The sequence below is a fragment of the Dyella marensis genome, assembly GCF_900112865.1.
GTDB lineage: Bacteria > Pseudomonadota > Gammaproteobacteria > Xanthomonadales > Rhodanobacteraceae > Dyella_D > Dyella_D marensis_A.
In genome coordinates, this window is record NZ_FONH01000003.1 from 80,005 (window position 1) to 136,219 (window position 56,215).

The 56,215-nt window shown below is 66.2% G+C and carries 51 protein-coding genes and 1 pseudogene (1 of these 52 cut by a window edge); 29 read left to right on the top strand and 23 right to left on the bottom strand.

Annotated elements, in window-relative coordinates:
• Positions 1–153: 153 nt before the first annotated feature.
• The 5 genes from BM172_RS06060 to BM172_RS06080 are packed head-to-tail and all read right to left on the bottom strand — an operon-like array spanning position 154 to position 2,451.
• Positions 154–438 carry a BufA2 family periplasmic bufferin-type metallophore gene (locus BM172_RS06060; protein ID WP_026635989.1) on the bottom strand — a complete coding sequence of 95 codons (285 nt, stop codon included), beginning with the start codon at positions 436–438 and terminating at the stop codon, positions 154–156.
• A gap of 41 nt (positions 439–479) precedes the next feature.
• The gene (locus BM172_RS06065; protein ID WP_026635990.1) at positions 480–1,247 is read right to left on the bottom strand and encodes an alpha/beta fold hydrolase; all 768 of its coding nucleotides are present in this window, start codon (positions 1,245–1,247) and stop codon (positions 480–482) included.
• 49 nt (positions 1,248–1,296) lie between these two features.
• Positions 1,297–1,728 (bottom strand): DoxX family protein, encoded by a 432-nt coding sequence (locus BM172_RS06070; protein WP_051548868.1) that lies wholly within the window; start codon positions 1,726–1,728, stop codon positions 1,297–1,299.
• Positions 1,725–2,003, bottom strand: a complete 279-nt coding sequence (locus tag BM172_RS06075) for a BufA1 family periplasmic bufferin-type metallophore (RefSeq protein ID WP_026635992.1) — start codon at positions 2,001–2,003, stop codon at positions 1,725–1,727. Before BM172_RS06075 ends, BM172_RS06070 begins: the two co-directional genes overlap by 4 nt.
• Positions 2,004–2,037: 34 nt before the next feature.
• On the bottom strand, positions 2,038–2,451 hold the full coding sequence (locus BM172_RS06080; RefSeq protein WP_026635993.1) for an organic hydroperoxide resistance protein: 414 nt from the start codon (positions 2,449–2,451) through the stop codon (positions 2,038–2,040).
• A gap of 304 nt (positions 2,452–2,755) precedes the next feature.
• Here BM172_RS06080 and BM172_RS06085 point away from each other — a divergent pair, with 304 nt between their 5' ends.
• From BM172_RS06085 to BM172_RS06100, 4 genes are all read left to right on the top strand, one after another.
• Entirely contained in the window at positions 2,756–3,295 is a 540-nt protein-coding gene (locus tag BM172_RS06085) for a thioredoxin family protein (protein WP_026635994.1), read from the top strand.
• Positions 3,296–3,336: 41 nt separating this feature from the next.
• Positions 3,337–4,077 carry a response regulator gene (locus BM172_RS06090; RefSeq protein ID WP_026635995.1) on the top strand — a complete coding sequence of 247 codons (741 nt, stop codon included), beginning with the start codon at positions 3,337–3,339 and terminating at the stop codon, positions 4,075–4,077.
• Positions 4,074–5,390, top strand: coding sequence for an ATP-binding protein (locus tag BM172_RS06095; RefSeq protein ID WP_197022878.1), 1,317 nt, complete (start codon positions 4,074–4,076; stop codon positions 5,388–5,390). The genes BM172_RS06090 and BM172_RS06095 overlap by 4 nt, the downstream gene beginning before the upstream one ends.
• Before the next feature lie 118 nt (positions 5,391–5,508).
• The gene (locus BM172_RS06100; RefSeq protein ID WP_026635997.1) at positions 5,509–6,312 is read left to right on the top strand and encodes an SDR family NAD(P)-dependent oxidoreductase; all 804 of its coding nucleotides are present in this window, start codon (positions 5,509–5,511) and stop codon (positions 6,310–6,312) included.
• Between the two features lie 4 nt (positions 6,313–6,316).
• Here BM172_RS06100 and BM172_RS06105 read toward each other — a convergent pair whose 3' ends face one another.
• From BM172_RS06105 to BM172_RS06115, 3 genes are all read right to left on the bottom strand, one after another.
• Positions 6,317–6,895: a hypothetical protein gene (locus BM172_RS06105; protein ID WP_026635998.1), complete on the bottom strand. Its 579-nt coding sequence runs from the start codon at positions 6,893–6,895 to the stop codon at positions 6,317–6,319.
• 172 nt (positions 6,896–7,067) lie between these two features.
• Entirely contained in the window at positions 7,068–8,057 is a 990-nt protein-coding gene (locus BM172_RS06110) for an omptin family outer membrane protease (protein WP_177218790.1), read from the bottom strand.
• A 190-nt stretch (positions 8,058–8,247) separates the two neighbouring features.
• Positions 8,248–8,736 carry a hypothetical protein gene (locus tag BM172_RS06115; protein ID WP_035323733.1) on the bottom strand — a complete coding sequence of 163 codons (489 nt, stop codon included), beginning with the start codon at positions 8,734–8,736 and terminating at the stop codon, positions 8,248–8,250.
• 156 nt (positions 8,737–8,892) lie between these two features.
• On the opposite strand from BM172_RS06115, the gene BM172_RS06120 reads away from it, so the two are divergent.
• The 5 genes from BM172_RS06120 (at position 8,893) to BM172_RS06140 (ending at position 15,524) form a co-directional block, all read left to right on the top strand.
• A complete protein-coding gene (locus BM172_RS06120; RefSeq protein WP_026636000.1) occupies positions 8,893–9,522 on the top strand; it encodes a TetR/AcrR family transcriptional regulator in 630 nt (209 codons plus the stop codon).
• Positions 9,523–9,527: 5 nt separating this feature from the next.
• Positions 9,528–10,103, top strand: a complete 576-nt coding sequence (locus BM172_RS22755; protein WP_231504225.1) for a P-loop NTPase family protein — start codon at positions 9,528–9,530, stop codon at positions 10,101–10,103.
• A gap of 188 nt (positions 10,104–10,291) precedes the next feature.
• Positions 10,292–13,225, top strand: coding sequence for a putative bifunctional diguanylate cyclase/phosphodiesterase (locus BM172_RS06130; RefSeq protein ID WP_177218791.1), 2,934 nt, complete (start codon positions 10,292–10,294; stop codon positions 13,223–13,225).
• 240 nt (positions 13,226–13,465) lie between these two features.
• Entirely contained in the window at positions 13,466–14,089 is a 624-nt protein-coding gene (locus tag BM172_RS06135; protein WP_051548871.1) for a hypothetical protein, read from the top strand.
• Between the two features lie 10 nt (positions 14,090–14,099).
• Positions 14,100–15,524 (top strand): XVIPCD domain-containing protein, encoded by a 1,425-nt coding sequence (locus BM172_RS06140; protein WP_026636003.1) that lies wholly within the window; start codon positions 14,100–14,102, stop codon positions 15,522–15,524.
• A gap of 51 nt (positions 15,525–15,575) precedes the next feature.
• On the opposite strand, the gene BM172_RS06145 is transcribed toward BM172_RS06140, so the two are convergent.
• Complete coding sequence (locus BM172_RS06145; protein WP_051548874.1) at positions 15,576–16,571, bottom strand: glycerophosphodiester phosphodiesterase family protein; 996 nt, start codon at positions 16,569–16,571, stop codon at positions 15,576–15,578.
• Between BM172_RS06145 and BM172_RS22450 the strand changes: the two genes are divergently transcribed.
• From BM172_RS22450 to BM172_RS06155, 3 genes are all read left to right on the top strand, one after another.
• Entirely contained in the window at positions 16,570–16,710 is a 141-nt protein-coding gene (locus BM172_RS22450) for a hypothetical protein (protein WP_155964723.1), read from the top strand. The two genes, BM172_RS06145 and BM172_RS22450, sit on opposite strands and share 2 nt — an antisense overlap.
• A 179-nt stretch (positions 16,711–16,889) precedes the next feature.
• Positions 16,890–18,491: a hypothetical protein gene (locus BM172_RS06150; protein WP_143096473.1), complete on the top strand. Its 1,602-nt coding sequence runs from the start codon at positions 16,890–16,892 to the stop codon at positions 18,489–18,491.
• Between the two features lie 35 nt (positions 18,492–18,526).
• A complete protein-coding gene (locus BM172_RS06155) occupies positions 18,527–19,291 on the top strand; it encodes a class I SAM-dependent methyltransferase (RefSeq protein ID WP_026636006.1) in 765 nt (254 codons plus the stop codon).
• Between the two features lie 96 nt (positions 19,292–19,387).
• Here BM172_RS06155 and BM172_RS06160 read toward each other — a convergent pair whose 3' ends face one another.
• A complete protein-coding gene (locus BM172_RS06160) occupies positions 19,388–23,653 on the bottom strand; it encodes a transporter substrate-binding domain-containing protein (protein WP_081805225.1) in 4,266 nt (1,421 codons plus the stop codon).
• An 84-nt stretch (positions 23,654–23,737) separates the two neighbouring features.
• Between BM172_RS06160 and BM172_RS06165 the strand changes: the two genes are divergently transcribed.
• Positions 23,738–24,379: a response regulator gene (locus tag BM172_RS06165; protein WP_026636008.1), complete on the top strand. Its 642-nt coding sequence runs from the start codon at positions 23,738–23,740 to the stop codon at positions 24,377–24,379.
• Positions 24,380–25,063: 684 nt separating this feature from the next.
• Here BM172_RS06165 and BM172_RS06170 read toward each other — a convergent pair.
• Complete coding sequence (locus BM172_RS06170; protein WP_026636009.1) at positions 25,064–25,312, bottom strand: hypothetical protein; 249 nt, start codon at positions 25,310–25,312, stop codon at positions 25,064–25,066.
• 226 nt (positions 25,313–25,538) lie between these two features.
• Between BM172_RS06170 and BM172_RS06175 the strand changes: the two genes are divergently transcribed.
• Together BM172_RS06175 and BM172_RS06180 are read left to right on the top strand one after the other, a co-directional pair.
• Complete coding sequence (locus tag BM172_RS06175) at positions 25,539–25,913, top strand: hypothetical protein (protein ID WP_026636010.1); 375 nt, start codon at positions 25,539–25,541, stop codon at positions 25,911–25,913.
• Positions 25,900–26,208, top strand: a complete 309-nt coding sequence (locus BM172_RS06180) for a hypothetical protein (RefSeq protein ID WP_026636011.1) — start codon at positions 25,900–25,902, stop codon at positions 26,206–26,208. The genes BM172_RS06175 and BM172_RS06180 overlap by 14 nt, the downstream gene beginning before the upstream one ends.
• Before the next feature lie 56 nt (positions 26,209–26,264).
• On the opposite strand, the gene BM172_RS06185 is transcribed toward BM172_RS06180, so the two are convergent.
• From BM172_RS06185 to BM172_RS06195, 3 genes are all read right to left on the bottom strand, one after another.
• Positions 26,265–27,521: a DUF4785 domain-containing protein gene (locus BM172_RS06185; RefSeq protein ID WP_231504226.1), complete on the bottom strand. Its 1,257-nt coding sequence runs from the start codon at positions 27,519–27,521 to the stop codon at positions 26,265–26,267.
• A 6-nt stretch (positions 27,522–27,527) separates the two neighbouring features.
• Complete coding sequence (locus BM172_RS06190) at positions 27,528–28,340, bottom strand: alpha/beta hydrolase family protein (protein ID WP_051549058.1); 813 nt, start codon at positions 28,338–28,340, stop codon at positions 27,528–27,530.
• Between the two features lie 371 nt (positions 28,341–28,711).
• Entirely contained in the window at positions 28,712–29,377 is a 666-nt protein-coding gene (locus BM172_RS06195; RefSeq protein WP_051548879.1) for a DNA-3-methyladenine glycosylase, read from the bottom strand.
• Positions 29,378–29,708: 331 nt separating this feature from the next.
• Between BM172_RS06195 and BM172_RS06200 the strand changes: the two genes are divergently transcribed.
• Together BM172_RS06200 and BM172_RS06205 are read left to right on the top strand one after the other, a co-directional pair.
• On the top strand, positions 29,709–30,383 hold the full coding sequence (locus tag BM172_RS06200; RefSeq protein WP_197022879.1) for a helix-turn-helix domain-containing protein: 675 nt from the start codon (positions 29,709–29,711) through the stop codon (positions 30,381–30,383).
• Positions 30,384–30,400: 17 nt separating this feature from the next.
• Positions 30,401–31,081 carry a nuclear transport factor 2 family protein gene (locus BM172_RS06205; RefSeq protein WP_177218792.1) on the top strand — a complete coding sequence of 227 codons (681 nt, stop codon included), beginning with the start codon at positions 30,401–30,403 and terminating at the stop codon, positions 31,079–31,081.
• A 76-nt stretch (positions 31,082–31,157) separates the two neighbouring features.
• On the opposite strand, the gene BM172_RS06210 is transcribed toward BM172_RS06205, so the two are convergent.
• Both BM172_RS06210 and BM172_RS06215 read right to left on the bottom strand, forming a co-directional pair.
• Entirely contained in the window at positions 31,158–31,994 is an 837-nt protein-coding gene (locus BM172_RS06210) for a transporter (RefSeq protein ID WP_026636017.1), read from the bottom strand.
• Positions 31,995–32,070: 76 nt separating this feature from the next.
• Complete coding sequence (locus tag BM172_RS06215; RefSeq protein ID WP_026636018.1) at positions 32,071–32,808, bottom strand: hypothetical protein; 738 nt, start codon at positions 32,806–32,808, stop codon at positions 32,071–32,073.
• Positions 32,809–33,235: 427 nt separating this feature from the next.
• On the opposite strand from BM172_RS06215, the gene BM172_RS06220 reads away from it, so the two are divergent.
• On the top strand, positions 33,236–33,622 hold the full coding sequence (locus BM172_RS06220) for an RcnB family protein (protein WP_026636019.1): 387 nt from the start codon (positions 33,236–33,238) through the stop codon (positions 33,620–33,622).
• A 52-nt stretch (positions 33,623–33,674) separates the two neighbouring features.
• On the opposite strand, the gene BM172_RS06225 is transcribed toward BM172_RS06220, so the two are convergent.
• Together BM172_RS06225 and BM172_RS06230 are read right to left on the bottom strand one after the other, a co-directional pair.
• A complete protein-coding gene (locus tag BM172_RS06225) occupies positions 33,675–34,160 on the bottom strand; it encodes a CYTH domain-containing protein (protein ID WP_035323738.1) in 486 nt (161 codons plus the stop codon).
• 100 nt (positions 34,161–34,260) lie between these two features.
• On the bottom strand, positions 34,261–34,809 hold the full coding sequence (locus BM172_RS06230) for an ester cyclase (protein WP_026636021.1): 549 nt from the start codon (positions 34,807–34,809) through the stop codon (positions 34,261–34,263).
• Between BM172_RS06230 and BM172_RS06235 the strand changes: the two genes are divergently transcribed.
• On the top strand, positions 34,808–35,374 hold the full coding sequence (locus BM172_RS06235) for a YciI family protein (RefSeq protein ID WP_331279775.1): 567 nt from the start codon (positions 34,808–34,810) through the stop codon (positions 35,372–35,374). The genes BM172_RS06230 and BM172_RS06235 overlap by 2 nt on opposite strands.
• A 38-nt stretch (positions 35,375–35,412) precedes the next feature.
• Here the strand turns inward: BM172_RS06235 and BM172_RS06240 are convergent, their stop codons facing one another.
• Together BM172_RS06240 and BM172_RS06245 are read right to left on the bottom strand one after the other, a co-directional pair.
• Positions 35,413–36,450: an alcohol dehydrogenase catalytic domain-containing protein gene (locus tag BM172_RS06240; protein WP_026636023.1), complete on the bottom strand. Its 1,038-nt coding sequence runs from the start codon at positions 36,448–36,450 to the stop codon at positions 35,413–35,415.
• A 35-nt stretch (positions 36,451–36,485) separates the two neighbouring features.
• Entirely contained in the window at positions 36,486–37,259 is a 774-nt protein-coding gene (locus BM172_RS06245) for an SDR family NAD(P)-dependent oxidoreductase (RefSeq protein ID WP_026636024.1), read from the bottom strand.
• Between the two features lie 181 nt (positions 37,260–37,440).
• On the opposite strand from BM172_RS06245, the gene gcvA reads away from it, so the two are divergent.
• The 4 genes from gcvA to BM172_RS06265 all read left to right on the top strand — a co-directional run bounded on the left by gcvA (position 37,441) and on the right by BM172_RS06265 (position 46,129).
• The gene (gene gcvA / locus BM172_RS06250; protein WP_026636025.1) at positions 37,441–38,352 is read left to right on the top strand and encodes a transcriptional regulator GcvA; all 912 of its coding nucleotides are present in this window, start codon (positions 37,441–37,443) and stop codon (positions 38,350–38,352) included.
• A 187-nt stretch (positions 38,353–38,539) separates the two neighbouring features.
• Complete coding sequence (locus BM172_RS06255) at positions 38,540–39,784, top strand: autotransporter outer membrane beta-barrel domain-containing protein (RefSeq protein ID WP_026636026.1); 1,245 nt, start codon at positions 38,540–38,542, stop codon at positions 39,782–39,784.
• Between the two features lie 727 nt (positions 39,785–40,511).
• On the top strand, positions 40,512–43,697 hold the full coding sequence (locus BM172_RS06260; protein ID WP_026636027.1) for a TonB-dependent receptor: 3,186 nt from the start codon (positions 40,512–40,514) through the stop codon (positions 43,695–43,697).
• A gap of 62 nt (positions 43,698–43,759) precedes the next feature.
• Positions 43,760–46,129 carry a GH92 family glycosyl hydrolase gene (locus BM172_RS06265; protein WP_026636028.1) on the top strand — a complete coding sequence of 790 codons (2,370 nt, stop codon included), beginning with the start codon at positions 43,760–43,762 and terminating at the stop codon, positions 46,127–46,129.
• Positions 46,130–46,156: 27 nt separating this feature from the next.
• On the opposite strand, the gene BM172_RS06270 is transcribed toward BM172_RS06265, so the two are convergent.
• Positions 46,157–47,680 carry a 2OG-Fe(II) oxygenase gene (locus tag BM172_RS06270; protein WP_051548882.1) on the bottom strand — a complete coding sequence of 508 codons (1,524 nt, stop codon included), beginning with the start codon at positions 47,678–47,680 and terminating at the stop codon, positions 46,157–46,159.
• A 106-nt stretch (positions 47,681–47,786) separates the two neighbouring features.
• Here BM172_RS06270 and BM172_RS06275 point away from each other — a divergent pair, with 106 nt between their 5' ends.
• Together BM172_RS06275 and BM172_RS06280 are read left to right on the top strand one after the other, a co-directional pair.
• Entirely contained in the window at positions 47,787–48,455 is a 669-nt protein-coding gene (locus tag BM172_RS06275; RefSeq protein ID WP_081805227.1) for a TetR/AcrR family transcriptional regulator, read from the top strand.
• Positions 48,452–49,120 carry an HD domain-containing protein gene (locus BM172_RS06280; protein ID WP_051548884.1) on the top strand — a complete coding sequence of 223 codons (669 nt, stop codon included), beginning with the start codon at positions 48,452–48,454 and terminating at the stop codon, positions 49,118–49,120. Before BM172_RS06275 ends, BM172_RS06280 begins: the two co-directional genes overlap by 4 nt.
• A gap of 20 nt (positions 49,121–49,140) precedes the next feature.
• Here the strand turns inward: BM172_RS06280 and BM172_RS06285 are convergent, their stop codons facing one another.
• Positions 49,141–50,181 (bottom strand): DNA topoisomerase IB, encoded by a 1,041-nt coding sequence (locus BM172_RS06285; protein ID WP_051549067.1) that lies wholly within the window; start codon positions 50,179–50,181, stop codon positions 49,141–49,143.
• A gap of 217 nt (positions 50,182–50,398) precedes the next feature.
• Here BM172_RS06285 and BM172_RS06290 point away from each other — a divergent pair, with 217 nt between their 5' ends.
• Entirely contained in the window at positions 50,399–50,584 is a 186-nt protein-coding gene (locus BM172_RS06290; RefSeq protein WP_026636031.1) for a CsbD family protein, read from the top strand.
• Between the two features lie 318 nt (positions 50,585–50,902).
• Positions 50,903–52,756: a hypothetical protein gene (locus BM172_RS06295; protein WP_026636032.1), complete on the top strand. Its 1,854-nt coding sequence runs from the start codon at positions 50,903–50,905 to the stop codon at positions 52,754–52,756.
• An 80-nt stretch (positions 52,757–52,836) separates the two neighbouring features.
• On the opposite strand, the gene BM172_RS06300 is transcribed toward BM172_RS06295, so the two are convergent.
• A complete protein-coding gene (locus BM172_RS06300; RefSeq protein WP_026636033.1) occupies positions 52,837–53,277 on the bottom strand; it encodes a hypothetical protein in 441 nt (146 codons plus the stop codon).
• Between the two features lie 182 nt (positions 53,278–53,459).
• Here BM172_RS06300 and BM172_RS06305 point away from each other — a divergent pair, with 182 nt between their 5' ends.
• The gene (locus BM172_RS06305) at positions 53,460–55,040 is read left to right on the top strand and encodes an MBL fold metallo-hydrolase (protein ID WP_026636034.1); all 1,581 of its coding nucleotides are present in this window, start codon (positions 53,460–53,462) and stop codon (positions 55,038–55,040) included.
• 115 nt (positions 55,041–55,155) lie between these two features.
• Positions 55,156–56,215 (top strand): annotated as a pseudogene (locus BM172_RS06310) (ATPase domain-containing protein) (it continues 435 nt past the right edge of the window).

Consider the following 56,215-nt stretch of genomic DNA (forward strand, 5'->3'; position numbering starts at 1 on the left):
GCTGAGCCCCTCTCCCTCCGGGAGAGGGGTTGGGGTGAGGGTACGGGCGAAGCGCAAGGGTGATATGCACCGCTCCGGCCGTACCCTCATCCGCCGGCCTCTACCTTCGGGTCGCCAGAGGGAGAAGGACTCTAGCTTGGTGGGGCGAGGTAATTACTTCGGCTCAGTCAACGTCCCACCCGCCGCCAGGCACTCCGCCTTGGTCTTCACCACAACTCCCTGGCCCTTGCAGTCATTGAGCCCCTTGCAATCATGCTTGGAGGTGGCGCACAGGCTCTCGCCCTTGCAACTGTTGACGCCGTAGCAGCGCACCGGTTCGCGCTGCTGCGCACCCTGGTCGGCCGCTTTCACCGGCGAGATGACGGAAGCCGCGGCGATGGCGACGAGAGCGGCAGCGGCGGCGAGGCCGGAACGGGACTTGGTGGCGATGATGTTCATGGAATGATTCCTCAGGATGGATGGGTGGGATGGAGCGGGATTCAACGCACGCCGTTGGCGGCGTCCTCGATGACCTTGGCCACGGCCTCGGGCTGCGAGATGTACACGGCGTGGCTGGCCTTGATCTCGGTGACCTTGGAGCCGGCGCGCTGGTACATCCAGCGCTGCAGGTCGGGGCTCAGCGCACGGTCGTCGGTGGTGACCACGGCCCAGCTCGGCTTGCTGTGCCAGGCGGCGACCTGCATGGTGGCGCCGAAGGCGGCGGTGCTGGCCGGCACCTGCGACACGGCCATGAAGTCGGTGCGGTTCTTGCCGAGATCGCCGGCGAAGTCGTCGCCGAACTTGTGCGGATCGAAGTACAGGTGGCCGTCGCGGGTCGGCACGATGTCGTTGCTCGGCGAGGGCATCGAGCCGACCACCTGCGACAGGCTCTCGCCCACGTCCGGCTGCACGCCGGCGACATAGACCAGCGCCTTGACCTTGTCGCGGTTGCCGGCCTGGGTAATTACGGCGCCGCCGTAGCTGTGGCCGACCAGCACCACGGGACCGTCCTGTGCGCGGATCAGTTCGCGCACCTGTTCGGTGTCGTTGGCGAGCGTGTCGATGCGCGGCTGCGCCACCACGACCTTGTAGCCCTTGTGGATGAGGATGTCGTGCACGACGCGCCAGCCGGAGCCGTCGACGAAGGCGCCCGGCACGATCACGACGTTCTTGATGGCGGGAGCGGATGGCTCGGCGGCGTTGGCGGCGCCGGTGGCGGCGGCAAGTGCGATGGCGATGGCGATGGCGATGCCTAGCAGGGTACGCATGATTGGATTCCCGGTTGACGATGGTGTTGGAGTGAGTTGGCGAGGAATGTCAGCGCTGGCGTTGCAGCAGCCGGTCGAGCGACCAGCGGCCGCCGCCGTAAGCGATGAGCGGGAGCATCAGCGCGGCCCAGGTCAGGTGCGTCGGCCAGGCCAGCGGATAGACGAAGAGCTCGATCACCGCGGTCATGCCCAGCAGCGCCAGCGCCGACCCGCGGGTGAACAGGCCCAGCACCAGCAGCGCGGGGAACAGGTGTTCCGCGCCGGTGGCGAGCCGGGCCGCCCAGTCCGGCGGGATCACCGGCAGGGCGTACTCGGCGACGAACAGGTCGTAGGTCGACTGCTTGATGGTCATGAAGCCTTCGACCTTGGTGCGCCCGGACTGGAAGAACACCGCGGCGACGGCGACCCGCGCGATCAGCAGGAGCGCGGCGTCCGGCAGCGCGCGGTTCCAGCGCGAGGTGGTCGTCGCCACCGCGTTCATTGCTTCGGCTCCAGCGAGCCATAGCCTTTTGGCGTCTTGATCGTGGTGCAGGTGCCCTTGTCGACCAGCACCCAGGCATTGCCCTGGTAGTCGGTGCTGGAGGTGCCGGCACAGGTGGTGCCGGCGCCGGCGGCGCAGTCGTTCTTGCCGGCGAGGGCGACGCCGAAACATTTTTCCATCGGTTTTTTATGCGCTTCGTCAGCGTGAGCGGAAGCGGCGAAACAGGCGAGGCCGAGGGCGAGCGTGGCGGCGAGCCTGGCGTGCGTGCGGTGCATGGGTGTCTCTCCTTGAACAGGTGTGGGGCAGGGGTCAGATCAGGTTGATCGCGACGTCGATGTTTCCGCGCGTCGCCTTGGAGTACGGGCAGGTCTGGTGCGCGCCGTCGACGATGGCCTGGGCGGTGTCGCGGTCCAGGCCCGGCAGGCTCACGTTGAGCCGTGCCTGCAGGAAGTAGCCGCGCTCGGCGGTGTTGCCCAGGTCGATCTCGGCGTGGACTTCGGTGCCGGCGGGAAGGCGCACGCCGATCGACTGCGCGGCGAAGCCCATCGCGCCGATGAAGCAGGCCGACCAGCCGGCGCCGAACAGCTGCTCCGGATTGGTGCCGGCGCCCGGTGCGCCCGGCGGGGTCAGCTTGATGTCGAGGCGGCCGTCGTCGCTGCGCGACTGGCCGTTGCGGCCGCCGGTGGTGAAGGTCTTGCCGGTATAGAGAACGTTGCTGCTCATGGTGCTGGTTTCCTGTGGCTGGGCCATCGCGTCGGGATGACGGCGGCCGGTGTGCAAAGGAAACCGCGCTGGCGTATCCCGCTTGTGTCGCCGCAAGCGCCGAACGGCAACGCAATGTGTAGCGGGCGGGGGCGGATACGTTCGGATACAAAAGCCGCGGCGCGGGCGGCGCTGCGGGTCCGGCCGGCTTGTACATTCGGATACAAAAAGCCGCTCCGGCCGACACGCGGGGGATAAGGCGCGGCGCTCCAATACGCACCTGGGCGGTGCCTGCGCACCGCATCGCGACTACGAGGTGATCCCCATGCGCATCCTGAAATTCGCCGCCGCTGCGCTGTTCGCCGCCGCCGCCGGCGTGGCCGTCTGGCCCGGTACCACGCCCGCCGCCTTCGCGCAGGAGCGCGAGGCGCGCCCCGCGCCCGAACTCACCGGCGCCGGCCCCTGGCTCAATTCACCGCCGCTGAGCGTGGCCGGCCTGCGCGGCAAGGTGGTGCTGGTCGAGTTCTGGGCGCGCGAATGCATCAACTGCCTCCATGTGCTGCCGCACACCCGCGAACTGCATGAGCGCTATGCCGACGATGGCCTGGTGGTGATCGGCGTGCACACGCCGGAGTACGAGGAAGAGCGCGATCCGGCGGCGTTGCAGGCGGCGATCCGGCAGTACCGGATCGACTGGCCGGTGGTGGCCGACAACGAATACAAGCTATGGAACGCCTATGGCAACCGCTACTGGCCGGCGCTGTACCTGATCGACCGCGACGGAAAGCTGGTCTACAGCCACTTCGGCGAGGGAAACTACGAGCAGCTCGAGCAGCGCGTCCGCGCTCTGCTCGGCAAGGCCTGAGCGGACGCGTGACCACGGGATCGAGAGACAAAGGGCTGAGCATGGATCACATCGACAACATCCTGGTCGTGGACGACGATCGCGAGATCCGCAACGGCGTGGTGGAGTACCTGCGCAAGAACGGCCTGCGCGCCAGCGCGGCGGTGGACGGCCGCGACATGTTCGCCCAGCTCGACGGCTCGGCCTTCGACCTGGTGGTGCTGGACATCATGATGCCGGGCGACGACGGCCTGGTGCTGTGCCGCACCCTGCGCGGCGGCAAGCACCGAGCGCTGCCGGTGGTGCTGCTCACCGCGCGCGACGACGAGACCGACCGCATCATCGGCCTGGAGATGGGTGCCGACGACTACGTGACCAAGCCGTTCGCGCCGCGCGAGCTGCTAGCGCGGATCAAGGCGGTGATCCGCCGCACCCGCATGCTGCCGCCCAACCTGCGCGTGACCGAGGCGGCCAGCGAGCTGGCCTTCGGCCGCTGGCGGCTGGACACCACGGCGCGCCACCTGCTCGACGAGAGCGGCACCATCGTGCCGTTGAGCGGCGCGGAGTTCCGCCTGCTGCGCGTGTTCCTCGACCATCCGCAGCGCGTGCTGTCGCGCGATCAGCTGCTCAACCTGACCCAGGGACGCGATGCGGAACTGTTCGACCGCTCGATCGACCTGCTGGTCAGCCGCCTGCGCACCCGCCTGTCCGACAACGCCAAGGACCAGGCCTATATCAAGACTGTGCGCAGCGAAGGCTATGTCTTCAGCATGCCGGTGACCGTGCCGGGCGCGGGCACATGAGCGCGTTGCCCGCCCGCATGTCGCGCTGGCTGCCGCGCAGCATGGCGTCGCGGCTGTACCTGATCATCGTCGCGGGGCTGGTGCTGGCGACGGGGCTGTCGCTGGCACTGGCCATGTACGAGCGCTTCGAAAGCGCCACCGCGGTGATGCTCAACACGGTGGAACACGACGTCGCCACGTCGGTCGCGGTGTTGAACCGCCTGCCCGCCGCGGAGCGCCCCGATTGGCTCGGCCGGCTGGAGCGCGACAACTATCGCTATCTGCTGGGCGAGGGCAAGCCGGGCTTCCCGCTGATCTCCGATCGCGCGCGCGAGTTGTCGGCTCGCATCGCCAATGAAGTGGGGCCGGCGTACCGCGTACATGCCGAAGCGATCTCCCGCGAGCCGGAGCGCTACCAGGTGCATTTCACCCTGGGCGACGGCGCGCCGCTCACGCTGGAAGTGACGCCGCACCTGTTGCCGGTCGCCCGCTGGCTGCCGCTGGTGCTGGTGCTGCAGGTGGCGACGGTCTTGCTGTGCGCTTGGCTGGCGGTGCGCCTGGCGACGCGTCCGTTGACGCGGTTGGCAAAGGCCGCGGAGGCGATGACACCGACCGCCGACGGTCCGCGCCTGCATGAGGAAGGCCCCACCGAAGTGGCGCAGGCGGCCGTTGCGTTCAACACCATGCAGGAACGCATCGCGCGCCACCTGAAGGAACGCCTGCATATCCTCGCCTCGATCTCGCACGACCTGCAGACGCCGATCACCCGCATGCGCCTGCGCGCCGAAGGACTGGACGAAGGCGAGGAGAAGCAGAAGTTGCTCGGCGACCTGAAGGCGATGGAGCACCTGGTGCGCGAGGGCGTGGCGTATGCGCGCAGCGCGCATGGCGGCGCGGAGACGCCGGTGCGGCTGGATATCGATGCGTTCCTGGAAAGCCTGGTGTTCGACTACCAGGACGTCGGCAAGCCGGTGACGCTGGAAGGCGCGGCGGGCGGCACCGCGCTGGTGCGGCGGCAGGCCTTGCAGCGCGTGCTGGGCAACCTGGTCGACAACGCGATCAAGTACGGCGGCGCGGCCGAAGTCTCCTCGTGGCGCGACGCGAGCGGTGCGCTGTGCATTGCCGTGGCCGATCGCGGGCCAGGTATTCCGGAGGACGAACTGGAGCAGGTGCTGCAGCCGTTCTACCGGCTGGAGGCCTCGCGCAACCGCGACACCGGCGGCGCGGGGCTGGGCCTGGCGATCGCCGCGCAGTTGGCGTTGGCGATCGGTGGGGCCCTGCAGCTTGCCAACCGGGAAGGCGGCGGCCTGATGGCGACCGTGACCTTGCCCTGAGTCCCGGCCGGAGGCGATGCGTCATAAAAGGTGGCATCTACGACATTTAAGTCGAGGTGCGCCAGGCATACAAAGTCCGCATCCCGCCGGCACCCGCCGGTGCACACGGAGAACGGACATGAGCAAGCAAGACCTCGGCACCGCCCTGATCACCGGTGCTTCCACCGGCATCGGCGCGGTGTACGCCGACCGCCTGGCCCGCCGCGGCCACGACCTGATCCTGGTCGCGCGCAACCGCCAGCGCCTGGACGACCTGGCTCGCCGCCTGACCGACGAGACCGGACGTTCCATCCAGGTATTCCCCGCCGACCTCGGCAACCCTGCGGGCGTGGCCGGCGTCGAACAGCTGCTGCGCAGCGACCGCAGCATCTCGATGCTGGTCAACAACGCGGGCATGGGCGCCACGGCGCCGCTGCTCGAATCCGACGTCGCGCGCATGACGCAGATGATCGAACTCAATATCGGCGCGTTGACCCGGCTCACCTATGCGGCGGTGCCGGGCTTCGTCGAGCGCGGTGGCGGCACGGTGATCAATATCGCCTCGGTGGTGGCCATCGCGCCGGAGCTGCTCAATGGCGTGTACGGAGGGACCAAGGCCTATGTGCTCGCCTTCACCCGCTCGCTGCAGCACGAGCTGGCGGCGCAGGGCGTGCGCGTGCAGGCCGTGCTGCCGGGCGCCACCGCGACGGATTTCTGGGAAGACTCCGGCAAGCCGGTGAGCGAATTGCCGCCGTCGATCGTGATGACTGCCGAGGCGATGGTCGATGCCTCGCTGGCGGGTTTCGACCAGGGCGAGGTGTTCACCATCCCCGCACTGCCCGAACTCGCCGACTGGTCGGCTTTCGAAGGCGCCCGCGAGAAGCTGCTGCCGCAACTCTCGCGTGCGCAACCGGCCGAGCGCTATCTGCGCGGGGTGGAGTGAGCGATCACGCCAGCGCGATCGCCGAGCCCGTGAACGCCGCCACCTTCTGGTAACCCTTGGGTGTCGGCGTGATCGGCGCGCCCGCGGCGGTGCCGAACTGGGTGACGCCGACCGGCAGCAGTTGCGCGATGTCGTAGTCGCGACCGCCGAGCGTAAAGGGCTTGCTGTCGACCAGCCGCGCCGAAAATACATTCGATGCCACCAGGGCGTGACCGTCCGCGTTGTCGACCGTGGTGCCCACCACCATGCTCGCGCGGCGGAAGGTGGCGATGCGCTCGCCCTGGGCGAACGACAGCGGATCGTCGAAATCGCTTACCGGCGTGCGCTGCAGGTAGATCGAGAATTCGCCCACCGGATCCACCGAAAGCCTGAGGTTGCCATTGCTGACGCCGCCGGCGGTGAACGGTACCGCGGCGAAGGTGAAGCACGCAGTGCCTTCGCCGAGCTTGCCGGCGAACAACTGCGCCTGGTCGATACCGGCCAGGTGCAGGAAGTAGCCGTAGTCGGCCAGGTTGTTTTCTTTCTTGTCGTCCAGATAGAAGCGGCCGGTGACGTACCAGGCCAGTTCGGCGGGCAGCAGCATGCGGGGACCTCGGTGGTGGTGGATCGGAGCCGGCGGATCGGGTCTGCCGGAACCGGGACACCTTACCGGATCGGTTTTTCGAGGTCTTGGTGCAGTGCTTTGGCGGATGTGCCGAAAGGAATTGCAGGCTCGTCGCCGGCGGATAAAGCTCCGCCGGCGATGAGTGCCGGCTTCAGAAGGCCAGCTTCGCGCCTACGCGCAGGTTCCAGGTTTCGTTAGCGAGGCCAGCTGAGCCGGTCGGATCGAAACTCTCTCCTTCGGCGCCCCAACGGTGCGTGTCCGCCTTGGTGTGCGCGTACTTCTCATAACCGAGCGACGAGTACAGCGACCAGCGCGGTGTCAGGTGATAGTTGGTGCCAACTTCCATGCCGAACATATTCGAGCGTTTGCCATGCTCGCGAGTGATGACGCCGGTTTGCAGGTGGTTGTCGCGGTCTTTGCCGAAGGTCCATGGGCTGACGATGGCCTGGCCATAGAAGTCGAACTTGTCTGCTTCATAGCGCATCGCCATCCCCAGATAGCCGCTGCGCCAAGTCTGCCTGTAAGTAATGACATCGCCAGTGATATTACCGCTGTCGTTGTGGAAGGTGCTGGGGTCCGGCGGCATGTCGTCGGCCGCGTTGGGATCGGTGGAGTAGATATAGGAGCCGTCGTGGGCGACGAAGCGCATCGTCTGATAGCGCACGCCTGCCAACGCATCCAGCGAAAGGCCGCCATACCGGTAGAAAGTGGCGGCGAGGCTGATATCCGCGCCGTAGGACTGATTCATGCGGGTAGATGAGATCGAGCGATCGGTCCAGTCCTGGATGCCAAAGCTGCGCATGGTCCAATCGTAATCGGTCAGCTTTCCGTTGGAAGCGACGATGGTCCAGGCCTGGCCGCGAATGGTCAGCCAATCCAGTGGCCGGTAAGTCACATTCAGGCCGACCGTGGCTGCGTTCTTGATGCGCCAGTTGAGCTGGCTGAGCTTGGTGCCGGTCTCGCCGTCGTACACATACTCCCGCGCGGTACCTGCGAGATAACCGGTGAATAGCCCGGCTTCGAACTTTGAGGAATGGACCAGCGGAGCCGAATCGGTCACGGCCGGATTGGCGGCATGCGCCGAACCCGTGGCCACCAGCAGGCTGGCGACACCGAGCGCCAGGGATTTTTTCATAAACATGGGCAATAGCTCTCTGATTTTGTATGGGTGATGCGCGCTCGGCGCGACACGGCCGGAAGAGCGCTCGCCAGCATGATTTTTCAGAGCAAGCCTGTGGACTGGAAATATCTGGACATCAGGGCGCGCACTTCCTCCACCGTCTAAGACAAACGAATTGTTCGCCATCAAGCCGAAGCGGTCCGCGTCGACGCTAGTCGCGCGGCGCGCGCAGCAAAAGATAGAAGGAAGCGACATGGGTGATCATCAGCAGTGGCACGTAGATGACCGGAATCGCGTAGGCGGCGCCGAGCGTTCCTGCGATCGCGGGAAGACCGGCCCGCATGGCATGGAAGTAGTCGAGCAGCAGGTCGGCCATGCCCACGATGTTGAAAGCCACCACGAACGCCCAGAACAGCGGCCGCACTTTCACGGTGAGCAGCGCGAGCATCGCCAGCAGGGCGGTGGCCAGGTCGGCATAAGCCGCGAAGGTCGCGAAGCTGCCCGGCAATTGCGAGCCCACGACGCCGGGCATGACGAACACCAGGCCGAAGAAGCGGAAGCTGTGCAGGCTGGCGATGGCGCGCTGCGCGTCGATGCGGTCCATCGCGCGCAGCCGCGGCCACAGATAGCTGCGATAGCACAACAGCCAGGCGAGATAACCCAGGATCAGTTGCGCGGTGAAGATGTTGGCGGGCGACATGTCCGGCTCCCGTGGGCGCGCACGCCGGTGCCTCGGGCATCGCGGACGCGATTGCGATGGCGCCGCCGATCCCGGGGGCGCCTGATTGATTGGTACTGTGTGGTACCGTGGCCGCCATGCTACGGTACCGGGTGGTACCAACACAAGGATTCTTCCGTGAAGAAGCAGGCGATCGTCGAGTCCGCCCCCTTGCCGGCGCGCGAGCGGATCCTGCACGCGGCGATGGAATCGTTCATGGAGCTTGGCTACACCGAGGCCAGCACCTTGAAGATCGCCACCCGCGCCCAGGTGTCCAAGCGCGAGCTGTACGCGCTGTTCGGCAGCAAGCAGGCGATGCTCGCCGCGTGCATCGCCGACCGCGCCGGGCGCATGCGCCTGCCGGCCGAGTTGCCGCCGCCGCGGGATCCTGAAGAACTGGTCGCAGTCCTCGGCAAGCTGGGTGCGACGGTCCTGCGCGAAGTGACCCAACCCGGCGTGATGGCGGTATTCCGCCTGGCAGTGACCGAAGCGCAGCGCGCGCCCGAGGTGGCCGCGACGCTGGAGATCGCCCGCGCCTCGATACGTGCGGTACTGCGCGGCATCGTCGTGCATGCGCAGGCCGTCGGCCTGCTCGCGGCGGGCGATCCGGACGAGCAGGTCGCGCGCTATCTGGCGCTGCTGTGGGGCGATTTGATGGTGAGCATCCTGCTGCGCCTGCGCGAAGCACCAGCTGCGCGGGAAATCGACCTTCGCGCCGGCAAGGCCGCGGGCGATTTTCTGCGGCTCTACCGCAAGAGCGGGAGCTGACGCCCGTGCAACTGGCGGAACTCGGCGAGCGCATCTGCATTCTCGGCCCGTCCAACAGCGGCAAGTCGACGCTGGCGGACGCGATCGCGCGCAAGCGCGGCCTGCCGGCCATCCATCTCGACCGGCTTTATCACTTGCCACACACGAACTGGCAGCCGCGCCCCGGCGAAGCGTTCGTTGCCCTGCACGACCAGGCCATCGCGGACGAGCGCTGGGTCATCGATGGGAATTACACCAAGTGCATGCCGCAGCGCCTGCAGCGGGCCACCGGCGTCATCCTGCTGGACATCCCCGTCTCGCTCAGCCTGCTCAGGTATGTGCGCAGGACGCTGTCCGGCCGGCGGCGGGTGGGGGGGCATCGACGGCGGCCGCGACAGTATCAAGTGGGGCATGCTGCATCACATTGCCCTCGTCACGCCGGGAAATCGCCGGCGCTACCTGGCGATGTACCAGGCCCTCGGCCTGCCGAAGATTCACCTGCCTTCTGCGCGTGCGATCGAGGCGTGCTATCGGCAGTGGGACCTGGAACGTTAGGGCAGGCACACAGTCGTGCGCGGAGCGCTGCTTCGCGCCATACGTGAAGTTCACGTCGGTGAGGATGCTGCATCACCGCACGAGAGCCCCCTATGGCCTGGGCGCGGCGCTCGCGTTATCGTCGCGCCATGCCGACGGACTTCCATGCCGACAGGAAGCGCGCTGTCGTCCCCGGCCACCGGATCCGTCCGCCCACACGGCATCAGGGGGAGGCATCACGCAGGCCATGGCGACGATGAGCGGTCCTCCGAAGGGGCCATCGCTGCTGACCATCTTCGCGTTCGGCAGTATCACGGCCGTGCTGCTGTTCGCCGTGCTCATGAACGGCCTGCGCTCGGACCTGCGCGCGCAGCTGGGCGAAAGCAGCCACCGTACGCATGAGGTGGCCATCCACGTCGAGCAGGCCGTGCGCATACCCTTGCGCGGCAGCGCCAATTCGCTGACCTTCATCGCGGAGGAATCGAGCCGCCTGCAGCGGATGGCGCCGCAGCAGAGCGATGCGCTGCTCAAGGGCTTGATCGCGGAGATTCTCCGGCGGCAGCCGCAGATCCGGCAGGTCGATTTCGTGGCCACCGGCGATGGCGATTCGTCGCTGTCCGTCTCGACGGACAGCGTCTGGGCGGCGTGCCATGCACGCATGCCGCCCGCCGGCGGCAAGCCATGCTTCGGCCCCGTGTCGAATGGCCCTGACGGCGAGAGCATGTCCCTGGCGGCGCCGATGGGCGAGCATCGGTGGATCACGGCGGACATTCAGGTCGCCGCGTTGCGCAAGGCCATCGCCAACATCCCGCACGCGAACGACATCGCCTTCAAGCTCGTCGACGAGCAGGGCCGGGCGATCGTGCAGGGCGGCGATGCCGCGGCGGCGGCTGCCGATTCCCAGGAGGTGCTGGCGCCGTGGTGGATCCGGACCTTGTTCGGACTGCGGCGGCCGATCCCGCTGCAAGCCTCTTCGCAGGTCGACCCGTACCCGTTCAAGGTCGTCGCCGGCATCACCTACGAGAAGGCACTGGCGCCATGGCGCAGACAGCTGGTGGCGGCCTGCGCGTTCTACCTGTTCTATCTGTTCGCCTTCGTCAGCCTGCTGGGCGTGATCTACCGGTCCACCCGGGTGCAGCGTTACTACATCGAACATCTGCAGGCGAAGACGCGCGACCTGCACACCGCGCAACGCATCGGACGCACCGCGATCTGGACGTTCCAGGCCAACCGCATCGTCAGCACCGACGAGGAAGGCGAGATCTTCGGATTGCCGCGCGGATCGAGCACCGCCAGCGTAAGGGAGTTCCTGGCCATGGTGCACCCGGCCGACCGCTTGCCGCTCATCGAACAGGTGCGCCAGGCATGGGCGGGGCGCGAAGCCATGCGCGCGGAGCTGCGCATCCGCAAGCCAGGCGGCGGCATGCGCTGCGTATCGGCCAGCGGGCGGATCGTGCTGGACAAGAATGGCACGCAGTACATGACCGGTACCGTGGTCGACGTGACCGAGCAGTGGCAGGCGCACCAGCGGCAGGCGGAGAGCGAGCAGCGCTTCCATTCGCTGTTCGAGCACAATCCGCTGCCGTTCTGGGTGTTCGAGACCGCGTCCCTGCGTTTCCTGGAGGTCAACGCCGCGGCGGTGAAGGCTTACGGCTATACGCGCGAAGAGTTTCTCGGCATGACCATTTTCGAGCTCAGGGATATCGCGCACCGGCCCGGCCTGGTCGCGCACCTGGCGTCTCCCGGGGAAGCGCAGGAGGGGCCGAGGGTATGGGCGCACCGGACCAAGAAAGGCGAAATCATCGACGTGCGCATCCACGCCGCCGATATCGTCTTCAACGGCGTTCCCGCGCGCCTGGTATTGGCCGAGGACGTCGGCCAGCAGCTCGCCGGCGAGCGCGAGCTGGCGTATCGCGCCTCGCACGATGCGATCACCCATCTGCCCAACCAGCAGGCCTTGCTGAGCCGGCTGGACGGACTCATCGTCGAGGGGCGCGAGTTCGGCGTGGCCTACCTGCAGCTGCTCGGCATGGATGCCATCGCGGACACCTTCGGCATCAATGTCGCCGCCGGTGTCCTCCAGGCCATGGCCGAGCGCCTGGTGACGCGCGTGAGCGGCGAGGGATTCCTGGCGGCGGTGAACCACGAATCGTTTGCCTGGGTGGCTTCGCGGGAGCGCATGAGCGAAGCCCGGCTGCACACGGTCGTGCAGTGCGCGGTCGAGCCGCTGTACCTGGAGGAGACCCAGCATCAGATCGACATCGTGGTCGGCGTCGCCGAACATCCGCACGACGGCGCGCGTGGCGACGTGCTGTTCGCGCGCGCCGCGCTCGCCGCGCATGCGCATGTGCGGAGCGGCCGGCCGGTGCATTACTTCGAGGCGTCGCTCGCGCAGCAGTCCAAGGATCGCCTGCAGTTCGCCGCGAACCTGCGGCGGGCCGTGCGCCGCTACGAATTCGAGATGTACTACCAGCCCATCACCAACTTCCCCGACCAGCGTCTGGTCGGCCTGGAGGCGCTGATGCGCTGGCCGCAGGCGGACGGTTCGCTGATTCCGCCGTCCACTTTCATTCCGGTCTGCGAGGAGTCCGGCCTGATCGTGCCGCTGGGGCGCTGGGTGCTCAACCAGGTCGCCAAGGCGAGCCTGCAACTGAAGGAGGCGGGCTTCGGCGATCTGCCGATCGGCGTCAATATCTCGCCCGCGGAGTTGCGCAGCAGCGACCTGGCGGCAAATCTGCGCGCGGTGCGCCAGGCCTATTCGCTGGCGGACCACGCCATTCACATCGAATTGACGGAAAGCTGCCTGATCGAGCATCGCGAGAAGGCGATCGACGTGATGCGGCAGCTGCGGGCCGACGGGGTCACCATCGCGCTCGACGATTTCGGCACGGGCTTCTCCAGCCTTTCGTATCTGCGCGACCTGCCGATCGACATGCTGAAGATCGACCAGGCCTTCATCCGCGAGCTGGACCGGGATGCCCGCTCGGCGACGATCTGCGACGCCATCATCGCGCTGGGCAAGAGCCTGGGCATTCGCGTGATCGCCGAAGGCATCGAGCGGCGCGCGCAATACGAATGGCTCTACCGGCACGGCTGCGACGGCGCGCAAGGCTTCTATCTGGGCCGGCCGGAGCGCCTGACGGAATTCATGGCGCGCTGGCGTCAGGCCCCGGCCATTCGGTCTACTTGAAGACCGGGCCGGCCGCGAGTACTTTCCCCCGGCCTCGCGGCGGGTGGACAACAGTGGACTGGTCCGCAGTTTCCGCCGGCGCGGCGCCTTAACCTGCTGCGCACATGCAGGTTGGCAATACTGCTTTCATCGAGCGTCAGGGACAGGTTGCGCCGCGGCATGCGGGCGACCGCGACGAACCGCCACGCGGGTAGCAAGGGACTGGATGTGCCAAAGACACGAAGCGGACAAGGATCGAGCATGCATCATGCGGCTTCGCGCGCGCCGGCAAGCGGCCGGCTTCTATCGTTCACCGCTGCCCTGGGGATGCTGTGCATCGGCCTGCCCCTGTCGGCCCAGCCTTCGCCGGCGGCGCCCGGCCAAAATCACCTCAAGGAGAAACATGCGATGACCACGTCGGACATCAGCGCGAGCCAGGCATTGCAACGGACGCTGGAACTGATCCGCGGCAGCCGCAGCGTCGCGGACATCACCCCGGAAACCATGCAGGGCGCGTTCGGCGTGCAGGTCAAGAAGGTCGATCCGCAGCAGTTCGGCTATGGCCAGCGCCTGCCCGGCAACTGGGCCTTCAGCATCATGCGCCAGGAAGTGGAAGGCGCGGGACGGATGGATCTGAACTTCGATCCGCTGCCCGGCACCAAGGCGGCGCTGACCGACATCTGCGATCCGGATTTCGCGCACTTCACCGCCGAGCTGGAATCGATGGGCTTCGCCCGCCACTCCTCGCATGGCGAACATAACCGCTGGATCTACGACGCCTTCGAGCGGCCCGGCATGCGGGTCGAGGTGTACCCGGAGGTGGCGCGCGCCGACAACGGCGATGCCACCGGCCCCGCCTGCGTGAAGATGGTACTGGTACGGTAAGGAGACCGACATGCCACTGACCAAAGAAGCCCAGGCGGTCGTCGATGCGTTCGGCACCCAGCCCGGCGTCACCGCCCAACAGCTGCAGAACCTGAAGAACACCATCGATGGCTCGCCCGCGCTGACCCAGGAGGTCAACGACGCGGTGGCGCAGGGACATCTGCAGCGCATCGTGCCGCTGACCAATCCCCACGCCGGCGGCGAGTACAGCCCGACGGCGAAGGAAATGCGCCTGCCGCCGGCCATGCTCAACACGCCGGCGGGCGGCACCTACAACAGCGGCGAGGCTACCTTCGTGCTCGGCCACGAGCTGCAGCACGGCTTCAATGCCGCCGCCACGGCCCAGGCGCGGACCACCTTCGGCCAGGAGGCCGCCGCGGTCGCCCAGTCACCCGCGCACCAGCACGACTACACCGCACCCATCGGCAAGCTCATCGCCGCCAACCGGCGCGACGAGGCGGGCGCGGAGATCTCCGGCTGGAACGCCATCGTCACCGCCGCGCAGAAGGACGCGACGGATCATGGCCGCGCCGCGCCGACGCTGGAGGACATCTACAAGAAGCAGCCCTTCCGCATGGGCGACTTCATCGACGTCGACCGCAGCCATGTGCCGCCGACCTATTCGATGAAACCCAATCTCGAAGTCGATCCCACCACCCTGCACATGGCCGCCTCGGCGAAGAACCTCGAGGGCATGGGGCAGAACTACTACGACCGCGCCGGCGGCCTCGGCCACAACGGCAATTCGAGCTACGACAACTACTACGGTGCGGCCTATGTCGGCGCAGTGGCGCAATACGAGCGAGCCTACAATCCGCCGCAGCCGGGCCAGCCCGGCCACGAGATGCGGGTGGACATGGGCCGGCTGCACCTGAGCCCGGACATCGTGGCGCAGAACGGCATCAACCTTGGCGCCAATACCAACCCGATGCCGTACGTCGACAACAGCACGGGCACACCGGTGCACGCGCAGTTCCGTCATACCGCGACCAGCCACACCTACCAGCCGCTCGTGCCGCTGCCGGACGCCGCTCAACCCGGCGTGCCGCGCCTGGACCAGTACTCGCATCCCGACCATGGCCTGTACCGCCAGACCCTGGACGCGGTGCATCGCCTGGACGCGCAGCATGGCCGCCACTCCGATGTCAGCAGCGACAACCTCGCCGCGGCGGTGACGGTACAGGCGCGTCGCGACGGCATGAGCGGGATCGACCATGTCGTGCTGAGCGAAGACAAGAGCAAGGCCTTCGGCGTGCAGGGCGACCTGCATTCGCCGACCAAGCAGATCGCCGAAGTGAATACCGCGCAGGCGGTCAGTACCTCGGTCGAGCAGAGCAGCCAGCAATGGCAGCAGGCGATGCAGGGCCGCGCCGCGCAGGCGCCGCCGCTGGATCAGCAGCAACAGCAGAGCCAGCAGGCCGCGCGGCAGATGTGAGGAGCGCAGCGCTTCGGCCGCCGCGATGGTGGCCGAAGCGACAGTTGGCGTTTACCGATCCATATCAAGCAGACCTTGGTCCGGCTGCACCAGGCGCGGCAGGTCGCGCCGGTCCCGTCGATATGCCTTTGCGCGCCGCGGCGAATCGACCATGACGGCGTCGACGCCCAGCCCGGCGGCCAGCAGGTAGTCCTCTTCGCGGTTGATGCCGAAGACGACGGCATGAACGTCCGCGGCCGCATTGAGGCAAGCCATGGCGGCGCGGCTCCACAGCACGGCATCGGCGCTGGAGGTGGCTTCGGCCTGCAGCGTCAGGGTTTCCGATAGCGTTACTTTTCGTCGCCATTCGAAGCCAAGGTACGTGCCGTCACGCGGCCGGTCGCAACGATGTTCCAGCGCGATGGAAACCAGCCGTTGCCTGGTCCTCTGGCGGCTTTCGAACAGGCGTGCCTTCGGATAGGCCTCGAAGGCCTGCAGGTTTGCGCTCACGGTGGAATAGATCCGCGTCTTCGTCCATGCATCGTGCCGGTCGAGCGCGGCCGCCACCGCGCGAGCAGCTTCTTTCGCACGATCGGTCTTGATGTCGAGGTACAGGCTCGCATCTGCGGGGAGTTCATCGAGAAGTTCCTCCAGCGAGGGGATGCGAACCGGCTTGTCGCGATATGGATGCGTGACTTTTCCATCGGCTCCGGCCCGATCGAATTGCCAGCCCGCATTGAGCCGCTTCAGCTCCTCGAAGCTGTATCCGGCGATCAGGCCCTGGCCATCGGTGAGCGCGGACAGTTCGCGCGGACGATACAGCACGGCCACGCCATCGCGCGTCACCTGCACGCTGACCCATAACTGGCGAACGCCATTGGCCAGCGCGCTGCGGCAGGCCGCCAGTGTGTTCTCGGGCGCGTCGGCGGTGCCGCAGCGATGCGCGATTAGTGCGGGCGGTCCGGGAGCGGGAGCCACGGTCGCGAAAATCCTGCCGGCCGCCAGCCAGCCCAGCAGGGTGATGGGAAGCAGGGCGCCGGACAGTACGGCGAAAAGGCGATAGTTCATGGATGTCCAGCGTCGGGAAGAAGGCGTGGGAGGGCAGGATGGCGTCGTCAACTCGTCAGCCTATGTTCGAAGCCGCGCTGACCTGACCTCGAATTTTCCGATTCTGCAGGGCGTCATCGTGGCAGCAGGGCTGTCCTGAACTCCCAAAATCGGAGGGCATCAGCTGGCGCGGCCGCCGCAGCGATGGAGAATCCAGAAAATTTCGAGCGATAAACCGAGCGCGGTGCCTTCGTAGCCCCTGGATCTGCATGTGCCGGACGCGCCACCGTTCTCGCTACGCTTTTCGGAAACGGTCATCGGGCCGGTCGAAGCGATTCCATGTCCAAACCGCACGGCCAACGCAGCAGTTCTCCGGCCGGGCCAGGCGTCGGCGTGGCGCGTAGGGTTCGTGCGAGCAAGGCCCTGCGTTTGTCTACGCTGGCGACATCGATATGGCTGGCGATGACGGCATGCGGAGCGGGGGCGCTCGTGCCGCGGGATGACAGCGAGCGCGAGGAGCGGCCTTCATCGGCGGTCGATGCTGCGATCGATGAAGTGCCATCGCACGGCGATGCGAGTCCAGGCGAGGATCGCGCGGCGCCAGCGAGCGAGGCGATGCCGGCGCGCCAGCCGGCGAACGCCAGGTCGCCCGCGCTGCCGCCGCCGGTCATCGCAGCGCCATCGCTGCGGAAGCGGCAGCTGCAGGCCTTGCAAAGGGGGCCCCAGGTCATGGTGACGACGGACCCGGCGCCGCTCGACATTGCCGGCTTTGCTGCGCCGGCACCGCTGCGAGAGGACGAAGAGGAAGGATGCAATGCCTGTCTGCTTCTATGCTGCGGCGCGGTTTTCGCCGTGATGTGGTTGACCGTCCGGCGCCGCCGCGGACGCAGGCGGCCGCCTGTCCGCGATCAGTCGATAACTGTTCCGTGGCATGCGGCGAAAGCTCTCAAGCCGCACTGGGACTACGATCCGCAGCCATTCGACTCGGACGCCTTCCTCAGCCGCTGGGAAACCATCGAGCTTTGCATCCATGGGGATATGGAGCTGATGGATGCGATTGCCGGGCAGCGGATGCCGGGCACAGTTGCCTGCGCCGGATGGAGCGCGGTGTCGGCGCCGCATGCGCCGGCGCGCCAGTGCGAAGCCGAAGTGCTCGAATGGTGGTGCGAGCCGATCGAGGAAGACAGGCCGTACGCCTTGCTCCAATGGCACCGGCCTGATCTGCGCATCGATGGCGATGCGCATCTGTTGGCCGCGCTTGCGGGTCGCATGGCGTTGCCTGGAGCCATGAACGGCGAAGCTCGCGCTGCGTCGGATATCGAGGCGCCTGGTGGCGCTTCTGTCAGCGAGCCTGTGACAACGGTCGGGTCGGACCAACGGTCCAAGGCCGTTGCGGGCGAGTCTCTGCTTCAAGACCAGACCGCCTCGCCTTATCAAGACATCTCCGATACCGATCTGATCGCCCGGTCGAATGCCTGGATCGGCGAGATGCGCCGGCGCGGGCTGTCCGATGCCGGCGGCGCATGGCTGCTGGTGCAAAGTCTGATGGCCAGGGCCGGGCAGCGTGTCGCGCGTGAAGCCGCCACGCTGCAGGAAGCGGCAGCGAAGTTCGCGGGGTGGACGGCGAATCTGGCGCCCAGGGAACTGCGCCCGTCCTGGCGGGCGCGCTGGCTGGATATCCAGGTGGCGCGGCTGCGCACGCTGAAAGGTGCATCGCGCCTGCTCGGCTTCCACTCCCTCGATGCCGATTGCGCGGCCGATGTCTCGCCCGAAGTCATGGAGGCCCGCGTGCGCCTGCTGCTGCGCTGGTCGGAAGGCCTGATCGGCGCCGCGGCCAGGACCAAGCGGGCGGAGGCGGATGCCTTGGCCATGCGCCTGCGGCAGATGCACGACGAGTCGCAGCTGGCACCCGCTCCAGTCCATCGTCAATCGACGTATTAGTCGCTCAACTTTTTTCTTGCCTACGAGGATTCATCATGAACGCATTCAATCCGTCGGCCCAGGAGGCCACCGCGCCCCTGCTGTGGACGGTCCGCTATGGCGTAGTCAGCGCCATCGCTTCCACGCATCCGGCGGTGCGCTCGCTGCAGATGTACGGCGAATGGGGCGAGGCCGAGATCGACCTGCTCAGCACGGTGATCCAGGACGGGCAGACCGTCCTGCAGTTCGGCGGCGAGTTCGGCGCGCAGACGCTGTGGCTGGCGCGTGTGGTCGGCGCCAAGGGGTGCGTGCACGTGGCCGAGCCGGCGCGCATCGGTTTCCAGCAGCTGTGCGCGAGCGTGGCGCTGAACGGCCTGACCAATGTCTATACGGTCAACCAGTGGCTGGGGCAGCGCGGCGGTTCGGCGGGCCTGGGTACGCTGCCGGGCGCGCAGCATTTCCAGGGCGACGCGGCGGAGCAGGTGAAGCTGGGCACGGTGGACGAACTCGGCCTGGACAGCCTGCACCTGCTCAAGATCAATGCGCCGGGAACCGCTGTGCAACTGCTCGACGGTGCGGTCGAGACGATCCGCCGGTGCCGTCCCATCCTGTATTTCCGCCTCGAGCCGGAGCAGGCGGTAAGCGAAGTCAAACTGGTCAAGGAACTGGGCTATCGCTGCTGGTCGCACGCGCCGCACATGTACAACCCGGAGAACGCGCTCGGGCAGGCGGAGAATATTTTCCCAGGCCGCGTGCATCAGAACCTGATCGCGGTGCCGGTGGAGAGCGGCACGGTGTTCGAGCAGTTGATGGAAGTCTGAGCGGACCCGGCGAGCCAGATCGCGCGACGGCACCGCTTGGCGGTGCCGTCTGCGTTTCAACAGCGAGGTCTGTCGGCACGCCGCCGGCGTTGGCCGTTACGGCGCCGCCTGCGACGGTTTGAGCGACTCGATCAACTGGAGAACGCCCAGGCGATACCGCAGCGCCTGCGCACGGCCTTGCTCGGTCACGCCTTCGGCAAGCAGTTCCGAACGCAGCGCTTCGCCCTGTTCGGCCAGTGCATCGGCCCCGAAGATCTTGATCGCGCCGTTCATGCGATGAATATGGCCTGCGGATTCGGCGGCATCTCCTTGATCGATGGCCCGTTCCAGCTGGCCCAGATCGTCGTGGACGCTTTCCACGAAGCCATCCACCAGCGCGGTGCGGCGCGCATCGGTGCCGAACAGGCGGTCCAGCGCCGATGCCGCAGCCTGTGGTTCCGACGGAAGGGGCGAGACCGGCGCGGGCATCCAGTTGAGCAAGGCGTCGCGCAAGGAGGCGAGGCTGGCCGGTTTCAGCAGCATCGCGTCCATGCCGGCGTCGGCGCAGCGCCTGGCTTCGCCGGGCATCGCGCTGGCCGTCAGGGCGAGGATGGGCAGTCGATGGTCCGCGGTCTCCGCCGCGCGGATGGTGGCGGCCAGGGTGTAGCCGTCCATGCGTGGCATGTCGCAGTCGGTGATCAGCAGGGCGACGTCGTCGTGGGTGCTCAATGCCTCGAGCGCTTCCACGCCGTCGCCGACGGTGATGCAGCGGTAACTGAGCCGCTGCAACTGCTCCTGGATCAGCAGGCGATTGGTCGGATGGTCTTCCGCGACCAGGACCAGGCCTGGGTGCTCGGTACGCGGAGCATAGACGGCGGGCTCCGTTTCCGCGCCGGCCGCAGCCATGCCGAACGCGCGCCTGCAGCAGGCTTCGATGGCCGCCGAGGAAAACGGATTCCGGCTGAGCATGCAGGTGCCGTCCGGCTCGATGGTGTAGCCGAGCGGGCTGGGTTCGTCGGTCACGACGATCGTGGGCATCGTCTGTCCGGTTGCACTGGCCAGGTCGAGTTCGTCGACGAAGCGCAGCGACGCCGTGTCACCGGTGCCCGCCGGCATCATGCCCAGTGGCGCGAGCAGGCCGGCCAGGACGGCGGCTTCGTCGGCGGCCAGCGCCAGCAGCGCGCGACGACCCGGCAGGATCGGCGGCGCATGCATGCGATGGACCGGCAGGGCCAGCTCGATGACCATCGCGGTTCCTTCGCCGGGCGCACTGTGCATGGCCAGCGTGCCGTCCATCAGCTCCACCAGCCGCCGGCAGATGGTCAGGCCAAGCCCGGTGCCGCCGAAGCGCCGCGCGATCGATGCATCCGCCTGCACGAAAGGCTCGAACAATCGCCGTTGCTGCTCGGCCGTCATGCCGATGCCGCTGTCGCGCACGGTCAGGCGGATGCGCTGGCGTGCAGGATCGGAGGCGAGCACGTCGAGGCGCACGTCGATCGCGCCTTCCTCGGTGAACTTGGTCGCATTGCTCAACAGGTTGAACAGGATCTGCCGCAGGCGCACGCCGTCGCCCATGAACTCCGCGGCCAGCCGCGGGTCGATGGCGTTGCGCACGTGCAGGCCCTTCTCGTGCGCGAGCGTCGAGGCGATGGCCAGTACGTTGTCGACCAGCGAGCGCAGGTCGACCGGAGTCGGCGACAAGGTGAGCTGGCCGGCCTCGATCTTGGAGAAATCGAGGATGTCGTTGAGGATCTGCATCAGCGTGGCGGCGGAATCGTCGACCATGCGCAGCATCCACTGCTGGTTGGCCGTCAGCGGGCCATCGCGGAGCAGCTCGAGCAGGCCCAGCAGGCCGTTCATCGGCGTGCGGATTTCATGGCTCATGGTGGCCAGGAAGCTCGCCTTGGCCGCGGCCGCCGCCTCGGCTTCCTCCTTGGCCTGCGCCAGCGCCTCCGCCTGGGCGCGCGCCTCGGTCACGTCAGTCCATACGCCGCTCCAGAAGGTCTGGCCGTGCTCCTCGCGCTGCGGCGTCGCCTCGGCGCTGATCCAGCGCTCCCGGCCGTGGACGATGCTGCGGAACACGATCGAGATCGGCTGCATCGTCGCCACCGATGCCTCGACCGCCCGCTCGATCACGGCCTGGTCTTCTGGATGTACCCGTGCAAACGCCGCGCGTTCGTTGCTTTCCATATCCTGTGCGGACAGATCCCACATGGCCTGCGTATTGCCGCCGACGTAAGGGAAGCTCAACGTGCCGTCCGCGGCGCGGCGCAATTCGAACACCACCGCGGGAAGATGCGCAGTGATCCGTTTCAGGCGCAGGTCCAGCGCGCTGGCGCGCTCTTCGGCTTCGCGGATATCGGTGACGTCGACCAGGGCGGCCAGCAGGCCGCCAGTATGGCCGCTGGCGCGCTGGAACGGGCGGATCCAGTACAGCCAGGTGCGTTCCTTGCCGGTTGCATCGGGCAGGCGCAGTTCGGCGTGGTAATGGTTGCCCGTATGCAGGGCGTCCGCGGTCAATTGATGGAAACGGCGGTTCCATTCGCTGCTGTAATGGGATGAATCCTCGGTGGTCTGACCGATCAGGCGTGCACGCCCGATGCCGAAGCTTTCCTCATAGGCGTGATTGACCGCCAGATAGCGGTTGTCGGTGTCCTTGGCCACCAGCGGATACGGCAGCGACTCCATCAAGGCCTCGCGGAAGCTGAGCTGGTCCGCCAGTTGGCGTTCCGCCACGACGCGTTGGCGGACTTCCCGGCGCAGGCGCAGGTAGGCGGTGAGGATCAGCGCGATCACCGCGAGCACGCTGCCGCCGACCACGGCGGCGGTCTTCCAGAAGGTCCGCCAGTCCAGGCCGCTGGTATAGGTGGACCACAGCCAGGTGCTGCGGATGCGCTGCTGTTCTTTCTCCGGAATGCTCGCCAGCGCCTGGTTGAGATAAGGCACCAGGCGGGCGTACTCGCGGCTCACGCCCAGCGACTGCGCACTGACGATGTCGGCCGACGCGGCGATCTTCAGCTGACCGGCGAAGCGGCTGCGGATCTGCAGGTCGGCCACTGCGGCGTTGCCGATGTAGGCGTCGGCGGAGCCATTGGCCACTTTGTCCAAGGCCGTGCCGACGTCGCCGACCAGGGTGATGCTCGCGCCGGTCATGCGGCGGCGGATCGATTCGGGGATTTCGCGTGGATCGGAAATGACGACGCGCAGGCCAGCGAGGTCGTCCACACCGACGGGGGACGCGCGCTTCTCGGAAACGACGATGACATCGGAGAAGCTGGCGAACGGTTGGGTGTAGATCAAGTTTCCATCGGGCGAAGGCAGCGCATTGAGCGGGGCGACGATATCCACCTTGCCATGACTGGCCAGTTGGAGTGTCTCGCCCCAGTTGCGGCTGGGCACATAGATGAATTCGATGCCGAGGGACGAGGCGACACGGTCCAGGTAGTCGGAGGCGATGCCGCTCGGATGCCCGTTGGCGTCGACATAGGCGATCGGCGCCCAGTTGGGATCGAAGCCCAGCTTGAGCGGCGGCAGCGAAGCCAGCCACTGGCGTTCTTCCCGGGTCAGGTTGAGGCCGGTATCGCGCACGCCGACGCCGACGGTGGCATTGAGCCAGCGTGCCCGGATCTGCTGGTGCTGCTCGGGCGTCATCCGCAGGAGCGCGGCGTTCAGCGCGTCCAGCAGCGGCAGGCGGTCGCGCGGTGCGGCAAAATGGATCGTCCTGGATGCGATGCGGCCCTGGTTGTAGATGCCGAGCGTGGCCTTCGCTTCGTCGCCGAGATAGTGCGCGATGACGTAGGGATCGCCCAGGTACACATCGGCGCGGCCTTCCTCCACCATGCGCAGTCCGAGCGGGGTGTCGGCCACGGGGATGCCGGTGGCCGATGGCAGGCGGCGCTCGATCCAGTTCTCCGTGGCGGTGTCCTTTTCGTAGGCGATGCGCGCGTTACCCAGCCCGTTGTCGTTGTGATAGCGCGTGCCGTCCTTGCGGGCCACGATGACCGGGGGAACATCCAGGTAGGGCTCGGAGAAGGCCAGGCACTGCGTCCGTCCGGGCGTCATGTTGACGTTCATCACCAGATCGACGTCGCCGCGGCACAGGGCGGCCATCAAGGCCAGCAGGCTCGGATAGACCTTCGGTTCGAAGTCGATGTGCAGCTCGCCGGTGATGGCGCGCAGATAGTCCGCGCTCAAACCTTCCAGCCGACCATGGCTATAAGTCTGATAAGGCGGCCAGTTCTCGCGCACGATGCCGACCGTGATGGTCTTGTGATGATCGAGCCAGGCTTTCTCGTCCGGCGAGAGCGGGGACATGGTGGCATCGGACGCTTGTGCCATCGACGTGGCCGCCAGCCATATCCCTAAAAGCAGCCATCTGAACATCGGCACGATCCTATTGCTGCACGAGGCACGTGTGCCTGTATCCTAAAGACTCTTCTGATCTGAGACGACGCCCCCGAGGGACCTATGACGATACGTGTCGTGCTGGCGGATGACCACCCCATCGTCCTTCTAGGGAGCCGCATGCTGATCGAGCAGGGCGGTACCACTGTCGTCGGCGAAGCGCGCAATCCTCAGGAATTGCTGCTGATCCTGTCCAGCACGGAATGTGATGTGCTAGTGACGGACTTCGCCATGCCCGGCGAGGGCCATGCCGATGGCCTGGCGATGTTGGGATTGATCCGGCGGAAATATCCGGAGCTTCCCATCGTCGTACTCACCAATATGTCCAACATCGGCGTGTTGCGCTCCATTCTGGGCGAAGGCGTGCGAGGCATCGTGGAAAAGGGCGCTGAAATGGGCGAACTTCCCGTGGCCATACGTTCGGCGGCCAAGGGCACCGTCTACCTGAGCGACAAGCTTCGCCGCAATCTCGAAGAGCAGGGTTTCACCGCCAAGGAAAGCACCACCGCGGCACGGCTCACGGCACGCGAAATGGAAGTGGTGCGCATGCTGGCCAGCGGCCTTTCCCCGACGGAAGTCAGCCAGGCCCTGCATCGGACGGTCAAGACGGTGAGCTGGACCAAGATTTCCGCCAAGCGCAAGCTCGGCTTGAAGAGCGATGCGGAGCTGTACGAATACGCCCGCAGCCATCAGTTGACGTCCTGAGCAGAGATGGAGCGCGTTCGGGATGGCTGGCCGAGGGCATCGTGTGTATCCGATGGGAATATCTGAGGTCTGGAGCCGAACTTAGGCCTGCGCGGCCTCCTCTCCCTACTGGAAAAGTCCAGTCGTCCCGCATGTGCTGCGAAAAATGTGCGCCCGAACGCGTTACGGCGTGGGATTCCGTCTGACCTGATCGCGACGGGGTCGATCTGTCTGGTATGACTGCGCCGCGGGAATTATCGAAGCGGTCTATGCGGCGACCGCAGTCGCGCGACGACATCCAGCAGCGTAATCGCCTGTTAGCTCGACGGAAGCGCGAATCGCGAATCGCGAATCGCGTGGGAGATGATTGTGCGTCCGTCTTGTCGCGCCCATCGCTGGCCCATCAATCCTATTGGATTTATCCGGTGTTCGGTCTCGGAAAGGATCGCTAACGTACAGGGGCTGAGCGGCTCGTTCGTTCTGACGACAGTCGATCCTCGCTTTCCTCCCCACCGGATGGACCTAACCATCTGCTGCACGCGATCTACCACCCCTGGGTTCGTCGGGTGACGGATGGCCGGTGGGGAGGATCTTTTTTTGTGCGCATCGCGATCTATTCCGATGGCTCCCACGTTATCGCCCAACGCGTCGGGCGCCGCGCACTTTCCCGTCAATCTCCCGGAGCGAACTCTCGGGATGCCTGGTTCACCGATCTTCAGTCCAGTGTGATGGCGTACGCCGGTGCCGCCGGAGCGATTGCCTGACGGCGCGCGCCAGCATGACCGCGGTCGGAATCAGCAAGGCAAGGCAGAACGCCAGCCCAAGATCTTCGGCATGAGAGGTCGTCAGCATCTTGGCGCTCCAGCGCTGAGCGGCATCTGCCGGAGGCAACAGCATCCATACGCCAGGGCTGGCACTGAAGATCGAAGCCAGCGAGATGATGGATGGGAGCATGAGCGGCATTCCTTCGGGAGCAATCGTCGATAGGGCATTCGCCCCGAACCGACAGGATCACTCTTCGCGTCGATGCCACTAACAAGAATAATCCGGCGAGTAACTCTGACTCGACTATTCCAGGGTAAATACATGCAACTTCAGGTCAGCTGTGGATGAGAAATTTCCTGTAGGTAAGGAAAGAGCCCCTTCCTAGGCTTGCTCGACTCCTTAGGGGTCTTTCTTCATGCCATACGCGGATATTCTTCTTGTTTACGATCTGCTAGGTGCCGCCATTGCGCGGGGCCAGCTCGATGTGGCCCAGTACGACGGGAAGTACACCCGTTCCGAAGTGCTCTCCTGCCTGTGCATGCTGTGGCGCGAGCGATTGATCAAGCCGCCCGTGGTGAGCTTCGTCCCCGGTAGGGACAGCGTCATTTCGTTCGAGCATGGCGCGGATGAGGATGGGCGAGGCATGCATCGCCTGTTGCGGCAGACGCTGCTGGTTTCTCCTGGTTTCAGCGAAGCCACGCCGAAGGCCGGCGTCATGCGCGGCCACGGCGAGCGACGCGAGCGCGGCTCCTCACGAACGGACGGAGGGCGGTGCCATGTCCTTCGCTAATATCGCCGTGATCTTCGACCTGCTCCATGCCGTGGTGTCGTGTTCGCCGATGATCGCCACGGAGTACGACGCCTGCGGCCGCTACACCACCGGGCAGATCATGCGCGGCTTCAGTGTGTTGCATCAGCATGAGCTGACGATGTCCGAGCTGATCCTGGACGAGACGGGTTACCGCATCCTCGACTACAAGCAGCAAGGCCTGATTGAAAAAGGCCGGCGCATCTACCAGGTATTGCTGCAGACGCAGGTGGCGTTCGACGACGCTGACACCATCGCGCGTCGCGACGCCGTGTAGCTGCACAAGCACGGGCGTAGCCGGGAATGGACTGTCCATTCCCGGCCTTTCGCGGATTACAGCGAGAAGCGCAGGGCCTGGGCCCTGCGTTCGACCAGGCCCACCGCGGGCTGGTCCTGCAGGCGCAGATCTCGCAACTCATATGGCGGCGCCGCGCCTTGCAGGCTGGCCGGATCGAAGTGCAGGCGCAATTCGCCGCTGCCGTTTTCCAGCCAGGCGGCCGATTGAGCATAGGCAACCGGCTGCGCACGGCCATCCGCGCCGCGGCCGTAGAGCACAGCCGAGGCCGCGTAGCGGCTGCCGCTGCGGACATCGACGCCGAGCGCGATATCGATGCCGCCGTCGCTCGCTCGCTTCGGTTCGGCGCTGCCGGTGAAGCGCGCGTCGGGCACCGCCACCGCGAACGCGGTGTTGACGTTACGCCGGACTTCGCGTCCGCCGGCATCGGTGCCGGTGACCGTGCTTTGCACTTCCCACAGGCCGGGCAGGCCGGACTGCTGCGTCGGGCTGGCCGTGGCGACGAAGCTGCCGTCGGCCTGCCGCTGGAAGCTCAGCGGCGTGGTGTTGCCATCCGGCGAGCGCAGCACGCCAGTGGCTCCGCCCAGTGCACGCTGCCTGGCGTTGTCGCGCAGATTCAATGACACCTGCAGGTTGCCGCCGAGCAGCAGCTCGGCACGGTTGGCGCGGGCTTCCACCACCAGCGGGCTTTGCGGTTCGTAGACATAGACGACGTAGCGCCCGTGCGCTTTCGGCGCCTGCAGCGTGGTGCGGCCGGCGCCCAGGTCGGCGCGCAGCTGCAAGGCCATCGAGGCGTCGGTGGCCTCCATGCCCGCGGCCTGGAGCTGCTCGGTATCGGCGACATGGCGCATGGCCGCAGCGCCTTCGAACTGGCGGTTGCCGACGCGCACGCGCAGGTCGGCCGGCTGGATGCGCGTGCCGCCCCGGCCGGGGCTGAGCCGGATGATCGCGCCCGGTGCGGTGGTCGAGAGCTCGATGCCGCGTTGCAGTTCGGTGTCGCTTACCTCGCGCCAGTATTCGCGGCTTTCGCGGCGCGTCGGTTGCGGTGTTGCTTCCAGCGGCTGCGCGGCATTGAGCGCCCAGCTCACCTGGATCGGTTGCCGCTCCTCGTGCACCTGCGGCGCGGCGGGCGCGAGCCGGTTCGATACCGTAGCGGTCGGACTGGCCATGCGTGCATGGACCAGGGTGGGTACGAGATCGTCGGATTGCGCGGGCAGCAGGTTCTGCGTGGCGGCGATGGCGGAAACGGGCAGGGTGCCGGCGAGCAGCGCCAGCATCAACGGTCGAATGCGCATGGCGGCTTATCCCTTGAGGTCGTTGGCGAGAATGGATTCCAGGCCGAAGCAGGCACGCCGGCTCTGGTTGTGATTCAGCACCGCGCCGCCGCCGGTGCGTTGCGTATCGCGGAACCACACGCTGCCCGCGGCCGAGGAGCTGCTGCAGTTGATGAAGCCGTCCGAGCAGCTGTCCAGCCAGTTCTGCGTGATTTCCAGGCCCACGCTCTGTGCATAGCCGCCGCAGTAGCTGTCGCCGTCCCAGACCGCCGAGGTCACGTCGGTGCCGACCACGCTGCGGAACGTGACGGGCAGGGCGGGCCGGCCGGCCGTGCCCAGCAGGTTCTGCTGGTTGTAGGTGGCCATCCAGCTCACCTGCTGCATGCGCACCGCGTCGTTCTGGTAGCCGAGCAGCCAGCCCAGCGCGGACTCGAACACGTTGCCGTTGATCACCGCGTCGGCCAGCGGCGTGCCGGCGCTGGACGGCGCGATGGCATTCACCCGTACGATGCGGCGGATGATGTTCGGATAGCGCGCGTCGTAGGTCGGATTGGAAAGAATCCAGCGCATCACATTGCCGCCGTTGGAATGCGTGATGACGATCAGGCGATCGATGTTGCGCGCATTGATGAAGTCGGTGAGCTGTTGCGCGAGGCAACCGGCCGCGCGGTTGTCCCACATGTATTGCTCGAAGTCGCAGTTGACGACCAGCAGGTTCTGCTTGTCGGTCAAACCATTGCGCACGCCTTCGACCATGGCCGACTGCCAGTAGTCGTTCGCCGCGTCGGTCTGCTTGCCGGTGCCATGCACCAGCGCCACACCAGTGGCTGCATGGGCCATGGCGCAGGCCAGGCCGAGGATCAGGATAGCTATCAAACGTCGCACGTCTCTTCCCTCCCTAGTGAGCGCATGGTCGATGCCACGCGCGGATAGGGCGCCCGTGCGGGACGAGATCGCTCGTCGGGAACGGCGCGCCCGCGAATCGGGCGCGCATGGAGGGCGGCATCGGCGATGCCCGGCACGGCTTCCATGCGGCCGCAGCTTTGGCGCAGCGAATCTAGCGGGCGCGCCGGAACGGATTCTGTGAAGCGGTGCGGCTATCTTCGTTGCAGGCAGGTGTCACGCCTGCGCGCCGTCGGTTTCGTCGGTGCGTCGTGATGGAAACGTGAGTTGGCCTTGCGCGTCGTTTCGAACGTTTCGAACGCAAGATTTCATTCCTGCCTCGTGCGCGCGCAGGAGCGGAGCGTGGCGCTGCCGGAGACATGGCGATTGCCTGGCACGCACCATCGCCATGGAAAGTCCTTCGCGACGCTGATGCCGATGCGTGGCCCGACCTGCGGATCGCCCGGCGGAGCCGTCCCGTCGTCGACGACGGTGAAGCCTTCCAGCGCCGCCACCAGGTCGATGCCATCCTGCGCGCCGCTGATGCCCATTGCCTGCGTCAGCCGAGCCGGCCCGCGGCACAGATCGCGATCCACTGACGCACGCGGTCGCGCGGCGCGCATCTGCGCCAATCCATGCAGAGGTTCCAGGGCGCGGATCAGCACGGCGCCACCGGCGCCTTCCGGTCCGGCGACGCAGTTGGCGCACCAGTGCATGCCGTAGGTGAAGTAAACATACAGATGTCCGGGCGGACCGAACATGGTCGCGTTGCGCGCCGTCTTGCCGCGATAAGTGTGCGCGGCGGGATCGACGGCGCCCGCATAGGCTTCCACTTCCACGATGCGGCCAGCGCGGCCGTCCGCCGCGGCGAGGATCTTGTTGAGCAGCAGGGGCGCCAGCAGGGTGGAAGGGCGGTCGAAGAACGCGCGCGGCAACGGTGTGCCCGGCCACGCGATCGAAGTCGTTTTTCTACGGGCCACTGGTGTCTCCGTCATGCGCCGTTCGCGCGTATCGGAACGGTTGCCCGAACCGCATGTCGAGCGCTGCGCGGGGTGGGCGCCGCAGGGTATGGGTAATGTCGCGTAACAGCAGGCTGTCTCTGCGCGAGAATGGCATAGGCGATTGCCATGCCGCCAGAACGCGGCCCACCGCGGCGGCCGGGCCGGCAGGTCCTCGAGCCCGGCAGCGACTGAACGATCCGCACTTCCTGTCGCATGGGTTGGTTGCTATAGAGCGGCGGAACGCACGAGGCCTTTCCGCATGACGAACTCACCCGGTTTCCGCCAGGCACGCCTGGGGATCGAGCGCCTCGCGCCGGGCTATGCCTTGCCCAGGCATCAGCATGGCGCGGCCTACGCCACCGTGCTGCTGCGCGGCTCGTTCGAACAATGCAGCTATGCCGGGCGCATGCGCATCGGGGCAGGGGACGTGCTGGTCCAACCGACCCTCGATGCCCACGCGGATCGCATGCTCAGCGCCGGATTGACCGTGCTTCGGCTTCCGTGGCCGCGCGATGAAACCTGTGGCGGCGTCCATGCCGGCTGCGACGTGGACATGCTCGCGCGATTGGCCGAGCGCGATGTGGTCGAGGCAGCGGCGGCCCTGCGCGAACATCTTGCCTGCAGCCAGCCGGCGCCGGCATTGATGGAAGATCAGGCCGACGCGCTCGCCCGTGCCTTGATGCAGCCCCATGCGGTCGCGATCGGCGCATGGGCGGTTCGGATCGGCATCGCGCGCGAGACGGTATCGCGCGGTTTCAGCCGCCTGTATGGCGTATCGCCCGCTCGCTTCCGTGCCGAGTGGCGCGCCCGTGCCGCGTGGTTGCGCATCACCGGCGAGCGCGCATCCCTGGCCGCGATTGCCGCCGATGGCGGATTCGCCGACCAGGCCCACATGACGCGTGCGGTGAGCCGCCTGACCGGCGCACCGCCGGCGGCGTGGCGTGGCCGGTCACATTCGTTCAAGACCGCGCAGCGGAACGACGCGAGACTGTCCGAATGATGACTTTCATATTCGCCATGGCCTTGTCCGGCCCGGTCACGACTCCGCTCGAAACCACGCTGCGCGCCAGGGACCAGGCCCTGCTTGACGCCATCGCCCCCGGCAATCGTGCGCTGTGGGAACGCACCTTGACCGACGATGCCATCTACGTCGACGAGAACGGGACGATCATGGATCGCCCCACCTTCCTCAAGACCCTGGTGCCGCTTCCGCGCGGCGTCACCGGTTCCATCGCGATCACCGGCTATCGCGTGCAACGGCATGGCGACAGCGCCTTCGTCATCCATCAGGACGAAGAGCGCGAGATGTTCCACGGCCAGGCACTGCTCGCGCATTACCTGATGACCGAAACCTGGCGATTCGAACGCAACGAATGGAAGCTTGCCTCGGCGCATGTCTACGTGGTCAACGACGACCCGCCGGCAATCCCGCTGCCAGCGGCCACGCTTGCCCAATATGTCGGGCATTACCAGGCCGCGCCGGATCTGCGCTACGTGGTGCGGATCGAACAAGGCGTCCTGCTGGGCGGTGTCGAAGGCGGCCCGGTGCAGCCGCTGCTGGCCGAGGTCGCCGACGTGCTGTTTCTCAAGGGACAGCCACGCAAGCGCTTCGTTTTCCAGCGCGACGGGCAGGGCAGGATCACCGGTTTTGCCTCACGGCGTGAAGGGCATGACGTGATCTGGACAAAGCTGCCCTAGTCGAGTCTTCGGAGAAGGCGCTCCGGCGAGACCTTCTTCGATACGGCTCCCCCGATGCCGGGGGAGCCGTCCGTGCTCAGAACGAATACACCACCGACGCGCCCACACCCCAGTCCGGGCTGCCGTCGGTGAAGCCCTTGCTGGCATACACCTGGGCTTTCCACTGGCTGGCGAACTTGTACGAGTAGTAGCCGGTCACTTCGCTGCGCGAGAAGCTCGTGTCCGATGCCTTCTCGCGATAGTCGTAGTACGCGCCGATGCTGCTCTGGTTGTCGATCTTGTAGCCGAGACCGAGGTTGGCGCCGAACACATTGTTGAGGCGGATGTACTCGGAACTGCCCAGCCAGGTGTAGCTGGCGCCGCCGAAGACGGTCCAGCGGCCGAAGCCTTTGTACAGGTCCACCGCGGCGGTGTAGTCGTTCTTGCCCGTGCCCAGGCCCTTGTCTTCGTCGGCGGTGCCGAACTTCACCTTGCCGGTGAGATCGATGCCGAAGTTGGCGGCGTCGTTGCGATAAGCGGAGTAGGTGGCGGAAGCGATGACGTCGCCCAGGCCCGAGGCCGAACCGGTCGTGGCGGTGTCGGTAGTCGTGGCGCCGGACTGGCCCTTGCCTTTGCCCTTGCCACGTCCGTTCGGGTTGCCGTTCTTCACCGGGCCCACGCCCGGAATCACGTTGTCCGGACCGGATACGCGGATATAGGGCACGACCAGCTTCAGCGACCAGTCGCCGGTGTCGTAGCCGAACGAGACCGGCACCTGGGTGATGTCGGTGGTCTCGGAGGTGCCGTACTTGCCGGAGGTGTAGTCCACGCCCGCTCCGATCTTCATGGTGGGCGCTTCGTCGGCGTGCGCCGCCTGGGCCATCAGGCCCAGCACGCCGAGGGCGGCGAGCGTGCTTGCGTTCTTCAGCTTCATGTCTGTTTCCTTGGGGCAGCAGCAAAAAGGAGGCCCTGTGCGGGCCTCCTCGTTTTCTTGTGATTACCGTGTCGGCTCAGCGACCGTGTTCCGGCTTGTCGGGGCGCTCGGGCTTCTCGGGGCGATCCGGCTTGGCCACATGGTCGGGCTTGTCGGGGCGGTCGGCCTTCGCCACCTTATCGGCCTTATCGGCTTTATCAGCCTTGTCGGCCTTCGCGAGCTTGTCGGCCTTGTCCGTCTTCGGCCCGTGCGCGATGTCGTCGCTGGAAGGCAGCGGGCCATGCGCCTTGGCCTGGCCCATCACCTCGCCGACCTTGAAGCCGAGCGACTTGGCGATCTGCCCCCAGCCTTCGCCGGATGCGCGCGCGGCGAGCACGCCGGAAAGCTGCACGGTGCCGGTCGCGGTGGTGATGGTGCCGCCATTGAGCGCGGCCTGCAGGTCGGCCGCGGTCGGGTTGGTGATGCCAGCCTTGGTCAGCTCGGCCTGCGCGAGCGCCAGCGCGATGTTGACGTTGCCCCAGCCCATCGGACCGGTGGCCGGCGTGAAGGTGGTCTGCACCGCCGGCGCGGTCGCCGTTGCCGGTGTCACCAGCACCACCGAGGTGCCGCCGCGCAGGCCGGTAACCAGCGCCTGCGCATTGCTGCCGGATCCGGCGAACGTGGTGTACGAGGTGGTGAGGCGGGTGGATTCCACCGTGGTGGTGGTCGTGGTGGTCGTCGTCGTGGTCGTGGCGGTCTGGGCGGCGGCACCGCCGGCAAGGCCCAGGCCGATGGCGGCGCTCAACACCGAAAACGCGAGGAAATATTTTTTCATGGTTCGCCCTGGCAACGGATGTGTGGATGAATTCCTCGCGAGGTACCGCTGCGAAAGCGGCAGATGGGCTCCGCACCTGTCACGTGGCGGCGCAGCAAAAAACTGCTGGCCGGACGGCCTCGGCGGCGGATACTGGCTGAGCGGAGGAAACAAGAAAAGGCCGCGAATCCTGCGAAGTTCAGCAAATCGCATGGAACGCTTCAGCTGCGAGTCAAGCATTCCCCGAGCGCGTGTTGTGCATCACGAATTTCAAGCCTTTTTCTTGCTTCAGGCTTACTTCCTAAGGAGACGCTAAGGAAGACCGCAGCTTCCGTGCACGTGACGCCTGGCGCATGATTTATCCGTGGTTGCACTTCGCTGGCTAACGTGGCGCACGGCTCGCGCAGCCCGCGCGCCGCACCTTTCGATAGCTCACTGGGGAACCGACATGAAACGCCTTCTCTCTCTTGCCCTTGCGGCAGTCCTGCTGGCCGGCGGCGGTGTGGCCTTCGCTTCCCCGCAGGATGGCCATGGTCATGGCCATGGCCGTGGCAACGACAGCCAGTGGGATGACGACGACGGCCCGGGCCACGGCCGTGGCCACAATCCCAAGGACGAAGGCCGGCACGACAACGGCAGGCATAACGGCTGGTACAAGAAGGGCGAGCGCCTGCCGGATCGCTACTACAGCCGCACGTACTACGTGACCGACTACGAGCACTACCACCTGCGCCGCCCGGAGCCCGGCTATCGCTGGGTGCGCGCGGATGGCGGCCAGTTCTATCTCACGCTGGTTTCCAGCGGTGTCGTCATCGACATCGCGACCGGGCTCTGATCGCAGGGCTGCGCGCCGCGGACGCCTGTTCGCGGCGCGCCGTATGCAGTTGCTAGCTGCGCGCCTGCGCAAAGCGCAGGGCAAGCGCGTCGCCGGCGTAAGCGATGTCGTCGGTGATCTCCGCGCCGGCAAAGCCCGGCGGGATGTAGTTCGCCGCCGCCTGCCCGGAATCGAACTCCATCTCGAAGATCGCCAGCGAGAGCGGTGCAGGGTAGACGTCGATCGCTCCCTCCGGCATGGCATGGCGACGCTTGCGCACGCACGCGCCGGGCAATGCGCTCAGCACCAGGTGCTCTTCTTCGGTCAGATAGATATTGGTGATCGGATTGGCCAGCGCATCGTGCCGGCCGTACTTCTTGCAGAGCTTGTAGATCGTCTCGCCGTCCGGTTCCCGGACGACGCGAAGGCGCAACAGGGTGCCCGCGACGTAGACGTCTTCGATGATTCGATAAGGACGGCTCGCCAGTTGGGCCAGGCCAGTATCGGGGACCAGCCAGCGCCGCTCGATTTCCGGCAGGGAATACTTGGGTGGCTTCATGTCGATGACGTCGATGGTGTTGGCCGCAGCGAGCCGGGAGTCTAGCCTGCACCGGCGCCATGCGTCGTTGGCGGATGAGAACTGGCGTATTGCGTGCCGGTCAATGGACGACGCCCAGTTGCGCGAGCAGGGTGTAGTTGTCTTCCAGGTGCCAGTTCTCGGCAATCTTTCCGTCCACCACGCGATAGATGTCGGTCGCGATGAAGTTCACGGTCTGACCCTTGCCCTGGACGCCCTGGAACGAACCCTTGAAATGGCCGGTGAAGCGCAGGTGCGCTACCACGCGATCGCCCACGACCAGCATCTGCTCGACTTCGCAATGAAGATCCGGCACCGCCAGGCGGAATTGCCTCGATGCCTGCAGCGGTCCTTCCACGCCTTGCATGCGGCCGGGCGGTAGCGTGCGATCGATGAAGCGGGGCGACAGCGCCTGGCGTGCCAGCGCTTCGTCGCCGGTGTCCCAGAACGTGTCATAGCGCCGCGCGGCCAGTGCGTTGGCTTCGGCGATCGCCCGCGGCAGGCTTCGGTCGATGACCAGCTTCCCGGGCTGGGCCAGTCCGGCGCCGGACGCGTCGGCGAAGGCTGGCGCGGTGAGCAAGAGGCCGACCATCAAAGCCAGGCGGCGAATGGATGAGCGATGTGCGTGCATGGGAACTCCTCAGGAGGCGGCTACGCTAAGGTTCGCCATCGGCCGGGAGAAGCCGGCGCGCCGGGAAACAAGCTTTTCCAAACGGGAAAAGATCGCGGTGCTCGCCGGGCGTCTGAAAGTTGGTGTCGATTCCCGGTTCGCCCGTTCGTCATATCGGTACAGGCCGGAAACGTCCGGTCAGATCAGGAGAGCAGCGATGCGCGTCATGGTGCTGGTGAAAGCCACCGAGGACAGCGAAAAGGGTTTCGTCCCCACGCCCGAGAACATGGACATGCTCGAAGCGATGGGCCGCTTCAACGATGAGCTGGCCAAGGCCGGCATCCTGCGCGCGGCCGATGGCCTGACGCCGTCCTCGCAGGGCAAGCGCGTGGCCTTCGACGGCGCCGGGCGCATGGTCATCGACGGGCCGTTTGCCGAGACCAAGGAACTGGTCGCCGGTTTCTGGCTGTGGGAGGTCAAGGACATGGAAGAGGCGGTCGCCTGGGTCAAGCGCTGTCCCAATCCGATGCCGGGGCCGAGCGAGATCGAGATCCGGCCGCTGTACGAGATGGATGATCTGTTATGAAAGCCTGACGGCGAGGTCGTCAGGTGGGCGGCATCTCTTCAATGGGGGCGGTTCGCTTGCTCCATGGTCAGCACCATGCGGAACTTCGCTTCGCCACGCTTCATGCGCCGATAGGCGTCGGGCGCCCGTTCCAGCGGCATGGTCTCGATCATGGCGCGCACGCCGGCCAGCACGCTGAACTCCAGCGTCTTCTCGTTCTCGTAGGGCGTTCCGGTGATGGAGCCCAGGATGCTCCGCTCGCCGGCGACGAGCTGGCCCAGCGGGATCGACAGCGGCTCGGCGCCGACACCCAGCACGACCAGCCGTCCCTGCGGCGCCAGTCCGGCGACGAGTGCGGACACGGTGGCGGCGTGCGCGATGGTGGTGATGATCGCCTGGGCGCCGCCCAGGTCTTTCAGCCTGGCCCCGGCGTCCTGCTCGTTCGTGTCGATATAGACATGCGCGCCCAGGGCGAGGGCATCCCCGGCGATGTCCTGGCCACGGCCGATGGCAGCGACCTTGAATCCCATGCGTCTGGCGTACTGCAAGGCCATGTGCCCGAGCCCGCCCACGCCGACTACCGCGACGAGGTCGCCGGCTTCGGCGCCGCATTTCTTCAACGCATTGAAGGTGGCGATGCCGGCGCACAGGATGGGCGCGGCTTCCTCGGCGCGCAGTTCGTCGGGAATCGACACCAGGCCGGTACTGCGCGCCACCATCATTTCGGCATAGCCGCCATCGCAGGTGGCGCCGAGCACCGGCTGGTCGCGGCAAAGCTGGAATTGCCCGCGGCGGCATTCGTCGCATTGGTTGCAATGGCCGCCGAGGCGGCCCACACCGACGCGTTGCCCGAGCTTCCAGGTTGACGGCGTGCCCGGGCCGAGCGCGGCGATGCGGCCGACCACTTCATGGCCGGGCACGCGCGGCGGCCGGGTAGCGGGATTTGCGCGCTCGATGTCCGCCGCATCCGCGCCGCAGATACCGCAGGCTTCGACTTCGATCAGCACTTCGCCATGTTGCGGTACGGGCGTGGGGCGCTCGACCAGCTCGAGCACTCCCGACGCGGCGATCTGCATGGCGCGGTAGGTGTCTTTCATCGTGGCGCTCCCGCCCGGTTGCGTTTCGTGCTGACTCAGTTGCGTCCGGCCATCACGCCGCCGTCGACATCCCAGATCGCGCCGGTGACCCAGCTGGCCTTGTCCGACAGCAGGAACACGATCGCTTCGGCGACATCCTGCGGCGTGCCGACGCGGCCGATCGGGTGGAAGCTGTTGAAGCCTTGCAAGGCGCTGTGCACTTCGGCCTTCGGAATGAAGCCTTCATAGATCGGCGTCTGCACCACGGCGGGCGACACGGCATTGACGCGGATATGCTTCGGCGCCAGCTCCATCGCCAGGTGCTGGGTCAGCGCATGCAGGCCGGCCTTGGCCATCGAATATGCCGACGACGGCGTGGCTGCGATGGCCTGCTTCGCCCACATCGAGCCGATGTTGACGATGGCGCCGGTGCGGCCAGCGTCGATCATGTGCGTCGCGACCTTCTGCGTGATGAAGAAGAACGCCTTGTTGAGTTGCATGTACTGGTCGTAGTCCGCCGGCTGGTGTTCCAGGAAAGACTTGGGGAAGAACACGCCTGCGGCATTGACCAGCAAATCGATGTCGCGGTGCTGCGCATCGATGGCGTGGAGCAGAGCGGCCAGTCCTGCGTCGCTGGACAGGTTCGCCGTCAGGGCCTCGACCTGGCCCAGGGCGGCCAGTTGCGCGCGCGCCTCTTCGGTCTTGTCGGCGCGCTGGCCGACGATGACGGCGCTGCCGCCTTCGGCGAGCACCATGCGCGCCGTCTGCAGGCCCATGCCGCTGGTGCCGCCGACGACCAGCAGCTTCTTGTCTTTGAATGCCTTGCTCATGGCGAAAACCTCTCGGCCCGCCCGCAGGCGGTGCGTTGGAAGAAAAACTATCTATGCGAAGCGGTTGCGCGGCCCGACCTGAGCAGCGGATAGCTACCGATATGCGGAAGATTCTTCGCCGGTCTCCATGCGCTGACAAACGAGATAAACTGCTGCTCACCGAAAGAAAATCTATGCCGCTATGAAGTCGCCGGTTCACCTGAACGCACTGCGCGCATTCGAGGCCAGCGCCCGCCACCAGAGCTTTTCCGCGGCGGCCGACGAGCTTCACGTCACTCCGGCTGCCGTCGGCCAGCTGGTACGCACGCTGGAGGATTGGCTAGGGACGCCGCTGTTCCATCGCGGCTCCAGCGGCAAGGCGCGACTCGTTCCCACCGAAGCCGCCGAACGCGCATTGCCCGATATCCGCGCAGGCTTCGACAGGTTGGCCGTCGGCATGGAGCGCCTGCAGGAAGGCTCGACCAGTGGCGTGCTCACCGTGGCCGTCAGCCCGGCGTTCGCCGCGAAATGGCTGTTGCCGCGCATCGAAAGTTTCCAGCTCGCCTGGCCGGATACCGACGTGCGCCTGGATACCAACCTCAAGCCGGTGGATTTCCTGGCGCAGCGGATCGATATCGGCGTGCGTTACGGCACTGGCAGCTGGCCGGGACTGGTCGCGGACAAGCTGATGGACGAAGAGGTCTATCCGGTGTGCTCGCCGGCGTGGGCGAGGGGGCACCCGCGTGTGAAGAAACCTCGCGACCTGGCCGGAGTAACGCTGATCCACGACTTGTCGATGGACAGCCACAGCGGGTTTCCCACCTGGGAGGCGTGGCTGCGGAAGGCAGGCGCGCCGATGGTCGCCGCCGCTCGCGGCATGCAGATCAACAACTCCGCTGCGGTACTGCAGGCCGCGATCGAAGGACATGGCATCGCGCTGGCACGCAGCGTCATGGCGCACGACGACCTGGTGGCCGGGCGGCTGGTCCGGTTGTTTCCGGAAGTCACTTTTGCTTCGCCATTGGCCTACCACGTCGTCTACCGCGCGGAATCCGCCGCGCTTGCACGCCTGATGGCGTTCAGGACATGGCTGCTCGAAGAGGCTTTGGCATAGCGCATGAGTTGCATGGCGAGCTGCATGCTCACAGTGGTGCAGGTGCCGATATCTGTACAGGTCCATAACCTGAAATGTGTGCAGCCGCACGTGGCCGATCGTCGCGGCCTCATGCACACATAATTTTGCGGCGCGGTAGGGATACTCGGCGGTTGCCACGCCTGGTGGCGATCTTCGAGAGCGACGCATGACCATCCGCCATCGCATTCCTTGCGCGCCGCAGACCGATGCCCCGCACGGCCAGCCGCCCATGCCTCCCGCCGCTCGCCGCACCGGATACCTGCTCGCGATCGGCGCCGCAATCGCCGCGGCCACGCCGTTTTCGGCCGCCTTCGCGCAGAGCCAGCCATTCCCCGCTTCAGGCTCCGCCAATCAGGTCGCGGTCGCCAATGCGCTGCAGTCTCTGCCGGCGGGCAATGCGCTGCGGACGTCGCTGCAGGGCCAATGGCCGGCTGACCTGGCGGCTGCGCGCGCCGGATACGACCGTCTTTCAGGCGAGATCCACGCCGCGGTCGCCACGCAGATGATCGACGACAGCCATTTTGCCCGGGACGCAGTTTTCGCCCGGCTTTCCTGTGCGGCAGGCTGCGCCGACGGCAGCCATCTGTGGGCGCAGGCCGCCGGCGGCTGGAGCCACCAGGGCAATAACGGCAATGCCGGTGCGGTCTCGCGCAGCATGGGCGGCGTGATGGGTGGCGTCGACACACTGATCTTCGGCGATCGTTGGCGCGTGGGCCTGTTGTTCGGCTATGACCACTCGCGCATCGACGCGGACAGCCGCGACTCCACCGCAACGACGCACGACACCACCTACGGCGCGTATGCCGGCACGCAGTGGGATGCACTTACGCTCAAGCTCGGCGCGGCCTATGTGCGCCATGACATCTGGACGGATCGGTCGGTGCAGGTGCCTGGGCTGGCTGCCGCTCATCTGGGCACCGACTACTACGGACATACCGCGCAGGCCTTCGCCGAACTCGCCTATGGTCTGCGCTGGGGCGCCAGTTCGTGGCAACCCTATCTGCAACTGGCGCGGGTGAAGCAGGATTTCGAATCGTTCCGCGAATCCGGTGGCACCGCCGCGCTCGCCGGCAGCAGCCACGAAGCCGACGTGACGTATTCCACCCTGGGCCTGCGTTTCGTGGCCGACCGTTTCCAGCTCGGCAGCGTGGCAGTGAATGCGCGCGCCGGCCTGGGCTGGCGCCACGCGATGGGCGACGTGGACGTCGCGCATGCGCTGGCGTTCCGGGCCGGCGGGCGTGCCTACGACGTGCGCGGGCTGGTGGTGAGCCGTAACGTCGGCGTGCTCGACGCCGGCCTGGATTTCACCCTGGCACCCAATGCGGTGTTCTCGCTCAGCTACACCGGTCAGGCCGGCAGCCAGCGTTTCGTCGACCAGGATCTGACGGCCTCCATGTCGGTGCGCTTCTGAAGCGCGACCGGTAAGCACCGGCGGCCCGAAGTCCTGACGCTCGATGCGGCTCAGGACCTCGGGTCATTAAGCGCAAGTCTGGAATGTCACGCCGGGACAGGCATGGCCGTGCATAGAAGCGGACACCGCTCACATTTGGACGTCTAAACGACGCGAAATCCCTCGGATGTAAGACGGGACTTTTTGCGGCGCAGCGTGACAGGTCACGCGTTCAGCGCCTTAATTTGGCGGCAGGGGATTTAGATCGATCTAATTCAAGTTATTTCAATCCGGTCGCACAGCGCTGGCCCGGAATGACTTGAGTGGACGGGGAGGGGAGCCATGGATGCGCGCGTCATGCGCCGTCCGGCAGCGGCCGCTTCCCGCGACAGGTGCAGAAGAACGGGAGGCCGTCGCATGAAACCTGAAGTCGCCCGCCATCGCATGCCTGGCCGCACGGCCGGCGTCATCGCATCGGCCGACGGCCGGTGCGGCCATGCACGTGTTCGCCGCGCGGCTCCCTCGCTTCGGCGGCAGCAGGCCGCGCGCTCCGCAATCGCACATCCCGCACGTTGAAGCACAGCCCCGTCGAGCTTCGTGCCCGCCGGTATTCAGAAAAGTTTTGATCGATCCAATTCGAGCTCAGGGAGAACGCCGCCACCCATTGCGCATACCAGGCATGTGATCAAACGGGGGATCACCGCGCCGAATCCATGACGGCGCATATCACGTAGGGGAACCGAGAGACATGACTTACCTGCCACACATGTTGACGCGTAAACCGCTGTACTCCGCCCTCGCCCTGGCGACCTTGTCGCTCGGCGGCTGTCTGGGCATGCCCGCTGCGGCCCTTGCCGCGCAGGCGACCGGGCCCGCCGCGAGCCCGGCGACCGCCGCGCCGCCGCCGCAGGCCACCGATGGCGCGCAGGAGAAGAAGGACACCAAGGGAAAGAATGGGGAGGCCAACAACCCCACGACCTTGCAGACCGTCGTCGTCACGAGCTTCCGCCAGTCGGTCGACCAGAACATGCAGGACAAGCGCGATTCCAATTCGATCGTCGAAGTGATCAATGCGCAGAACATCGCGCAGTTTCCCGCCAAGAACATCGCCGATGCCCTGGCGCATGTGCCCGGCGTGGTGATCAGCCGCGAGTCGGGTGAAGGCAAGACCGTCAGCATCCGTGGCCTCGCGCCCGAGCTGACGCTGACCCAGTTGAACGGCAACTACGTGGCGTCGGCCGACACGTCGGCGGGCCTCTCGCGTTCGTTCAACTACACCTTGTTCCCGGCCAATATGTTCTCGGACATCAAGCTCTACAAGAGCCTTGAAGCGCGCCTGGACGAAGGCGGCATCGGCGGCAACGTCGACCTGCGCACGCGCCGTCCGCTGGAGATGGATGCGAACGAAGGCTTCATCTCCGGCACCGCCGCGAGCTCCGACACCAGCTCGAAGACGGAACCGCAGGCCTCCGCACTGTGGTCGTGGAAGAACAAGGACGAAACCTTCGGCGTCCTCGTCGCGGGCTCCTACCAGAAGCGTCAGGCGACCACCTATGAAGCCGATGCCACGAGCTGGCACTGGTGGTCGGATAACTGCACGGACCACGTCACTTGCACCCAGCCGCCGGTGGACGTCAACGGCCGGCCGTACCCATCCGCGGTCAATAACAACATCGACCTGTGGGGCAATGGCGTCGTCGACCAGGCGGGGCATGTCTCCAACGGCTTCTGGATGCCGCAGCAGTTCGCCACCAGCCGCAACGACCTGACCCTGAAGACCAAGGGCGCCCAGGCCACGATGCAGTTCAAGCCGAGCGACCACTTCCTGCTGACCGGCAACTACTTCCGCTTCCAGCGCCAGCAGACCCAGATCACCAACACCCTGGAAATTCCCGAGTGGGGTCTGCCCAATAACAGCAACTACGCCGACCAGAACGGCCGTCTGCTCGCGCCCAACGGCCTGAGCTTCGACAAGTCCGGCACGGTCGTCAACGGGGCCAACTACGTGCTGCCGCCTGCGGGCGTCGGTTGCAACGCTGCGGTGAACCCGGTCACCGGCGCCGCCCGCCAGGCGGTGGACGTGTGCTCGACGGAAATCCCGTGGCTCAACGGCAATTACTCGGTCGAGAAGGCCACCTCGCAGACCCTCAACCTGGAAGGCGAATGGGATAACGGCGGCAGCCTCAGCGGCTCGTTCAACGTCGGCCGGACCTGGGCGAAGGGCGGTCCCTCCATCGAACTGGGCATGGCGGCCAAGCCGCGCAATTTCGTCAATGGCCAGTGGGTGGACGGCAGCACCGGGGCGGCATGGACCTTCAGCGGCAAGCCGGGCATCGTCGCCGACCAGTCGGTGCTGCAGAACATGCTGGCCGGCGCCGGCCAGGTCGACCTGGGTTCGACCGGCTCCAACATGGTGAATACCCGCACCTCGCAGAACTTCGCGCAGGCGGACTTCACCTGGGCGTTCGAGTCCTCGTGGCTGCAGTCGCTGCAGTTCGGCGCGAAGTACAGCGACGCCAATGCCGAGCAGCAGAGCAACGAAGTGCGCTGGTACTGCAAGGGCACCACCTCGCAGTTCCAGACCTGCGATCCGACCGCGGGCCAGCTGCCGGCCAGCTTCCTGTTGCCGAATTACCTCAATGGCGCGAACCACGCCTACGAGGACAGCATCTTCCCGGCGATCAATTTCCCGGCGTACTACAACCACCTCAATTCGACCTATGACCGGGTGATCTACAACAAGCCGCAGAACAAGTCGTCGATCGGCGAGAAGATCGCCGCCGCCTACGTGCAGGCGAACTTCGACACGGGCACCGTACGCGGCAACGTCGGCTTGCGCTTCGTTTCCACCAAGCAGGACCTCACGGTCGCCAACCAGGTCACCACCAACAATGCGGTGTACTACCACGATGCCGCCGGCAACATCCTGATCTGCCCGGCCTCGGGCGTGAACGCGGGTGGCGGCAAGTGCGCGCCGGGCGACTTCCAGTACCTGCCGCGCGAAGTGGCGGTGGTGGAAGCCTTCACCAACTCGACCACCAACAAGCGCTACAACAAGCTCCTGCCGAGCTTCAACGTCGCGTGGACGATCGCCGATCAGTTCGTCCTGCGCGCCGCCGGCTCGCAGGCGTTGGCCCGCGCCAACTACACCGACCTGGCCCAGCTCGGCCAGCTCACCAACAACACGCAGGACTACTACAACGACCGCAAGCAGTTCGGCGCGCCACTGCCGGGTTGGTACGGTTCCGGCGCCAATGCCGACCTGAAGCCCTTCACGGCGACCCAGTTCGACCTCGCCGGCGAGTGGTACTACGCCCCCCACGGCGTCGTCGGCATCGACCTGTTCCAGAAGAAGGTGAAGAACTTCGTCGTCCCGGTCACCGTCAACAACATCGACGTGAACGTGGGCGGTACCCAGACCAACTTCCGCCAGTACAGCACCAATGCCAACGGCCGCTCCGGCACGTCGAAGGGCATTGAGTTCTACGCGCAGCACACCTGGGACTCGGGCTTCGGCTATATCGCCAACTACACGCTCAACAAGACCAATGAAACCGCAGTGACGCTGGGAGATACGCAGGTGGGCAAGGCCGAGCTGATCGGCAGCGCGAAGTACGCGGCGAATGTCTCGCTGTTCTACGAAAAGAACGGCCTGCTGCTGCGCGCCAGCGAGAACTGGACGGGCCGCACGATGCAGGGCCTGACCGCGGGTTTGCCGATCTACGCGCAGCCGTATCACCAGATCGACCTGAACGGCGACTACGAGATCAACAAGCACTTCATGGTCACCGCGTCGATCATCAACTTCAACAAGGCAACGCCGCACACCTACCTGGGCGGCGACACGCGCGCGCGCCTGGTCCAGTTGATGTATCCGGGCCGCCAGTACTACCTGGGCGTGACCTACAAGTTCGGTGGAGACAGCAACAAGTAAGAAGAAACGACGGGGCCGGGTGCATTACCCGGCCCCTTCTTCTTTTCGAGAAGGAAAACCGCATGAATACCCTCATGGCACGCTTTCCCCATCGTGCCGTCGCGGCTGCGCTGTCGGTGCTCGCCTTGACTTCAGCGACGGCTGCACCGGCGCAGGAGCACCCGCATGCGACTCCCTCCACGGCGCCGGTGGACATCGCCAACCCCCTGGTCGGAACCGCCCCGCTCGACAACCAGGCCCTGCTCGGCAATGCGCCACCGCCCGGCGAGCCCACCTACACCGGCATGACCACGCCAGGCGCCAGCTTGCCGCAGAGCGCCACCGAAGCCGCGCCGGTCAATATCAATGCCGACCTGAGCTTTGCCACCGGCGTGCCCGTGGCCTACGACTACCGGCGCCCCACCATGTTCGGTTTCAGCGGCGGCGGTTCGACCTATGGTGCCCGCGGCGCACCCATCGTCATGCCCGTGGTGGGCGACTGGACCGTACCGCCGGACTACATGGCGTCGTACTACGACAAGGCCACGGAGCGGGCATCGCCCGGTTACTACGCCGTAGACCTGGCCACGTTCCGCACGAAGGCCGAGTTGACGGCCACGCAGTGGACCAGCCTGATGCGCTTCACGTTCCCGGAAAGCCACCGGTCGAACGTGGTCCTCAACCTTCGCCGCGCCGGCGGCGAGGTGGAAGTGGTGGACGACCGCACGATCCGCGGTATCGCCACGGCCGGCCGCCGCGACCGGGACACCGATGGTCCTTACTTCGTCGCCGAGTTCTCGCGGCCATTCACGGCGTTCGGCACCTTCCATGCGGAGGTCACCGCGAAGGGCGAGGGTCTGGGCCGCGAAGACGTGAAGGCGGGGCGCCGGAACGTTTCGGGCGACTATGCCGGGGCCTACGTCACCTACGACACCAAGGCGGGCGACCAGGTGGTGGTGCGTATCGCTCATGGCCACAGCGCCGCGGAAGCCCAGCAGCGGCTTCGTGCGCAGGACAGCGACACCGACTTCGATCGCGCGCACGTGAAGGCGCGCGCCCGCTGGGCGGAACTGTTCGATCGCGTGGAAGTGACCGGCGGCACGGCCAGGCAGCGCATGCTGTTCTATTCGACGCTCTATCACTCCTTCGCCAGCCCGCGGATGATCGCCCGCAAGGGCGAGCACTACACCGGCGCCGACGGGCGCGACCAGGTGGCGGACTACGATCATTACGGGCCGGTGCCCTTCTGGGATACGGGCCGCAACCAGATCGTGCTGCTGATGCTGCTGGAGCCGCAGGTGGTGCAGGACATCATGCGCTCCGAGCTCGATATGGCGCGTGAGCGCGGCTACATGAATACCTCGTTCCATGGCGACCATGCGGTCTTGCTGTATGACGGCGCATGGCGGCGCGGCATTCCGTTCGACTATGCCGGCGCCTACACCTACCTGCGCAAGAACGCGACCGATCCCAATGGGCCGCGCGGCTATCTGGCCGAGTACATGAAGAACGGCTGGATCTCCGACATCGTTCCTGCGGAAAATCCCAGTCCACCGTATGCCGGCGGCAAGGCCGGCGCGGCCACCACGCTCGAATATGCCTGGGACGATCACGCGCTGGCCGACGTCGCGCAGCGGCTCGGCAAGACGGACGACGCGCAGATGTTCCTGCGCCGCGCCGCGAACTACCGCAACGTATTCGATCCCTCCGTGGGTTTCGTCCGCGGGCGCAGGGAAGATGGCCAGTGGATCGCGCCGTTCGATCCGGGCGAGCCGTACTACAACTTCATGATGAAGGAAGCCTCGGGCTGGTCCACGCTATGGCTGGTGCCGCACGACGTGCAGGGCCTGGTCGGCCTGCTCGGCGGACGCGATGCGTTCAATGCCAAGCTCGACGCGTTCTTTTCAACGCCTTACCAGCCGAAAGGCGTCTGCCGCGATTGCACCGGCCTGATCGGCCAATACGTGCAGGGCAACCAGCCGGACCAGCAGGCGGCCTATCTCTATGCCTGGAGCGGTCAGCCGTGGAAGACGCAGGCGCTGGTGCGGCGCATCCTGGCCGAGCTGTACGGCAGCGATGCGAGCGGCTACGGCTTTCCGGGCATGGACGACCAGGGCTCGACCTCGTCGTGGTATGTGCTGAGCGCGATGGGCTTCTATCCGGTCGATCCGTCGAGTCCCGACTACATCCTCGGCAGTCCGATCTTCGACCGGGTGCGCCTGCGCATGGGCAACGGCAAGGTGTTCGAGATCGTCGCGCGCAACAACTCGGCGCAGAACCTCTACATCCAGTCGGCCACGCTCGACGGCAAGCCATGGACAAAGCCCTGGTTGAGCCACGCCGATATCGCCAAGGGCGCCAGGCTGGTGCTTACGATGGGGCCGCAGCCGAACAAGGCCTGGGGGGCTGATCCGCACGATGTGCCGCCCTCGATGTCGAAGGGCGGGTCCTGAACGATCGAGGCGACCCCGACGGCGGACTCACGACCAGACGAGTTCGCCGTCGTATCCGCAGCTGACCGTGGCGCCTCCCTGGAGCTCGACCACATCGGTGACGAAATTGATGCGTTGATCTTCGTGCAGCAGCGCCAGGGATGGTATGTCCCAGATGCGCAGGCAGTTGTCCTCTCCGCAGGTGGCCAGTCGTCCGTCGCGCAGGAAGCGCACCCGGCGCACGGCGGCGGCATGGGCTGTAAAGGACGCCGTTTCCACCAGCCGTTCCCCGTCGAACGCCCATAGCCTGACGTTGCCGTTGGCATCGCCGGTGGCCAGAGCTTCCGGGTGGGCATCGATGGTCCTCATGGGGTGTGGCGTCTGCCGCCTGGCGATGCACTGGTCGCGTTGCAGATCCCAGATGCGCAGGCTGCCGTCTTCCGACGCGCTGGCGAGGAGGTCGTCCGCCAAGGCGGCCAGGCCCCAGACCCAGCCTTGGTGGCCTTCGAGCATGCGCAGGCGTTCTCCTTGCGCAGACCAGAGCTGGATGGAGTGGTCGGCGCCGCCGGTGGCGATCAGCCGATCCGACAGCCGTGCGATCGACAGCGCGGCGGCGCGGTGTGCGGTCACGGTCTTGAGGCACCGGCCGGAAGCGGTTGCCCAGAAGCGCAGGGTCCGGTCGCGCGAGATCGACGCGAGCAGGCCGTTGCCGATGTCGGCGAGCCCGAGCACGGACTGGCCATGGCCGGTCAGCGTGCGGATCGCGGTGCCGTCCGCTTTCCAGAGACGGATGTTGCCGTCGCGACCGCCGCTGGCCAGGCCTCCGCCGGCCAGCGTGGCGAGTGCCCAGATATAGCCCTGGTGATGTGCTGTTGCGATGGGCTCCGCATCCTCGCCTTGCGTGCGATGAAAAAGCAGGTCGCTGCGCAGTATGTACTTGGTTCCTCGCGTCACCGTTGCGCCGGCATGCCACACGCCGTGGTCGAACAGGATCAGGCTGCCGGCCCTGGGGCGTACACGGGCGACGATGTCGTCCGCGCTTTCTCCGTGCGCCGGGCCGGCGCCATAGAACAAGGTATCGCCGCCCTCGAACTCGTTGCCGTCCGTCAGGTACACCATGAAGGTGAGCATGGAGCGGCAATCCGGTCCGCGATGGTGCACACCGTCCTGGTGGATGCGGAACTGCTGGCCAGGGCGGTATCGGCACAGCCGGAGCCGTTCGTTGACGCCTTGCAGGCGCCAACCGGTGCGCTGGTCGGCATCGAGCAGGTTTTCAGCGCCGCCTTGGCACACTTCGTTGAGGCGGCGCAGCAATCGCTCCGCCAGCGCCGGGTCGTCGAGGACCTGGCGATCGTTGTTGCGGTACGAAGGCGGGTAGTCCGATTCGGCGCTCGCGAATCCTCGCGCCTCGGCTTGGGCGATCAACGCCTTGCATTCGGTCGCCGAGAGAAAGTCCGCGATGAGGATGCAGTTGCCGAGCGAGCGGGGCAGGGGATATTCGATGGCGCGCGATCGCGGGTCATCGTGGATACCCGGTGCTTCCAGATCCGACACGGTACTGATCGCTTCCATGGCGCCCTCGTTCTTGGTTGCATGACCAATTAATCGCCACGCTACTCCTCCGCATACTCGCGATCAAGGAATATTTGGGTGTATAACCAAGAAACGGAGGGCGCCCATGCCACGCAAACCCAATACCGAGCTGCGCCGGCAGCAGATCGTCGACGGCCTGCTCAGGACCATCGCCGCCCAGGGCTATACCGGGGCCACCATCCAGGCGATCGCCAGCGCATCCGGCCTTGCCCCCGGACTGGTCCACTATCACTTCCGCGACAAGCGCGAGATCCTGGTGACCCTGGTCGAACAGCTGGGCGCCTATGCCGCCTCGCGCTTCCAGGCGCGCGCCGCCGTCGCCGCCAATGCCCGCGAACGCCTGCGCGCCTACATCGACGCGCGCCTGGCCTACGGCAGCGATGCCAATCCGGATGCGGTGGCCGCCTGGGTGATGATCGGCGCCGAAGCCGTACGCGAGCCGGACGTGCGCGAGATCTACCAGCGTGCCGTACGGCAGGAGATCGCGCTGATCCGCCGGCTGCTGCGGGCCTACCTGCTGGAATGCGGCAAGCGGGTGCACAAGCTGGATGCGTTCGCCGCCGGCCTCCTCGCCTTCGTCGAGGGTGTGTTTGTCCTGGCGAGCAATGCGCGAACGCTGGTGCCGACCGGTTTTGCCGCCGATATGGCCGCCGCGTGGGTCGAGCGTTACGTCGCCGCGGAACTGCCGGTGGCAGGGCATGCAGTCGCCGGCAAGAAGACCGTGCGGCAAAAATCGAAAGGAGGGCAGCGATGAAAGCGCGACCGCTCACGGACAATGCGTTGCCGGACGCTCGCGTCAGCGCCGATCTTCGATACTGGGAGGCGACCTGGGCCGGCCTCGGCGTGACAACCGCGCCTCGCCAGGCCTTCGACCAGTTGCGCCAGCGCTACGACGAACCGCATCGCGCCTATCACACGCGCGAACACTTGGAGCACTGTCTCTCCCTGCTCGCCGGAGCACGCAGCCAATGCGAGCATCCGGACGAAGTGGCGCTGGCCCTGTGGTTCCACGATGCGATCTACGAGCCCCTTCGTTCCGGCAACGAAGCGGCCAGCGCAGACTGGCTGGTCGAAGTCGCCCGCACCGCCGGGGTGGCCGAAACATCGATCGCGCGGATGCACGCGCTGGTCATGGCCACCCGGCACGATGCGCCCGTGCAGCGGCATGACGAAAGCATCCTGGTGGATATCGACCTGGCCATCCTCGGCGCGGCGCCCGAGCGATTCGATGCTTACGAAGCGCAGATACGCCGCGAGTATCGCTGGGCGCCCGGCCCGATCTACAAGGCGGGCCGGGCGCGCATCCTGCAGGCTTTCCTGGATCGACCCGCCATCTACGTCACGGCGATGTTCCATCGCCGGTTCGAGCAGGCCGCGCGAGCGAATATCGCGCGCTCGCTGGCCCGGCTGCAGCGCTAGCCTCGCCATGGCCGCAGGGCTCACCGCCGCCTGAGGTAACGCAATACCGCCGCTTCGAGCTGGCGCGGCCGATGGGTCGCCAGTGCCGGCGCGAGCCGGAGCAGGCTGCCGTCCTCCCAGCCGGTGAATGCGCTGGGATGGATATAGGACGCCCGGCAGACGCTCGGCGTGTTGCGCAACATGCAGGCGACCTGCTTGATCACCTCGTTCATCGCCTGCTGCCGCGCCAGTTTCGATGCATGCGGCGGCAACGGCGTGCGACTGAGCAGGCCGATGGCGTGCACCGTGCCTGCCCAGGTGCGGAAATCTTTTGCAGTGAAATCGTCGCCGCCGGCCTGTCGCAGATATTCGTTGACCATGCCCGAGTCCACGGCCTGCCGCTTGCCGTCGTCATCGACATACTGGAACAGCCTCTGCCCGGGCAATTGCTGGATGCGCGATAGCAGGCGCACCAGCCGCCTATCGTTGAGCTCGATCTCGCTTCTGCGTCCGCTCTTGGAGCGGAAACTGAGCCGCAAGCGTCCGCGCTCCGCATGGAGGTGATGCGAGCGCAGCGTGGTCAAGCCGTAGCTCCCGTTCTCGCTGGCATACGATTCGTTGCCGATGCGAATCAGTGTCGTGTCGAGCAGCCGCACCACCAGGGCGAGCACTTTATCCCTGGGCCATCCCGGCAAGGCAAGGTCGGCGCGAACCCTGCGCCGGATGCGCGGAAGCGCCGCGCCGAACGCTTCGATATGCGCGAACTTCCGGTCGTCTCTTACGCGGCGCCAGCGAGGATGGTAGCGATACTGCTTGCGGCCCCTGGCATCCCTGCCGGTGGCCTGAAGATGGCCGCGCGGATGTGCGCAGATCCATACGTCCTCATAGGCGGGCGGTATCGCCAAGGCGCGAATGCGCGCGAGCACTTCCTCGCGCGTCACCCGTCGGCCGCGCGCATCCAGATAGATGAAACCTTTGCCGCGGCGATATCGGCGCAACCCGGGCTGGTCGTCGCAGACATAGAGCAGCCGCTCGGCCGCAGCGTCCGATTCCCCAGGTGCGATGAATTTGCGCCGCGCCACGCGTGCTTGCTTTGCCATAGCGCCTTTAGATTTCCAGCGGTGGCGTGAATGCAGCGGCGGATCGAGATGAAATCCATCTCCAGGGCTTGTGCTCGAGGCTGTCTGCGCATTCTCAACAGCGAGCGGTCGATGGCTTTTTTCCGCGGATTTCACGGCTATACCACCCGGCTCTACCTATAACTCTGCCTGCCGCGAAACGGCGCTACAGGAGAATGTGATGGACAAGAATCGCATTGAAGGCACCAAGCACGAAGTCAAAGGTGCAGTCAAAGAAGGCGTAGGCAAGGTCACCAACAATCCGGTCAAGGAAGCGGCGGGCAATCTCGAAAAGAATGCCGGCAAGATCCAGAAGGAGATTGGCAAGGAGAAGGATCGCCAGCGCGATTACGATAAGCACCACTGATGCAGGCTTCGGAAGGCGGCGGGTTCCAACGCCGCCTTCCGGCTTGTCCGCTGGAGTTGTCGACGCCGATATGACGAACGAAGTCCGGTTCGCGCGGTGTGTTGAGAGCGAAATCTTGCTTAGAGCTTGCTGCGGCAAGCGGCAGTCGTCGGGCACCCTGGCCTTATGGACGATGGCGCCCCAATGCGGATGCGCCTATCGTTGCCGGACGCATATGCAATATATGCGTACTTGCGCGGACGCTGAGCGGCGCGGCCGACAACGGCGTTCTACCGGGGGCGCGGTCACCTATCGAATACGAACGGGAGACCCAGTGCTATGAAGACTCGTCTGCTCATTGCCGTTGCGGCCGTGGGAGCGGCCACCTGTGCTTTCGGCACCTCGCCAACCACCCTGAAGCTGCAGCGAGGAGGCACCACCGTACCGGTGACCACGCCTCTCGGCGGCGCGCCATATGCCAGCCTGGAACTGGATCCGGCGATGAGCGCCGGGGATGCCGATTCGGGCGATGTCGGCGACATCGGTTCAAGACCCGTGGTGAATCGCGGCCTGCCGCACGGCCATGCCGGCGGCAACAGCATGGGCACCGCCAGGCGCGCCAAATCGAGCCCCGAGCTTCTGGGTGGCTTCGACGGCCTCAATTTCCACGACCAGCGCTACGCCAACGGCGGCAATCAGTTCTCGATCGAGCCGCCCGATCAGGGGCTTTGCGCCGGCAACGGCTTCGTGGTGGAAAGCGTCAACGACGTGCTGGCGATCTACAGCAGCAACGGCGGCAAGCTGGTCGGCCCCGTCGATCTCAACACCTTCTATCACTACCCCGCGGCGATCAATCGCAGCACCGGCGCGTACGGGCCCGAGATCACCGATCCGAGCTGCTACTACGACGCAGGCGTGCAGCGCTGGTTCCATGTCGTGCTGACGATCGACCGCGTGGGCACGACCTCGTCGTTCTCCGGCAACAACCACCTCGACATTGCGGTCAGCCAGAGCGCCGATCCGACCGGCGCCTGGAACATCTACCGCCTGCCGGTGCAGAACAACGGTACGCAGGGCACGCCGGACCACGGTTGCGCGGGCGGCTTCTGCCTGGGCGACTATCCGCACATCGGCGTCGACGCCAATGCGATCTTCCTGACTACCAACGAGTACGCGCTGTTCGCCGATGGCTTCTATGGCGCGCAGATCTACGTCATCGCCAAGCGGGCACTGGTCGCTGGCGATGCCGCCAACGTGGCGATGTTCAACGCCGGCGACCCGGCCATTCCGGCCCCTGCGTTCACGGTATGGCCCGCGGTCTCGTCCGGCGGACAATATGCCACCGGGCTTGGTGGCACCGAGTACCTGCTCAGCTCGGACGCCGTGTTCTACGACTCGGGCACCTCCAACACCTTGTGGTTGTGGTCGGTGACCCATACGCAGGCCATCGACAGTGCGCCGTCGGCCGTCACGTTGAACGTCGCGCCATTGACGGTGAAGCCATACGCGGTACCGAGCAGCCTGGCGCGGCAGAAGCCCGGCAGCACACCGTTGCGCGACTGCTTTGCCTTGACCGGCTGCGCGCCGACGTACCTCGGTTACCCGAACTTCGTCTACCCGGCGCCGCGCGACCTGGCAGTGAACGACTCGCGCATGCAGCAGGTCAGCTACGCCAACGGCAAGCTCTGGGGCACGCTGGATACCGACGTGCTGCTCGGTGACGGCAGCCACGGCTCAGGCATCAGCTACTTCGTCATCAATCCGGACTCTGGTGGCATCTTCGCCAACGGCACGCTGGCCTTGCCGGACGCGAACCTGACTTATGGCGCGGCGGCGGTGACGCAGAGCGGGCGCGGCGTCATCGCGTTCACGGTGGTCGGCCCCAACGACTATCCGAGCGCGGGCTACGCCAGCCTGGATGCGAAGGCCGGCGCTGGCGACGTGCACATCGCCGCAGCCGGCGCGGGCCCCTGGGACGGTTTCACCGGCATCCCCTACCTGGGTGACAACCGTCCGCGCTGGGGCGACTACGGCGCGGCGGCCGCCGATGGCAACCGGATCTGGCTCGCCTCGGAGTACATCGCGCAGACCTGCAGCCTGGCCCAGTACCTGTCGCCGCCGCTGTTCCAGTGCGGCGGCACGCGCGGCGCGCTGGGCAACTGGGCGACGCGTGTCTCGATGATCGGGCTGTGATGCCGCAGGCAAGGTGACAAACAACGGGCGCGGTGGAGATACCCCATCGCGCCCGCTTCGTCTGCGCAACCGGAAGCCGCTCAGGGGCTTCTCAGTACCGCCACCTTCTTCGTGTCGATGTATTTCGTCATCCCGGACAGACCCTTCGCCACGTTCGGGTCCATGAACAGTTCACGCCCGGCCACCTGGCCGAGGGCCTGGAAGCCCTGCTGGATGGCGACTTCGCCTTCGTTCTTCAGGGCAAGCACGGCCTGGTCGCGGCAGGTGACCGTCAACAGGCGGGTGAACAGTTGCGCCATGCGGAGGTTGGCCTTGTCGACCTGGGCCTCGGAAACCGTTCCCATCGGCGCTACTGACGGGTGCTTCGACATCGCGGCGAACATCCACTGCACGATGATCACGTGATCGTCCATCGTGCTCTGCCCGACCAGGCAGGCCGACAGCTTGTCGGTGTAAGGGCCTGCCTGGGCGGTGCCGGAAAGCAGCAGCGCCGCGATGAAAAGCGTCTTGGTGAACTTCATGGATTTCCCCTGGTTGGCTTCCGATATTTGCCGTGCGGACCTTCGCCACGATCCGCGCGCCGGTCATCCCGTCCCTGGTGCCGTTCGTCCCACATCTTATGCGGGTGACGCGACGGGCCTGCATTGTGCCTCGAATCACACGACTCCGCCCGCGCGCGGAACCGCCGCTGCCGAGGTCACCCATGCGCTTCACTCTGTTGATCGGATTCTCTCTCGCAAGCGCCGCAAGCCTGTCGTTCGCCAATGCGGGCAGGGCGGCGGACAGCACGGCGCAGGCCCTGGTCGCCGATGCACTGAAGGCCATGGGCCAGAGCCATGATCTGCATCGCGTCGCCATGCTTCGGGTGGAAACGATCGGCGCCGAATGGGACATTGTCGAGTTCGACCATGCGGATGCGCCTTATGTCTTCCAGGGCGCATCGCGTGCGTCAGTATGGAATGACCTGCAGGGCCACCGGCGCCTGACCGACGTCAGCCAGTTCGGCGCGGGGGCGGCGCCGTCATCGTTGCATACGCGCACCCTGCTCACGCCGGAAGAGGAGCGCACGGATCGGGTGGTGGCTGGCCAACCGCCGAGAACCACGCGCGAAGAGGCGCCGCCCGCGTGGGATGTCGATGAACCTGTGTCGGCGCTGTTATTGGCGGAGCGGGTAGACGGCCTGGTCCGCGAGCAGGATGCCGTCGTGCACGGCATGGCGCAGCACGTCGTGTCGTTTCGCGCTGGGCGCTATCCCGTACGCCTGTTCCTCGATATCGCTACCGGGTTGCCAGGCGCCGTCGAAGTCACGCGGGTCCTGCACCGCGCCAACGGCTCGGACATCGCCTACAACGCCATGGGCGACGTGCACGACCGCGTGGAATGGATGAATTACGCCGTATTCGACGGCGTGCGCTATCCGGTGCAGGCGGACCTCTCGCGCAATGGCGTGCACTTGAAGACGAGCGTGATCAGCGAGCTGCATGTGGATACGGCGCTGGATGCACCGGCGTTCGCCATGCCGGACACCGGTGTCGCCTTATCGCACACCACGGTCGACGATCTCGCGCTCGGCCAGCCCGCGGGCCTGGCGCCGGATCCCAAGGCGCCGATCGCGGAGATCGCGCCGGGCATCGTGCAGATTCCGGGTTCCTGGTTCAGCACCATCGTGCGCCAGGACGATGGCCTGGTGATCATCGATGCGCCCATCTCGAACGGCTACTCGCGCAAGGTGCTGGACGAGGCGGCGCGTCGCTTTCCCGGCGTGCCGGTGAAGGCGCTGGTGACATCGACCGCGTTCTACTGGCACGTGGCCGGCGTGCGCGAATATGCGGCGCGCGGCATTCCGATCTATGTGCGCGACCGCAATGTGGAGGTGATCCGCGCGATGCTGGCCGCGCCTCGCACGCTGGCGCCGGACGCATTGGCCATGCATCCGCTGGCGCCCGTGATCAGGGCCGTTTCGGCACCGATTACGATCGGTCGTGGACGCAACGCCATCGTGCTCTATCCCATCACCGAGGGCGAACAGCCGATGACCATGAGCTGGATCGCCGATGCGCACCTGCTGCATACCGGCGAGATGGTCATGCCGCTGGGACCGAACGGTTCCCTGGTGCAGCCGGAGGCGTTGCTGGAGTTGCGCCATTCCGTGGCGGCCACGCCCATCGCCACCGACGGGTTGCGCATGATCGGCATGCATATGCGTCCGACCGCCTGGCAGGTGTTGCTGGATGCCCTCGGCGAGGCGGGGCTGCCGGCGCAGGCGGCGCCTCGCATGTTTTGAAACGCATGCCAGCGGCATTGACGTCAAATGTCGATCGTCGTTTCACGCGATCTAGACACAATCCTTAAGCTCTTTCCCAAAAATACAAGGTCTCTCCGCTGTCCCCGGTCAGCCTATGCCCTCGACGTCCCGCTGCAGTCTCGGCGTTCCCGGTTTGGATGCGGTTCTGCTCGGCGGACTTCCTGCAGGGCATCTTTATCTGCTCGAAGGACAGCCGGGATCGGGGAAAACCACGCTGTCCATGCAGTTTCTGCTGGAGGGCGTAAGAGCGGGCGATCGCTGCCTCTACGTGACATTGTCGGAGACCGCGGAAGAGCTCAGGGAGGTGGCGGCTTCGCATGGCTGGGATCTGGCCGGAGTCGACCTGATCGAGCTATCCTCCGTCGAGGAAGTGCTCGGCGAGGGACGAAGCCAGTCCGTGTTTCATTCCTGGGAAATGGAGCTCGGGGAAACCATCCGGCTGATCAAGCAGGAGGTGGAGCGGCTCGAACCGAAGCGCGTGGTCTTCGACAGCCTGTCGGAACTTCGCCTGCTCGCGCAGGATCCGTTGCGCTACCGTCGCCAGGTGCTGGCGCTCAAGCAGTTCTTTTCTCCGCGCAGCACCACGGTGCTGTTCATCGACGACTTGACCAGCGAAGGCCGCGATCGCGATACGCATCTGCACAGCATCAGCCACGGGGTCATTTCGCTCGAGCGTTTCGCCCTGGACTTCGGCGCGGCCCGGCGACGCCTGCAGGTGCAGAAATTGCGCGGACAGGTTTTCCTGGCCGGATACCACGATCTGAATATCCGTACCGGCGGCGTCGAGGTCTATCCCAGGCTGGTTGCCGCCGATCATCACATCGAGTTCGGCAACGAGCCGACCCTGAGCGGCGTCCCGCACCTCGATGCCCTGATGGGCGGCGGCTTCCTGCGGGGCACCAGCACCTTGCTCACCGGGCCGGCCGGCACCGGCAAGACCACGCTTGCCATGCAATACGTCGGAGCGGCATGTGCGCGCGGCGAGCGTTGCCATGTGTACGAGTTCGACGAGCGCATCGGCACCTTGCTCAGTCGGGCGCACGCGATGGGCGTCGATCTGGCCCGGTTCATCGACGATGGATTGCTGCAGATCACCCAGATCGACCCGGCGGAGATGTCTCCCGGGGAGTTCGCCTGGCGGGTCTTTCATGCGG

What these genes read in the sequence shown, in the direction of transcription:
- BM172_RS06080 (WP_026635993.1), bottom strand. Translation starts at nt 2,451, where the DNA reads ATGAGCAGCAACGTTCTCTATACCGGCAAGACCTTCACCACCGGCGGC.
- BM172_RS06165 (WP_026636008.1), top strand. Translation starts at nt 23,738, where the DNA reads ATGACGATACGTGTCGTGCTGGCGGATGACCACCCCATCGTCCTTCTA.
- BM172_RS06115 (WP_035323733.1), bottom strand. Translation starts at nt 8,736, where the DNA reads ATGTCGCCCGCCAACATCTTCACCGCGCAACTGATCCTGGGTTATCTC.
- BM172_RS06210 (WP_026636017.1), bottom strand. Translation starts at nt 31,994, where the DNA reads ATGAAGCTGAAGAACGCAAGCACGCTCGCCGCCCTCGGCGTGCTGGGC.
- BM172_RS06290 (WP_026636031.1), top strand. Translation starts at nt 50,399, where the DNA reads ATGGACAAGAATCGCATTGAAGGCACCAAGCACGAAGTCAAAGGTGCA.
- BM172_RS06255 (WP_026636026.1), top strand. Translation starts at nt 38,540, where the DNA reads ATGACCATCCGCCATCGCATTCCTTGCGCGCCGCAGACCGATGCCCCG.
- BM172_RS06135 (WP_051548871.1), top strand. Translation starts at nt 13,466, where the DNA reads ATGCATCATGCGGCTTCGCGCGCGCCGGCAAGCGGCCGGCTTCTATCG.
- BM172_RS06280 (WP_051548884.1), top strand. Translation starts at nt 48,452, where the DNA reads ATGAAAGCGCGACCGCTCACGGACAATGCGTTGCCGGACGCTCGCGTC.
- BM172_RS06230 (WP_026636021.1), bottom strand. Translation starts at nt 34,809, where the DNA reads ATGCACGCACATCGCTCATCCATTCGCCGCCTGGCTTTGATGGTCGGC.
- BM172_RS06100 (WP_026635997.1), top strand. Translation starts at nt 5,509, where the DNA reads ATGAGCAAGCAAGACCTCGGCACCGCCCTGATCACCGGTGCTTCCACC.
- BM172_RS06205 (WP_177218792.1), top strand. Translation starts at nt 30,401, where the DNA reads ATGGCCTTGTCCGGCCCGGTCACGACTCCGCTCGAAACCACGCTGCGC.
- BM172_RS06110 (WP_177218790.1), bottom strand. Translation starts at nt 8,057, where the DNA reads ATGTTTATGAAAAAATCCCTGGCGCTCGGTGTCGCCAGCCTGCTGGTG.
- BM172_RS06070 (WP_051548868.1), bottom strand. Translation starts at nt 1,728, where the DNA reads ATGAACGCGGTGGCGACGACCACCTCGCGCTGGAACCGCGCGCTGCCG.
- BM172_RS06220 (WP_026636019.1), top strand. Translation starts at nt 33,236, where the DNA reads ATGAAACGCCTTCTCTCTCTTGCCCTTGCGGCAGTCCTGCTGGCCGGC.
- BM172_RS06180 (WP_026636011.1), top strand. Translation starts at nt 25,900, where the DNA reads ATGTCCTTCGCTAATATCGCCGTGATCTTCGACCTGCTCCATGCCGTG.
- BM172_RS06085 (WP_026635994.1), top strand. Translation starts at nt 2,756, where the DNA reads ATGCGCATCCTGAAATTCGCCGCCGCTGCGCTGTTCGCCGCCGCCGCC.
- BM172_RS06145 (WP_051548874.1), bottom strand. Translation starts at nt 16,571, where the DNA reads ATGAACTATCGCCTTTTCGCCGTACTGTCCGGCGCCCTGCTTCCCATC.
- BM172_RS06075 (WP_026635992.1), bottom strand. Translation starts at nt 2,003, where the DNA reads ATGCACCGCACGCACGCCAGGCTCGCCGCCACGCTCGCCCTCGGCCTC.
- BM172_RS06215 (WP_026636018.1), bottom strand. Translation starts at nt 32,808, where the DNA reads ATGAAAAAATATTTCCTCGCGTTTTCGGTGTTGAGCGCCGCCATCGGC.
- BM172_RS06240 (WP_026636023.1), bottom strand. Translation starts at nt 36,450, where the DNA reads ATGAAAGACACCTACCGCGCCATGCAGATCGCCGCGTCGGGAGTGCTC.
- BM172_RS06175 (WP_026636010.1), top strand. Translation starts at nt 25,539, where the DNA reads ATGCCATACGCGGATATTCTTCTTGTTTACGATCTGCTAGGTGCCGCC.
- BM172_RS06130 (WP_177218791.1), top strand. Translation starts at nt 10,292, where the DNA reads ATGAGCGGTCCTCCGAAGGGGCCATCGCTGCTGACCATCTTCGCGTTC.
- BM172_RS06150 (WP_143096473.1), top strand. Translation starts at nt 16,890, where the DNA reads ATGTCCAAACCGCACGGCCAACGCAGCAGTTCTCCGGCCGGGCCAGGC.
- gcvA (WP_026636025.1), top strand. Translation starts at nt 37,441, where the DNA reads ATGAAGTCGCCGGTTCACCTGAACGCACTGCGCGCATTCGAGGCCAGC.
- BM172_RS06275 (WP_081805227.1), top strand. Translation starts at nt 47,787, where the DNA reads ATGCCACGCAAACCCAATACCGAGCTGCGCCGGCAGCAGATCGTCGAC.
- BM172_RS06305 (WP_026636034.1), top strand. Translation starts at nt 53,460, where the DNA reads ATGCGCTTCACTCTGTTGATCGGATTCTCTCTCGCAAGCGCCGCAAGC.
- BM172_RS06090 (WP_026635995.1), top strand. Translation starts at nt 3,337, where the DNA reads ATGGATCACATCGACAACATCCTGGTCGTGGACGACGATCGCGAGATC.
- BM172_RS06225 (WP_035323738.1), bottom strand. Translation starts at nt 34,160, where the DNA reads ATGAAGCCACCCAAGTATTCCCTGCCGGAAATCGAGCGGCGCTGGCTG.
- BM172_RS06095 (WP_197022878.1), top strand. Translation starts at nt 4,074, where the DNA reads ATGAGCGCGTTGCCCGCCCGCATGTCGCGCTGGCTGCCGCGCAGCATG.
- BM172_RS06300 (WP_026636033.1), bottom strand. Translation starts at nt 53,277, where the DNA reads ATGAAGTTCACCAAGACGCTTTTCATCGCGGCGCTGCTGCTTTCCGGC.
- BM172_RS06185 (WP_231504226.1), bottom strand. Translation starts at nt 27,521, where the DNA reads ATGCGCATTCGACCGTTGATGCTGGCGCTGCTCGCCGGCACCCTGCCC.
- BM172_RS06065 (WP_026635990.1), bottom strand. Translation starts at nt 1,247, where the DNA reads ATGCGTACCCTGCTAGGCATCGCCATCGCCATCGCCATCGCACTTGCC.
- BM172_RS06105 (WP_026635998.1), bottom strand. Translation starts at nt 6,895, where the DNA reads ATGCTGCTGCCCGCCGAACTGGCCTGGTACGTCACCGGCCGCTTCTAT.
- BM172_RS06235 (WP_331279775.1), top strand. Translation starts at nt 34,808, where the DNA reads ATGGGAACTCCTCAGGAGGCGGCTACGCTAAGGTTCGCCATCGGCCGG.
- BM172_RS06295 (WP_026636032.1), top strand. Translation starts at nt 50,903, where the DNA reads ATGAAGACTCGTCTGCTCATTGCCGTTGCGGCCGTGGGAGCGGCCACC.
- BM172_RS06160 (WP_081805225.1), bottom strand. Translation starts at nt 23,653, where the DNA reads ATGTTCAGATGGCTGCTTTTAGGGATATGGCTGGCGGCCACGTCGATG.
- BM172_RS06155 (WP_026636006.1), top strand. Translation starts at nt 18,527, where the DNA reads ATGAACGCATTCAATCCGTCGGCCCAGGAGGCCACCGCGCCCCTGCTG.
- BM172_RS06265 (WP_026636028.1), top strand. Translation starts at nt 43,760, where the DNA reads ATGAATACCCTCATGGCACGCTTTCCCCATCGTGCCGTCGCGGCTGCG.
- BM172_RS06170 (WP_026636009.1), bottom strand. Translation starts at nt 25,312, where the DNA reads ATGCTCCCATCCATCATCTCGCTGGCTTCGATCTTCAGTGCCAGCCCT.
- BM172_RS06060 (WP_026635989.1), bottom strand. Translation starts at nt 438, where the DNA reads ATGAACATCATCGCCACCAAGTCCCGTTCCGGCCTCGCCGCCGCTGCC.
- BM172_RS06260 (WP_026636027.1), top strand. Translation starts at nt 40,512, where the DNA reads ATGACTTACCTGCCACACATGTTGACGCGTAAACCGCTGTACTCCGCC.
- BM172_RS06195 (WP_051548879.1), bottom strand. Translation starts at nt 29,377, where the DNA reads ATGACGGAGACACCAGTGGCCCGTAGAAAAACGACTTCGATCGCGTGG.
- BM172_RS06270 (WP_051548882.1), bottom strand. Translation starts at nt 47,680, where the DNA reads ATGGAAGCGATCAGTACCGTGTCGGATCTGGAAGCACCGGGTATCCAC.
- BM172_RS06140 (WP_026636003.1), top strand. Translation starts at nt 14,100, where the DNA reads ATGCCACTGACCAAAGAAGCCCAGGCGGTCGTCGATGCGTTCGGCACC.
- BM172_RS06245 (WP_026636024.1), bottom strand. Translation starts at nt 37,259, where the DNA reads ATGAGCAAGGCATTCAAAGACAAGAAGCTGCTGGTCGTCGGCGGCACC.
- BM172_RS06190 (WP_051549058.1), bottom strand. Translation starts at nt 28,340, where the DNA reads ATGGCCCATGCAGCCACTGGTGTGGCGCTGGTGCATGGCACCGGCAAG.
- BM172_RS22450 (WP_155964723.1), top strand. Translation starts at nt 16,570, where the DNA reads ATGGATGTCCAGCGTCGGGAAGAAGGCGTGGGAGGGCAGGATGGCGTC.